Here is a 56,454-nt window from a genome sequence, read left to right as displayed (position 1 = left end):
ACGCCCGTCTGCGCACCCGCGATGCCCACCGAACCGGCCGGAACCCGTGTCCGGGGCACCGGGCGACGGGGGGTCGCCAGCTTGGGGTCGAGGCCCCCGAGGAAGGGAAAGCCCGGGGTAAAGCCCAGAAAGTAGACGAAATAGTCGCGGCCCGCGTGCAGGCGCACCACCTCGGCGGGGGTCAGGAGGTGCTGCCGGGCCACCTCCTCCAGATCGGGCCCCCACTCGCCGCCGTACACCGTGGGCAGGAGGCAGACGCAGGCCGGCTCGGGGGGAGCTTCGCTGCGGATCTCCAATTGCTCCCGGCAGCGGCGCACCAGCTCTTCGAAGGTGACCGTCAACGGGTCGTAACGGATGTACAGGCTGGCGTAAGCCGGCACCAGGTCCACCACCCCCGGCCAGCGCCCGGACTGCACCGTCCGGGCCAGCCGGTGGACCTGCCGGTTGACGGCGGGGTCGATGACCTGGGCGAAGCTCACGTAGAGGCCGCAATCACCCGCCCGGAGAAAGCGGGGTTCTTCCGCCCGCCCGCCCGCATCCCGGGCGGGCTCCCCGCCGGTTCCTGCGGTCATCCGGTTCCCCCCAACGGCCTGGCAGGCCTCATGGAAATGCGGTTCGGCCGGCAAGGCGTCGTGACGCCCGGACCATGCCCGCTACGCCTGGTGGCCCACGATGGCCCGCAGCGGCCGGATGGCCACGCCCGCCGCCTCCAGGCGCTGGCGGACGGCCCGGGCCAGGCTGACCGAGGCGGGGTTGTCCCCGTGGATGCAGAGGCTCTGCACCGTGAGGGTCACATCCCTGCCGTCGACGGCCCGGACCTTGCCTTCCCGCACCATGCGCAGGGCGCGCGCCGCCACCTCCGCGGGGTCGTGCAGCACGGCCCCGTCCTGGCGGCGGCTGACCAGGCTGCCGTCGGGGTTGTAGCCCCGGTCGGCGAAACCTTCCAGCGCCACCGGCAGCCCCGCCGCGACGGCCGCCCGGGCCAGCTGGCTCCCCGGCGGAGCCAGGACGATGAGCCGGCGGTCGAAGGCCGCGATCCCGGCGACCACCGCCTGGGCCAGCACGGCGTCGCGGGCGGCCTGGTTGTACAGGGCGCCGTGGGGCTTGACGTGCTGCAGTTCCACGCCGAGCGCCCGGCAGAAGGCGTACAGGGCCCCGATCTGGTAGATCACGTCGGTCCGGACTTCGCCGGCCGTGGCATGGATTTCCCGCCGCCCGAAGCCCACCCGGTCGGGGTAGCCCACGTGGGCGCCGATGCCGATCCCCAGTTCCGCAGCCCGTTCCACCGTGCGCTCCATCACCCTCGGGTCGCCGCCGTGGAACCCGCAGGCGATGTTGGCGGAGGTAACCAGGGGCAGGACGGCATCGTCCATGCCGATGGTGTAGGGCCCGAAGCTCTCCCCCAGGTCGCAGTTCAGGTCGATGGCGGCGTTCATGACGTCCACCGTCCTTCGGCGGATCCACCGGCTCGCGCCGGATCCGCCGGCCCTCGGCATCCTGCTGGCCATGGGCGCCGGCGCCGGCGCTCCCGGTGGACCCTTTCGCCCCGGATTGTCACGGTTTCTTCGACGGTCACCGGTTGTCGCTTGAGCCAGGCCAGTATGGCCAGGTCCACGACCAGGTGCGCCAGGGCACAGGTTTCAAGGTAGGGGCCCGTGGCGGTCTCGTCGGCTGCCTCGGTGATGAACTCCACCCCGGTGATCTCCGGATGGCGCTGCATCGCGTAGCGGCCGCCAGGATCGGGGCGCACGGGCCAGCGGTAGCACACGAAGGCCCGAACCATCTCGACCGTGAAGACCTCCGGGAGCCAGTCGGCGGCGTACTTGCGGTAGACCGCCAGCCAGCGGCGGTTCTCGCGGGCGATGACCGGCCAGTCCTCCAGGAACCGGGCGACGAACTCGGCCATTTCGTTTTGCCTGGCGCCCCACCCGTCCCCGTCTTCCGTGGCGAACACCGGCAGGATCCCGTAGATCAGAGCTCGCGGCAGCCAGTAGGAGGTGAACTTGCGACCTCCGCCGTGGGCGCCGAAGGGCTGAACCCACTCGTGGGACGGTACCCCGTGCTCATCCACCACGACGTCGGGCAACCACCGCGACCACAGGTCGGGGAACACCCGGGTCTCGGGTGCTCGCGGCCTGTCGCCGAAGTACTCCGCCGCGTACTCCTGTCCCAAGGCATTGTACCTGGCGCTATGCAGGCTCCAACGCGGGTTTTCCTGGCTCAACCGGCGGTGGAGCGCGGCGCCGTCGGTGTTCTCCAGGGGCATCATGACGCAGTTGACCCCGGCCGTGGCATCCAGGTGCCGCTCCACCAGCGCCAGCAATGCATTGGTACTCGACACCTCGTTCGCATGGTGCCGGGCCTTGAACAGTACGGTGGGGCGGAAGAGGGTGGCCTTTGCCGGGACCACCAGGACATCCGGGTCCCGCGGATCCGCCCCCTGCCCGGGCACCGGCGCAGGGATCCCGCCGCGCCCCGGGCCGACCGTAAACACGTGGTACAAGGGTCGCCCCTCGAAGGAATGTCCCGCCACGGACCAGCGAACGGAACGATTTGCACCCCCGGCCAACCACTGCCCCAGGGATTCGTCGTCGAAGAGGGTCCGTTGCCAGGACACAGCCGCCTCCCCGCCGGCGGGAGCCGAGTCCTGGGCCACGCGTGCCCCGATGGCGCGGGCTGCCCGCTGGACGGCTTCGTCGTAGTCCATTTCCGTCGCGTCCGTCGGGGCGGTGCCGCCGGCACGAGCCAGCGTCGCCCGCGCCCGCCCTGCGGCGTCGACGGTCACGCCGTAGACGTTCACGCGGGGCCGGCCCCCATCGGATGAGGCGGCTTCCAGAAGCCGGGCCCCGATGCCCACACCGGTGAGGCGAACCTTAGCCATGGTGCCCTTGCCGGGCCGGGCCTGGACGCGGGGCACCACTTTGCCCGGTGCCGTGAAGGGTGTTCCCGCCAGCTTCCTGCCCCACTCCTCGAAGAAATCCAGGGTGTTGAAATAGACATCCTCGTGCAATCCCTCGGCCAGGCTCAGGGATTCCTGCCGGACACCCAAGGGCTCGTCGGGCCGGGTATCCAGCTGGACGTCGACCTCCAGGGTCAGGAAAAAGGGCTGCTGATGGGCCCCCAGGTCCCCTCCCAGCGCCTCCTCCAGGTGCCGGGCCACGAGAGGAAGGGCCTCAGCCTGGTAGCGGTCCCAGAACAACTCGGCTCCCGTGGGCAGGAGCTCCTCAAAGACCGGCTGCCGCCCTCCTTCGCTGCCGCCATCGCCCCGCTCCACACGGCAAAGACCTGTCTCCACGTAGACGTGACCCAGGTGGGGGTTCACGTCCTGGTACGGCCGCCGGCGGGCTGCCACCCGGAACTCGCCTCGCCAGACCGCCTGGCCATCCCCATCGGCGACGGTGACGCGGTACGTGGGCCCGGACCCGCCGGAGGGCGCCATGGCCTGGAAGACAATCCGCTCCACGGGCAGGCCCGTGCGAGCCGACAGCAGTTCGTCCACGGGGTAAAGGGGCTGCAACCACCGAATGGGGAGGTCCAGATGCGGGGCACCGGCATCCGACTCCCCGCCCGCCCGTACCTGGCCCTCCTGGCCCACCCCGCTGCGGGCCTCGGGCTCGACGCGGGCAAACTCGATGATGACGGTGTGGGCCCCTGCATGCTGCGCCACGACCGGCGGCACCACTTGCAGCAGCCAGAACAGCCCCTGGCGGAACGCGGGCAAGCCGCGCACGTGCACCCGGTCCGGCGCGAAGCCAAGTTGGGTCAGGGAGCGATGGACCTCCACGGCCACTTCCTGCAGCGTATCGTCGGGCTGGTCGAGACGGAGGTCCACCCACACCTCGTCATCGGGCCGGCAGCGCGCCCGTATCGCCGGCAAGGCACGCTCGTACCACACCCTCCGGAACCGCTCTCCCTCAGGCGGGATGGCCGCCTCGAACAGAAGGCGGGGTCGCTGCCTGGCTGCGACCTCCCGCCGGTGGCGGGCGGCTTCCCGCTCAAGGGCGACCACCGGGCTGTCAAGGGCAGGCCGCCGCGATCCCGCCGGCCGCAGGACCTCACTGGCGTGAACGGTTGCGAGCCATTGGAGGGCGCGCCCGCGGCCGGCGGCATCGCCCGTGATCCGAAGCACCGCCCCGCCCGCCCGCCGGTAAAGCCGGATGTGGCCCCGGCCGCCGGGTTCCCCACCACCATCCGGCGCCGGCGAGGCTGCCAGTTTGACGAGGAAGGGCCGGCCAAGCGACCCGGCAGCCGTCAGGGGAAAGGACATGCCCGTACTCTCGAGACCGAGCCGGAAGGCGAACATGATGAGGCCGGCCAGCTCTTCCGGATCCCAGGTCCCCGTGGCAGCATCGGGCTCGATGTGCACCGCCACCCGGTCGGGCTGCAGGCCGTCGCTGCTGCCCAGAAAGCCTCGCGGCGTCCAGAGGTCGGCGAGGGGCATGGCGGCCTCCTCAAGATCCAGGCCCTCCTCGCGGATGTCCCGGGAGTTGCCATCGCCCCGCGGTTGCCACGGCGCCCACTGGATACCCCGCAGGGCCACCTCGGCCCGGCGCCCCGAGGCATCGAGACGTACAGCGGCCTGCCCTGGCCCCGCGTCCCCCTTCCGGCCACGACCACGGTCCGCACTGCGGCCAGCAGCCAGGTCCCGGGAACGGTCCGGGCTGCCGGCACCGCCGCACCCCGGCTCGCCGGCCGGGGCCAGGGACTCGGTCCCCACGGCAGCCAGCCAGGCCGCCAGCTTCCACAGCTCGCGAGGGCTGGCCGCAGACAAGCGCAGGCCGTACTCGGCACCGGCCAGTTGAGGGACCACCTCGACCCGCCCGTAGCCGGCGTCCGGCCCGGCCCGGCCGGACCGCCCGCTGGGGCCGCCTGCCGCGCCCGTCCCGGCCAGCAGGACGACGGGCACCGCCCCGGCGGACGGGTGCTGGCCCGGCCGGACCACGAGGCGTTCCGGATCGCCGGCCTCGCACTCGTATCCCAGGCGCGCAGCCAGTTCGACCATGGCCAGCCCGGTCCATACGTCGTCCTCCCCGCTCAGGAGGAACTGGACCCTGGGCATCCTGGCTCCTGTACCTTCGCTCCGGCCGGGGGCCAGCAACCCGCCCGGCGCAAAGAGCTCCTCAAGCTTCAACGCAGATCCCTCCGTCGGAGTCCCGCGGCGGCACAGCCGTCCCCACCGGCTCCGGGCGGCAGTCGTCCACTCCCGGCCGCCCGGACACCGGCCGCCCGCGGCGGGCCCCGGCTAGGCGTCCAGCTTCGGATCCAGGACGTCCCGGAGCCAGTCGCCCAGCAGGTTGAATCCGAGCACGGTGAGCATGATGGCCAGCCCCGGGAAGGTGGCGAACCACCACGCCGTGGTCACGTACTCCCGGGCGGAGGCCAGCATACCGCCCCAGGACGGCGTCGAGGGGTCGACCCCCAGCCCCAGGAAGGTCAGGCCGGCCTCCAGCAGGATGTTGTTGGCGATGTTCAGCGTGGCGAGCACGACGACGGAGTTCACCACGTTCGGCAGGATGTGGCGCCGGAGGATCATCCACGGCGGGGTCCCGATGCAGCGCGCGGCCTCCACGAACCCCATCTGCTTGACCACCATCACCTCGCCCCGCACCACCCGGGCATACTGGCCCCACTGGGCGATGGCCATCAGGACGATGACCTTCCATAACCCGGGACCCAGCACGGCCATGACGGTAATGGCCAGCAGGATGAAGGGGAAGGACAGCTGCACGTCGACGAACCGCATGAGCAGGTCGTCGAGGCGGCCGCCGGCATACCCGGCCACCAGGCCGAGCAAGACGCCCACCAGCACGGACAGTCCGACCGAACAGATGCCCACCAGCAGGGAGATCCGGGCCCCGTAGATGATGCGGCTCAAGAGGTCCCGCCCGACGGTGTCCGTCCCCAGCAGGAAAGGCGACGGCTCGTCCGCCGCCCACGCGGGGGGCAGCAGCCGGTTCCCCAGCTCGCCCACCTCGGGGTCGAAGGGCGCCAGGTAAGGTGCCGCCAGGGCCGCCACCACGGCCACGGTGACCAGGAAGGCGCCCAGCATCGGCATGGGGCGGACGAAGGAACGATACCAGCGTCGCTCCCGCCTCGCCGGCACCGCGACGGGGGCCGCTGCCTGCCCTTGGGCGACGCTCACGAGGAGGCACCCCCTTCGACCTTCACCCGCGGGTCAAGCAGGCCGTAGCTGAGGTCGACCAGCAGGTTGGTAAGCACCGTCACGGCGGCCAGCACCGTGACGACACCCTGCACCACGGGGTAGTCGCGGTAGCCCACGGCGTCCAGGGCCAGCTGCCCCAGGCCGGGCCAGGCGAACACCTTTTCCAGGATCACCGTGCCGCCCAGCAACGCCCCGAACTGGAGCCCGACGAAGGTGACGGTGGGGATCAGGGCGTTACGCAAGCCGTGGGCGACCACCACCCGCCATTCCGGGACGCCCTTGGCCCGCGCCGTCTCGATGTAGGGCTGGCCCAGGACCTCCAGCATGCTGGAGCGCACCAGGCGAACCAGGGTGGCCGACAGGATGATGCCCAGGGTGACCGCGGGCAGCACCAGGGACCGCCAGCCGTCAAAGCCTGATGGCGGGAACCACCCCAGGCGCACGGCAAAGATCAGCATAAACATGATGGCGAGCCAGAAGTTGGGAAAGGACAACCCGAACAGGCTGAGCAGGCGGCTGAACGAGTCGACCCACTGGCCGTGCCGGAGGGCAGCGGCCACCCCCAACGGGAACGAGATCAGGATGGCGACTGCCATGGCAGAGACCGCCAGCATCACCGTGGCCGGCAACCGCTCTACGATCATCGCCCAGACCGGCTGCCCTGTCCGGAAGGATGTGCCCATGTCGCCCTGCACCGCTCCGACGACGAAATCCGTGTATTGCTGCCAGAAGGGGCGATCGATGCCGAGGGCGGCACGCATCTGGGCCAACTGGTCGGGGGTTGGTGCGGAGCCGCCCTGGAACATGGCCACAGTGGGGTCGCCCGAGAGCCGTACCGCGTAAGCGACAAACAGGGTGGTCAGGAACAGGACCACGACTGCCCCCGTCAGGCGCCGGAGCACGTAACGCCACATGAGGACTCCTCTCCCCTCCGGCAGGGCGGGAGGGCCCGGCCTGGCCGGCCCCTCCCGCTCCGCGCCCCTCTGCCACGTGGCTCGGCCACCGTCGGCGCATCACTGGTCCGAGGCGATGGACGTTTCGAAGAACCAGTAGCGGGTATCGGGCGGCGGTACGAAGTCCTGAACCCGCCGGTTCACCGCCCACACGGTTACGTCCTGATACAGCGGAACCGTCGGCACCAGTTCGTACAGGCGGCGGTCCAGCTGCTTGAAGATCTCCAATCGCTTGTCCTGGTCGTACGTGGAGCGCTCCGCCTCCAACAGGCGTTGCACTTCCTCGTCGTAGAAGGTGGGGTTCCAGAACTGGCCCTTTCCGTAGAGCAGGTACGCCGTATTGTCGAAGTCGAGGGTCCAGCCGCCCCAGCCCTCCTGATAGAGGTGGCCGGCCTGGGCATTGGGGATGATGTCGTTGTAGTAAGTGTTGGTCTCGTAGGTCTTCAGCTCCACCTCGAGGCCCACGTTTTTCAGGTACGACTGGACCGCCTGGGCGATCTCTCCGAAGACGGTCGCGGTCCCGATATAGCTGAGGGTGAGTTTCGTACCCGGCTGCACACCCGCTTCCTGGAGCAGCTTCTTGGCGGCCTCCGGATCATACGGATACGGCTCCAGGGACGGATCGTTGCCGAAGGAAAGGCTGCTCTGGAACGTGGAGATGCGCTTCCCGTAGCCATTCAGGATCGTGTCGATGATGGCCTGGGCGTCAATGGCCTGGGCGATGGCCCTTCGCACCCGTACGTCGTCGACCGGGTCCTTGGAGACGTCAAAGCGCAACCCGTACACGGTGGGACTGTCCGCGGTGACGATTTCCAGGAAGGCCGAGTTCTTCACATTGTCCACCTGGCTGGGGCTGATGACGGCAATGTCCACCCGGCCCGTGGTCAGTTCGGCGATCCGCGTGGCTTCCTCCGGGATGAACCGGTAGGTGATCTTCTCGATCTTCGGCTGCCCGCGCCAGTAGTCGGCGAAACGCTCGAGGGTGATGTGGTCGTCCTGCTTGTATTCGACCACCTTGTACGGGCCGGTACCCACCGGGTGCTTGTCGAAGTACTCGTCGCCGTGTTCCTTGAGGTACCGGGGCGGAACAATGACGGCACCGTACCCGGCCAGCTTGGTCAGGATGACCGGGTCCTTGGTCTTCATATGGAAGTTGACCGTGTAGTCGTCGACCTTCTCGACCCGGTCGATGCTGGCGTAGTTGCCCTGCTGCGGCCCCTTGGCACCTTCCTCCCCGAGGAGGCGCTCGAAGGTGAACACCACCGCGTCCGCGTTGAAGGGCTCTCCGTTGTGGAAGGTAACGCCCTGCCGCAGCTTAAACTGCAACGTGTCCTCGTCGATCCACTTCCACTCGGTCGCCAGGCCGGGCTGCAGCTTCAGATCGGGCCCCCGGAACACCAGCCCTTCGAAGACGTTGTTCATCACGGAAGCCCAGGCAACGAAGAACGTATCGATGGGGTCCCAATTGCCCGGGTCCTGGGCTTGCGCCACGACCAGGTGGTTACCGCGCTCGCTGGCCGGGTTCGGCCCTTGCGCGGCCGGTGTCTCGCTGCCGGCGGTCCCGCCGCCGCTTCCCGACCCGCACGCCGAGAGCAGAAGGGCGGCAACCAGCATCAATCCGACGGCGATGCGGAGGGCCGAACGGCGCGTCGAAGCCTGCTGCATCACTTGGTCCAAACCCCCTTGGGCCGAAAATGGCATCCCGGCAGTGTCGTCAACTGCACCGCGGTGGCACGTCGTACCCGGCCGCCCTGCAATGCCGCATCCTCCCGGCGGGACGTAGGACCGCCGGCGCTAGGCGACGGGCGGCGCCGCAGTCACCCCCCTCCCGGCGACCTCACCCTCGCCGGCCAGATGACAGGCCACCCAGTGCCCGGGGCCAACCTCCCGCCACTCGGGCACCTCGGTCCGGCAACGATCCACCGCCAGCGGGCAGCGGGTGTGGAACCTGCACCCGGCCGGCGGGCGAGCCGGACTCGGCACTTCACCGCGCAAGACGATCCGCTCGCGCCGCGCCGCAGCCTCGGGGTCGGGAACGGGTACCGCGGAGATGAGGGCCCGGGTGTACGGGTGAAGCGGCCGCTCGAACAGCTCGTCCGCCCGTGCCAGTTCCACCAGGCGGCCCAGGTACATCACACCGATGCGATCGCTGATGTTCTGTACCACGGCCAGGTCGTGGGCGATGAAGATATAGGTCAGCCCGAAGCGGTCCTGCAGGTCCTGCAGAAGGTTGAGGATCTGGGCCTGCACCGAGACGTCCAAAGCAGACACGGGCTCGTCGCACACCACCAGGCGCGGCTTGAGGGCCAGCGCCCGGGCAATGACGATTCGCTGGCGCTGGCCACCCGAGAACTCGTGGGGATACCGGCGGGCATGTTCAGGCCGCAGCCCGACAGCCTCCAGCAGCTCTTCCACCTGCCGTTCCATCTGGCGCCCCCGGGCGACCCCGTGGACCAGCAGCGGCTCGCCGACGATCTCCCGCACCGTGAGACGGGGATTGAGGGAGGAATAGGGATCCTGAAAGACCATCTGCAGGTCCCGCCGCAACCTTCGCAGCTGGGAACCACCGGCGGCTACCACGTCCTGGCCGTCGAAGCGGATGGTGCCCGACGACGGGGTCAGAAGGCGCACAATGAGCCGCGCCAGGGTGGACTTGCCGCACCCCGACTCCCCCACCAGTCCCACGGTCTCCCCTGGATAGACATGGAAGCTGACGCCGTCGACGGCCTTGACCGGCGGGCGGCGGCGGCCCGTGGGGAAATACTTCTTGACGTCCCGGACCTCGAGAATCGGCCGCACCATGCCGTCGCTGACGCCACCCATCATGCCACCCCCGAACCGGTGGTCTGCCCTGCCCACCAGCAAGCGACACGGTGCGTTGCCGACCGCGGTTCGAGGGGCGGAGGCTCCAGGCGGCACCGCTCGTCCGCCAGCGGGCAGCGCGGGTGAAAGCGGCAGCCGCCCGGCAAGGCGGCCGGATCGGGCACGGTGCCGGGAATCGGCTGCAGCCGCCCTTTGCCCTGGCCGAGCCGCGGCACGGAGTGCAACAACCCCATGGTGTAGGGATGGGCCGGGCGCCGGAATATCTCGGCCACGGTGCCTTCCTCGACCACCCTGCCGGCGTACATCACCACCACCCGCTGGGCCACCTCGGCCACGACGCCCAGGTCGTGGGTAATCATGAGGACGGCCATGCCGAACTCGGCCTGCAACTGGCGGATGAGTTCCAGAATCTGCGCCTGTACGGTGACGTCCAGGGCCGTGGTGGGTTCGTCCGCGATCAACAGCTGGGGACGGCACGCGAGGGCCATGGCGATCATCACCCGCTGGCGCATGCCCCCCGACAGCTGGTGAGGGTATTCGTGAACTCTGCGCTCCGGGTCGGCAATCTGGACCTTGCGCAGCAGGTCGATGGCTTCGGCCAGGGCACGGGAGCCCGTCAGGCCCCGATGGAGCCGTAAGGCCTCAACGATCTGGCGGCCCACGGTGTACACGGGGTTAAGGGACGTCATGGGCTCTTGGAACACCATGGCGATGGCGTTGCCCCGGATCCGGCGCATTTCCGCCTCGCCCAAGGACAGCAGGTCGCGTCCCTTGAAGACGATCCGGCCACCGGTGATGCGGCCCGGGGGCCGGATCAGCCGCAGGATGGACCGGGCAGTGACCGACTTGCCGCAGCCCGACTCGCCTACCAGCGCGACCGTTTCCCCGGCGCCCACGTGAAAGCTCACACCGTCGACCGCCGTGACGGCTTGCCCTCCCCTGGTGAACTGAACCTGGAGGTCACGGACTTCCAGAAGCGGCTCCACTGGCGTGGCTCCCCCCTTCCTGCCCTGCCCGTGGCGAGGGTGAATGGCCCACTGAATGCCGGCCGGCCACCGGCTCCACGTAGGGCCACGGGCCCCGGTAACCGAGGCGGCGAGACAGGTCTTCCGCCGCCGCCAGGAGCTCGTCCTTGAGCCCGGCGGCGGTGGCCGGATCACGGTAGCGCTCCTCGAAACCTGCCAGGCTCAGGGAGCCTATCACTCCCTGACCGTCGACGACCGGTGCCGCCATCTCTGCCGTGTGCTCGACCAGCTCCCCGAAGCTCACGGCATACCCTGTCCGCCGGATCTCCACCAGCCGGGCCAGGAGGTCCCTGGGGTCCGTCGGCGTGTGCGGTGTGTAGGCCACCAGCGGGCCTGCCAGGATCCGGCGGATGACCTGCTCCGGTTGCCACGCCAGCAAGAGCCGCGTCGACGCGCCGGCGTAGAGGGGAGCACGGCGGCCCCACGCGACATACAGGTGGATGGGCGCCCGCGGCGGAACCACATGGGCGTAGATGGCGGAATCCCCGCTGGCGACAACGAACTGGACCGATTCCCCGCACCGGTCTCGCAACCTCTCCATCGCGGCACGGATGATCCCGTCGGGATCCAGCGACCGGGCCGCCAGCCTCCCCAGCTCCAGCAGCCGCAGACCGGGTGCATAGCGGGCACCCCGCCCGCCTTCCACTCTCCGCTTGGTCAGCAGGCCCGCGGCCACCATCTGCTCCAGCAAGCGGTACGCCGTCGCCCTGGGCATCCCCGTCGCCCGGGCCGCCTCCGCGGCGCTGATGGAGAGCCGGGACTCGTCGAAGAGGTCCAGCAAGTTGATCGCCTTGCCGACAGTCCCGCCTTGCCCGTCCCGCGGCATCGTCATCCCCCGGAAACACTTGGTCCACATATTGAAACAAACGTTCATTATTTGAGTTTGGCGGACAAGATTCGGCACCCGGCGTCAAATCCCTGCTGCCGGCGATGGGTTTGCGCACGCGGACGATCGACTTGCGCACTCGTTGGTTGTTGAAGTCCGGCGGCTTTTGAGGGATCCACAGGAGAGGAAAGCAACGAAGGCCGGCCACCGCGCTTGCGGCTGCCGGCCTTCATGCACTCGCAGGCGAGACGTCAGACCGCGATGGCACCGGCCCGGAAATCACTGACCCCCATCTTCACGTTGACCAGGGCCGGCCTGCCCGAGGCCAGGGCCCGCTCGATGGCCGGGCGGACCTCCTCCGGCCGCTCGACCCACTCGCCGTGGCCGCCCAGGGCCGCCACCACCTGGTCGTAGCGGGCATAGCTGAGTTGGGTGGCGACGGCGCGGTCGGTGCCGAAAAGCTGGACCTGGAGCCTCCGGATCTGGGTCCAGGCGGCGTCGTTGCCCACCACCGCCACGAAGGGAAGATCCAGGCGCACGGCCGCCTCGTACTCCAGCAGGTCGAGGCCTGCGGCCCCGTCCCCCAGCAGCACCACCACCGGGTCGTCCGGGCGGAGCACCCGGGCGGCCAGGGCGAAGCCCATCCCGACGCCCAGGGTGCCCAGGGGCCCGGGGTCGAGCCAGCCGGCCGGATACCGGCGGGGCCGCACGATCTTGGCCGCGGTACCGATGAAATCACCGCCGTCGCCGATGACGGTGGCGCCCGGCGGGAGGGCGGCATCGATTTCGGCGCACAGCCGCAGGGGGTCGACGGGCACCGCGTGGCTGGTCAGGCCCGCCTGCATCCGGGCCGCCCGCCGGCCTTCCTCCTCCCGCAGGCGGTCGAGCCACTGGCGGCGCTCGGCGGGTTCGTCCGGGCGGAGCCCTGCCTCAAGCAGCTGGTCCAATACGGTGGCCGTGTCGCCGGCCAGGCCCGCTTCCACGTCCCGGTTGCGGCCCAGCTCGCCGGGGTCCAGGTCGATCTGGACGATCCGGGCTTCCCGCCGGATGGCCTGGCCGTAGTCCAGGCGGAAATCCAGGGGCGTCCCCGCCACCAGGACCACGTCGGCCTCCGCCAGCGCCTGCTTGCGGCACAACTGGAAGAAGAAGGGGTCGCCCGCCGCCAGCACGCCGCGGGCCATCCCGTTGGTGAACACCGGCACCTGGGCCGCCTCGGCGAAGCGGCTTACCGCCTGGGGATCCGGGGACCAGTGCACCTGGCTGCCCACCAGGGCCACGGGGCGGCGGGCCCGGCGCAGGACGGCGGCGGCCCGCTCCACCTCCCGGGGGTCGGCGGGCAGGGCGGAACGGCCGGGCACGGGGGCCGGAAAGCGGACGCCCTCCAGATCGACCTGGGCGAAGACCACGTCCAGCGGAATCTCCACGTACACCGGCCCGGGCACCCCGTGCAGGCTGCGCCGGAAGGCCAGATTGAGGATCTCCGGCAGCCGCTTGGGGTCCTGGACCTGCACCGCCCATTTCGTGATGGGCCGCACCACGCCCAGGTGGTCCATCTCCTGCAGGCTCCCCCGGCCGGCGTGCTCCAGGGGCCCCTGCCCGCCCAGGATCACCACCGGCGACTGGGCGCGGTGGGCGTTGGCGATGGCGGTGACGGCGTTCATCACCCCCGGCCCCGCCGTCACGGCCGCCACGCCGGGCCGCCGGGTGATGCGGGCATAGGCGTCGGCGGCATAGACGGCCGCCTGCTCGTGGCGTACGTCGACCACCCGGATCCCCTCGTCCAGGCAGCCGTCATAGATCGGCATGATGTGCCCGCCGCAGAGGGTGAAGAGCGCCCTCACCCCTTCCCGGGCCAGGGCCTGGGCGATCACGCGCCCCGCATGCACATGGGCCACGGCGACTCCCCCTGGATTCTGGCGTTGACTGCTGCCGGGCGGTGTTTCCCCGGCCCGCGCCACCGGCGCCGCCTGCAGGAGGCGCCGCCGGGCTCACGAGCCGCCGGCCTGACCCCCGGCGGGCTCCCCGGCCGCCGCCAGGCGGGCCCGTTCTTCCTCCACCAGCACCCGCCGCAGGACCTTGCCGACGGCCGTCTTGGGCAGCTCGCCGCGGAACTCGACCAGCTTCGGCACCTTGTAGGCCGCCAGCCGGCCGCGGCAGAAGGCCACGATCTCGTCGGCGGTGACGGAGGCGCCGGGCTTCAGCACGATGTACGCCTTCACCGTCTCGCCCCGGTAGGGATCGGGCACGCCCGCCACGCAACACTCGGCGACCGCGGGGTGCTCGTAGAGCACCTCCTCGACCTCCCGCGGGTACACGTTGTACCCCGAGGCGATGATCATGTCCTTCTTGCGGTCGACGATGTAGAAGTAGCCGTCTTCGTCCATGGTGGCGATGTCGCCGGTGTAGAGCCACCCGTCCCGCAACGTCTCCGCCGTCTCTTCGGGCCGGTTCCAGTATCCCTTCATCACCTGCGGGCCGCGGATGCGCAGCTCGCCCGCCTCGCCCGGTCCCAGCACCCGGGTCCCCGTCTCCACGTCGACGATCTCCGCGTCGGTGTCGGGGTAGGGAATGCCGATGCTGCCCGCCTTGCGCAGGCCATGGACGGGGTTGCAGTGGGTGACGGGCGAGGCCTCCGACAGCCCGTAACCCTCCAGCACCTGGGCCCCGAAACGGCGCTCGAAGGCATTCATGACCTCGACGGGCATGGCCGCGCCGCCGGAGTTGCAGAACTCGATGGCGCCCACCCCGTATTCCTCGGCCTTGGGGTAGTTGTTGACCGCCACGTACATCGTGGGCACGCCGGGGAAGAAGTTGGGCCGGGTCGCCCGGATGATCTCCATGACCTCGGGCAGCTCGAAACGGGGCACCAGGATCAGCTCATATCCGGACGCCAGGCCGTAGTTCATGCACACGGTCATGCCGTAGGAGTGGAAGAGGGGCAGGATGGTCAGGATGCGGCCCTCCCCCGGCTTCTTCCGCTCCTCGGCAGGGAACCAGTGCCGGACCTGGACCACGTTGGCCACCAGGTTGAAGTGGGTCAGCATGGCGCCCTTCGAGCGGCCCGTGGTGCCGCCGGTGTACTGGAGCACCGCCACGTCGTCCCGGGGGCTTACGTCCACCGCCGGCGGCTCGCCGCCCGCCCCCGCCAGCAGTTCCTCGAAGGACCGGGCTTCGGGCCCCGGCCGGACATTGCCCAGCAGGCGCACCACCAGGATGTGTTCCAGCTCCAGGTCGGGCAGGGCCGCCTGGACCGCCGGATAGAGGGCGTCGCCCACGATCAGGACCTTGCTGCCGCTGTCCGTGACCAGGTAGGCCAGCTCGCGGGGCGTGTAGAGCGGGTTGACCTGGGCCACGATGGCCCCCAGCCGCAGCGTGGCGTAATAGCTGATGACGTACTGGGGGCAGTTGGGCAGCATGATGGCCACGCGGTCGCCCTTTTGCACCCCCAGGGAGGCCAGGGCCGCGGCGCAACGATTGACCCGCTCCCAGAGTTCGGCGTAGGTCATGCGGACCATGTAATACCGCAGGGCCGGTAAGTCCGGATGTTCCCGGACCGTCCGGGCCAGCAGCTCGTGAAGTGGTATTTCCGGATAGTCCAGGTGGGCCGGCACGTTGGCCGGGTAGTGCTTGAGCCACACCTTTTCCGCCATACTGAGGCCCCCTCCCGCACGAATGGCTCCGCAACCGCCACCTCGTTTACGGAATTCGCGGCTTGGGAGCAGAAACCTGCCCGCCTTTCATGCCCTCCCCTTCCCGGACCGCGGCGAGCTTGCGCGGCCGGGCGGCTCCCCTCCGGTCAGGGGCCCGCCCGCGGCGGCGCCGGTCTGGGCGCCGGGACCGGGCTCGTCCCGGCGGGGCCGGAGGATGGCCAGCGGCGCCTGCTGGTCCGTGTTGCCCCAGGGGTTGGAGCACATCACGGCCCGCACGGCGTCCCGGTCGACGCCCGGGCTCGCCCCCACCACCTCCGCCTTGCCCAGGTCGTTGGCATCGATGATGCAGGCGCCGATCCCGGGTCCCAGGGCCCGGGCCAGGCGGGCGGCCACCCCGTCGGGGTCCGCCGGCGGCAGGACGATGTGCTTGTCGAAGGGCGGCAGGGTGCCCATCACGTCGTCGATCACCCGGGCGTAGTAGCCGGCGATGCGGTAGAAGTCGCCGCTGCGGCACAGCAGGAGCCGGCTCAGCCCGCCCACCAGGAAGGCCAGGGCGATCCGGAGGCGGCCCGTGTGCTCGATCACCGCCTGCAGCGAGTAGGGCGAGGAGCAACTTCCCTCCTGGTCGATGAACCGCGAGACCAGCCGGGCCAGGGTCCCCGGCCGGAGATCTTCCGGACGGAGCAGGCGCCCCTGGGTGATGGACACGATCTTGGTCGAAACGGCCACCACGTCCCCCGGCCGCAGCCGGTCGCGGGTATACCGCGTCACCACCTCCTCCAGGTCGTGGCGGGGGGTGATGATCTCCGTCCGGATCACCTCGACGTCAAAGCGGGACGAACCGGCCGCCCCGGCGGCCCGGCGGCCGCCCGCCCTTCCCCTCACCGCGGCCATGGCGATCCCCTCCTCCCGGCCGCCGCAGCCCGGCCGGGCGCCACTCCGGGGCGGGCCGCGGCATCCTCCCGAGGCCATGCCGGCGGCGGGACCGGGGACCGGGCGGGCGGCACCGGGGCGGGAGCGCGGCGGGCGACCACCGTCAGGGTGGGCCGCGGCCGTCCCCGCCGGTCGCCGGGCGAGATGGCAGGCGAGGCGGCCCGTCCGGCTCCACCGGCTGGGGCAGGCGGCCGCCCGCCGGGGACCGAACCCCAGGTCGCCGGCGGCTCTTCGGCCGCCCGGAACGGCTGCGGTGCCTTCGCCACCCCGGCCCCCGCAAGGGGCAGGTGGACGTCGGTGAGATACCAGCGCAAGGGAGTCCGCCCGATCACCCCGTGGCGGACCACCAGGTCCAGCCGTTCCAGCCGGGCCAGGCGGTCCAGGACCTCCTCGGGCCCGTAGGCCGTCAGCTCGATCTCCAGGGGGACCTCCTGTCCCGGCTTGAGCAAGGTGGCGCTCCAGTACCCGGTCTCCTGCACCCCGGGCCAGAAGAAGGCGACGGACCAGCGGGCCGGAGCGGCCCATCGCCCGGGGAACTCGGGCCGCACCAGGATCTCGTAGAGCATCCCCTTCTGCCGGCCCCGGTTGACCACCGGCAGGCGGAAGCGGACTTGCCAGCGGCCCGCGTCGCGGTGGGTGTCAAGGATCGTCACGCCGCGGGCGTCGACCCGCACGTCGGCGTCGCCCTGGCGGCGGATGTAGAGGGCCAGGGCCGCCGGACCGGCGGCCAGGCCGGCCAGGGTCCATGCCAGCCAGCGCAAGGTCGTTCCTCCCCTGCACCGCGCTCGGGCCGGGACACCGGGGGAACCTGTTGGGACATTCGCCCGGCGCGGCGCATCCGCACCATATGCAGGGGCCGGGCCGGCCGTCACGAGGGGTGCAGGCCGGGACCGGGGGCCTGCCGGCCACCGTCCGGGGGCGGGCCTGTGGCGGGCAGGGGCGGGTCGGCTCTGGTCGGTGGGCCACCGCGCCCGCAGCGCGCAGGCCGCCGGCCCGGACGGGCCGGCTGGCGGCGCCGGGTCAGCGGTCGCGCAAATCCGGGGCCGGTTCCGGCCCCGGCTCGCCACGGTGGTGGCGGATCACGCCGCGCACGATGGCCTCGGCCAGGGCCCGTCGCCGGGAGGGGTCGTGCAGGATGGCGCGGTCGTGGGGGCTGTCCACGAAGCCGAGTTCGACCAGCACGCCGGGCATGCGGGTCAGGCGCAGCACGCGGTAACGGCCCGTCTGGATCTCCCGGTAGTTGGCGGGGTCGACCTTCTTGAGCTCGTCCTGGACCAGCAGGGCAAGGCGGCGGCTCTCCTCCCGCCCTGGGAAGTAGAAGGTCTGGGCACCGAAGCAGGTGGGATCCGGGAACCAGTTGACGTGGATGCTGAGGAAGTAGTCCGCTCCGTTGGCATTGGCGATCTCGATCCGCGGATCAAGGTCCAGGTCTTCGTCGGTGGTCCGGGTGAGCAGCACGCGGGCGCCCTGCTGCCGCAAGAGGTCGCGCAGCAGGAAGGAGAACTCCAGGTTGATCTCGCTTTCGATGGTGTTCGACGGCAGGTGGCAGGCGCCCCGGTCGATGCCGCCGTGACCGGGGTCGACCACGATCAGGGTGCCGGCCAGCGGGCTCTCTCCGGGCGAGGCGGCCACTCCGGCCACCCGTCCCAGGGCCAGGAGGAGCAGGCCGGCCAGGATGGCCACAGGGAGCCAGGGCAGGGGACGGAGCCCGTCCCGTCCCGGCCCGCTCGAGCCGGGACGGCCCTTGGCTCTCCACCGCCCGGTGGAGGGGCGGTCCCCTGCCGGGCGCCCTGCGGGTCCATGTCCCCGGGCGGGGGCTTGGGATGCCTCCCCCTGGGCCCCGGCGGCCGCAAGGGCCCGCCGCAGCCAGAGGCCCCACCCCCGGGCGCCACCCGCCAGTCCGCCCCGGGGCCAGGGGGCCGAACCGGCCGCCGGGCCGGCCCTTTGCCGCGCCGGCGGGTCTCCGGCCCAAGGCGCCTCCCTGAAGGCCACCGGGGCCGGGGATTCGGGGCATCCCCGGCCGGCCGCCGCACCCTGTCCCCCCTCCCCGCCCGGAAGCCGGGACGACAGGGCACCGGCTGCTCGCCGGCCCGGCGGCACGGGGTTCCTGGACGCGTGCCGGCGCTCCACCAGCCTGCTCCCCCCGGTAGGGAGCCCGCCCGGGGCGGGGCAGGCCGGACCATGAGCAATGCGGTCCCGCCCGCCCCCGTCACCCGGCCCGCCCGTCGCCCCGTGGCACCGCCCGTGCCGGTGCCGCCCGGTGGCGGCCACAAATCCGGGCGCCAACGACAGCGGGTGGCGGCGGGCTGCCGGTCACGCCGGCCGGGGCGGCGCTTGCCGGCGGCCGGCCCGGCCGGGAAGCGCTAGCCTCCGTACCAGAGGACACACCCGGCGAAGACGCAGCCACACCGCTCGACCACGTGCTCGACGGAACGCACCAGGATCTCCCTGGGGCGGCCCCCGCGAATGGTGAAGCTCTCCTCCACCATGCGGCGGATGGTCGCTTCCACCTCGCTGGCACTGGCATATGCCGTGTGCTCCATGATCATGCCGAACCGGCCGGGTTCGTCCCGTCCCACGGCGACGGCCGCCGCGATCCGGGTACCGGGCTCGGCGGACACCAGCCGGCCGTAGGCGATGGGAACCAGGGCGCCCGGGGGGAGGACCAGTTCGGCCAGCGGTTGGGCATGGGGCGGCAGAATGCTTGAGACCTTGATCAGGTTGACGTTGGCCACCCCGGCGTCGAGCAGCGCCGCATCGAAGGCGGTCAGGGGGGTCTCGCCCTCCGCCCGGCCCGTGACCAGGGCAAACCGGTTGGGAACCGGCAACATGCCAAACACCTCCCGGCCGTGGCGCCGGCCCCGGGACGGCCCCCGGGTCGCCGGGAGCTCGCCGGGCGAGCGGCCCAGCAGGATGGCCGGCGGGCACGAGGGACCGCCGGCAGCAGCCCGCGGCACCCGGCGGTCCCCGGCCTGCGGCCGCCCCGCCGCCCGCCCCGGCAGTTACCCCCTGGCCTGCTCCGGCCCGGCACCTCCTTTTGGCCTTTGACCCTCCCCGGGACCGGCGCGATTCACGCCCATGGTATGGCGCCGGCGGGCCGGGGGTGCCGGTCCCTGCCCGGCCGCAGGCTCGGCCCCGGCCGGTATCCCGGCCGGCATCCCCGCCCCGGTATCCACTCCCCTATCCACAAAAAGGGGCTTGTCATCCCCAGATCCGGGGCAGGTTATCCCCATCCGGGCGGCCGATATCCCCAGGAATCGACAGTTGCCCACAGCTTGTCAACAAGGAGCGACAGCAGGGCGCAAGAATGGACAGGGCGGTAGCGGCCTGCACGCCGGGCTGGAGGCGCCCAGGGGGAGGGCGGGCGGCCTCCGGCCCGGTTCTGCAGCGAGCGGGCGGTGTTCCTCGCCCGTGGGAGGTGCTTCCCGTGGCTGCTCCTCGACCCGCCGGGTCGCGGCCGCGACACCTGCAGCCGGCGCTTGCGCACCAGGCGGAGATCGAAGCCATGCGCCGGGAACTCTACCGCCTGGCCCGGCGGCGGGGCTACGCCGACCCTCAGGTGGTCGAACTCAGCCGCCGCCTGGACGATCTGATCGTCGGCTGGCACCGGCGCTTTGGCAGGGGCCGGCCCCGGCCCGCTGCGGGCCCGCTGCCCTAGCCCGGCGGGTCCGCTGCCCTCGCCGTCCCGCGCCCCGCCGCACCCCCCGGTTCCCCCGCCGTGGTAGAATCGGGACATGAGCGACGCCCAGAACATGCCAGAGCTGCCGGCCGGCATCGACTGGAACGCCTTCCGGCTGGTGGCGGTCGACCTGGACGGCACGGCTGCCGGTCCGGACGGGCGGGTGAGCCCCGAAGGGCTGCAAGCCCTGCAGGCCGCCGAGCAGGCCGGTCTTCACCCCGTGATCGTGACGGGCCGGGCGCTGCCCGCCGCCATGGGCGTGTGGCTGCGGGCCGGGCTGACCCGGCCGGTGATCGCCTGCGGCGGGGCCGTCATCGCCTGGCCTAGTGCCGGCCGGCCGCTGTGGGAGCGCCCGCTGGCACCCCAGGTGGTCGACCGGGCCCTGGAGCTGGCCCGCCAGCTCGATCTGATCCCCTTCCTGTACGGCGCCGGAGCCATCGTGACCGGTCGCCGCCACCCCTGGCGGGACCGGCTGGCCCATCTCAACGAGATCCCCATTCCCGTCATCGCGGAGGATCCGGCGGCCGCGGCGGGCTTGGCCGCCTGGGAGCGGGGCCGGGTCTTCAAGGTGGTGCTGGCCGGCGAGCCCCAGGCTGCGGATGCCGCTCGCCCGGCGGTGGAACGCGGGCTGGAGGGACTTCCCGCCGCCGTCGTGGCCACGCTGCCCGGGCTGCTGGAGATCATCCGGCCCGACGCCACCAAGGAAGCGGCCCTGGCCGAACTCTGCCGCCTGCTGGGCACCGTGCGGGAACAGGTCATCGCCATCGGGGACGGCGAGAACGACCTGGGTATGATCCGCTGGGCGGGGCTGGGCGTGGCGGTCGCCAACGCCCGGCCCGAGGTGCGGGCGGCCGCCCGCCTGGTCATCAGCCACCACGCCGAGGAAGGGGTCGCCCGCTTCCTGCGCGCCGTGGTGGCGGCCCGGCGCCGCCAGGCCTGACCCGGGCGCCGGCCGGTATGCCCCGGCCGGTGTTCCCTTGCGCAAGTTCGAAGGAGGTGGCGCGGGTGCAAGCCGGTACCCGCCCGGCCCGCCCCGGCCGCGACTGGCGCCACGAGTCGCCGGACCTGCGGCAGGCGGCGGTGCGCGTCGCCCTGGGATACGAGCCGCCCGACGTGTGGTTCCGCGGGGGGACGATCCTGAACGTCTACACGGGCCGCTGGGAGCCGGCGGAGGTTTGGGTCGCGGGGCCGCGCATCGCCTACACGGGCCCCGACGAGCCCAAACCGGGGCCCGACACCCGCGTCGTCGACTGCCGGGGCCTCTACCTGGTACCGGGATACCTGGAGATCCACGCCCACCCCTTCCAGCTGTACTCGCCGCGGGCGCTGGGCGCGGCCATAGCGCCCCGCGGCACCACCACCCTGGTCAGCGACACCCTCCTGCTGGGTCAGATCATGGGCCCGCGCCTGGCCGAAGCCCTGGATGCCGGCCTGCTGGCGCCCGTACGGGACCTGTGGGGCCTGCGGGTCGCCCCCCAGACCATGACCCCCGGGCGGGCGGGGCCGGCCCCGGCCGCCGCGGCGGGCCCGGAGGGTGAGCCGGAGTCCCTGCCGCAGGACCAGCGCCCCACGGAGGACGGCTCCCCCGCGGGGGCCGCCGACTTCACCGCCGCCTACGGCATGACCGTGGAGCAGGGGATCGCTCTGCTGCATCATCCCCGGGTGGTGGAGATCTTCGAATGGACCAACTGGGCGGGTACCCTCCGGCGAGGGGAACCGCTGCCTGCCCTGCTGGCCGCGGGCCTGGAGCGCGGGCTGCCCGTGGACGGCCACGCTCCCGGCGCCTCGGCCCGAACCCTGGCCGCCCTGGCCGCCGCCGGGGTCGGGGACTGCCACGAGAGCATCCGGCCGGAGGAAGTCCTGGAGCGGGTGCGGGCGGGTCTCTTCGCCGTCCTGCGCCACAGTTCCTTACGCCCCGACCTGCCGGAACTGGTGGCCGCCGCCCGCGAGGCCTTCGACCGCGGCTACGGCCACCGCCTGGCCCTGACCACCGACGGCCCCACCCCGCAGATGGTGGAGGAAGGGTTCCTCGACCTGGCGCTGCGGGTGGCCATGGAAGGGGGCCTGCCGCCGGAAGCGGCGTACCGGATGGTGACCGTCAACCCCGCCATGTACCTGGGCCTTGACCGGTACCTGGGCGCCATCGCCCCCGGGCGGCTGGCCGACATCAACCTGCTGTCCGAACCGGGTAACCCCGTCCCCGTGGAGGTGTGGATCGACGGACGGCAGGTGGCGCGGCAGGGGCGCCTGCTGGACGAACCGGCCCCCCTGGACTGGGCGGCGCTGGGGCTGGGCCCGCGGCGGCTACCGGCCGGCGAAGACCTGGCCCGCCGCATCATCCTGCGCCCTGTGACCAAGGCTCCCTCCCGGCCGCCGGGTACCGGGGCCACCGGGCCAAGCGGGCCCGCGACCCCCGGGCGACCTGCCGGGCCCGGGCGGAGCGTGGTGCCGGGTGCCGGGACCGGGGACCCCTCAGGCCGGGTCGCCCTGCCCGTGATCCGGCTGCTCAACGCGGTGATCGGCCGGCTGGAGTGGCGGGACGTGGAGCTGAACCCGCATGGGGTGCCCGTGCTGCCGCCCGGCGAGGACCTGCTCTACGCGGTGCTGTTCCACCCCGGCGCCGGAGCCCCGGCAGGCGGTACCGTGACCCGGGCATTGCTGGCGGGGTTCGGCGCGGGGATCCAAGGGCTCGCCACCACCTACACCATGTCGGGCGGGCTCCTGGTGCTGGGGCGGGATCCCGAGGCCATGGCCCGGGCCGCGGGGAGCGTGGCCGGCGGGGGCATGGCGCTGGTGGAGGGTGAGCGGATCCTGTTCCACCTGCCGCTTCCCATCGGCGGCTTTCTTTCGGACCTGGACGTGCCCCGGCTGGCCCGGCGCTGCCGGGAGCTGGCGGCCCTGTTGCGGGAGCGGGGCCATCCCTTCCACGACCCCATCTACTCCCTGCTGTTCCTCACCGCCGACCACCTGCCGGGCCCGCGGCTGACGCCCGCGGGCCTGTGGGACGTCAAGGGGCACCGGCTGCTGGTTCCGGCCGAACCGGCGGGCGATCTCATGCCTCCGCACCGGCCCGAAGCCGGATGGCAGCGGTGACGGCCCGCTGGCAAGGCGTGTCGACTCCGTAGCGCTGGCCGTAGCGGACCACGGCGCCGCACAGGGCGTCCACTTCCACCGGCCGGCGGGCGGCCAGGTCCCGCTGGAGGGATGAGGTCATGGCGGGATCCATGCCCAGGGTGGTGGCCATCACCTGCTCGAAGGCGTCGGGCGGCAGTTCGACCCCGGCCGCCCGGGCCACGGCCACGGCCTCCTGCACCATGCGCTCGTACACCGCCCGGCCGTCGGGATCGCCCAGCACGGCTCCCAGGGGCCGGTTGGCCGCCGCCGTCATGCCGCCCATGGCCGAGATGAAGATCAGCTTCATCCACATGTCGGCCAGGATGCGGTCGGAGACCCGGTGGGGGATCCCGGCGGCGGCGAAGGCGGCGGCGATGCGCTCCACCCGGGGCGTGACCCGGCCGTCCAGCTCGCCGAAGGTGATGTCGCGGCGGGCGCTGGTCTGCCGGATCTTGCCGGGCTCGACCAGGGCCGTCTCGATGTGGCAGAGGCCTCCCAGCACCCGCGGGCGCCCGAACCGGCCGGCCAGGACCTCCAGGTGGTCGATCCCGTTCATCAGGGGCAGGATGGCCGTCTCGCTGCCCACCAGGGTGGCCATCTCGTCCAGCACCCCGGGCAGGCTGTAGGTCTTGACGGTGACCAGCACCAGATCGGCCCCCTGGCCGGGCGGCAGGGCCAGTTCCTCGGCCAGCCGCAGGCCCCGGTCGGTGGCCACGGGCCGGAGGCTGAAGCGCCCGTGCACGCTCTCGATGTGCAGGCCACTGCGCCGCATGACCCGCAGGTGCCGCCCGCGGGCCAAGAACCCCACCCGTGCCCCGTGCAGGGCGGTACCGGGCTCGGCCCACTGGGCGGCCCGGGCCAGGAGGGCGCCGAAATAGCCTCCCACGCCCCCGGCTCCGATCACGGCAATCCGCATGGTGTTCACCCCCGTTCACGTCGGTCGTGGCCCACCGGTGCCAGCCCGCCCGGGGCGGCGGCACGGCCCCTGGCCTCCGGCGGCGCTTCGACCCCGCCCCCAGCGAGCCCCGCAGGCCCGCCCGCCGGCAGCCGCCCAAGGGGTGCCCCTCCGGGCACCGGCCGCCGGTTCAGGCGTCACCGGGCCAGCGGTCGACCACCGGGTTGCGCAGCCTGCCCAGCCCGGCGATCTCGATCTCGACCACGTCGCCCGCCCGCAGGAAGCGGGGTGGATCAAACCCCATGCCCACACCGCTGGGCGTTCCGGTGGCGATGATGTCGCCCGGTTCCAGGGTGATGCCGGCAGAGATGGTGGCCAGCAAGGTGGGGATGTCGAAGATGAGCTGCCGGGTGTTGGCCTCCTGGCGCAGCTCGCCGTTGACCCAGGTGCGGACGTCGACCTCCACGGGCCAGCCCACCGCATCCCGGTGCACCAGGCAGGGCCCCGTGGGGCAGAAGGTGTCCAGGCTCTTTCCCAGGTGCCACTGGCTGGTCCGCCGCTGCAGGTCCCGGGCCGTGACGTCGTTCAGGATCATGTAGCCGAAGATGTGCTCCCGGGCCCGCTCCCTGGGGATGGAACGGCCCCGCCGCCCGATGACCACCGCCAGCTCGCCCTCATAGTCGACGGCCTCCGTCACCCCTGGGTGGAGGTAGATCGGGTCGCCGGGTCCCTGCACCGCCGACGCCGCCTTGGTGAACACCACGGGGTGCTGGGGTACGTCCCGGCCGCTGATCTCGAACACATGGTCCCGGTAGTTCAGGCCGATGGCGAAGACGTTCTTGGGCGGCCGGGCGATGGGTGCCAGCAGGCGCACGCCGTCGCCGGGATGCCAGAGGGAGCCGGCATCGTCCCCGGTGGTACCGGCAGCCCGCTCCCACCAGCGCCTTGCGGCGGCCACGGCTTCGTCACCCAGGGCGATCCAGGCGACCATGTCCTCAGGAACCGGCGGGCCGCCCCAGCGCGCCTGGGCCGCCCCCAGGTCCAGGACCCGCCGCAGGCGCCCCTGCTCGTCCAGCTCGGCCAGCCCGATCCGCACCTGGCCGGCCCGCTCGAACCGGACAAACCGCAAACCTCATCCCTCCAGGGCGGGCACCGGGGCCTTGCCGGGACACCGACCACATGCGACCCGTCCGGGAAGGCCGGACACCGGTGACCGGGGATTGGGCAGGTAACTCTAGGGAATTCCCTCCCTGCGGCAGCCACTCCTGCCGCCGGTGCCGCGCCCTGCGGCAGGGCCGCACCGTCCCCGCACCCCCGGCCCTGGGGCCGCCCCCCGGGCCGCCCCCCGGGCCGCCCCCCGGGCACGGCCCGCTGGAGGCTGCGCCACAAGAGCCGGGCGGCAGGATGCCCCGGCTGGGCACCCTGCCGCCCGGAAGGACGCCTTGTATGGTTCCCGGCTGTGCCGGCTTCCTAACGCCCTGCGCCGGCACCCCGGGCCGAACCGGCCCTTTCACCGTGGCGGGCCGAACCCTGGCCGCGTCCCGGCCGGTCCTCGCGCTCCCGCTGGACCGGGGCCTTTTCCCGCTCCTGTTCCTGGAGGGTGGCTGCGGCGGTCGTGGCGGCCTGCTCCTCGTCGCCGTCCTCCCGGAACTCTTCCTCGTCCTCTCCGGCGGCCGGTTCCTCCGGCTGGGACGAGCCCGGCGCCGTGACCTCCGTCTCCCCCGGACCGGGCTGCTCCTCGTCGGCGTCGCCCGGCTGCTGCTCGTCCCCGCTGTTGTCCGGCTCGGGTTCACCGGGCGCGGTGTCTTCCGGCTCCCCCTGCGCGGGCGGCTGCACGGCCGGCCGGTGGGCAGCAGAGATCCAGCGGCCGGGCTTCAGATCCCGGCGGTGGATCCCGTAGAGGGCCAGAAGCTCGTTCAGCGTCCGGCCGAAGGCCTTCACCTTCACCACCGGCTTGGCGGCCACCCCCTGGGCCAGGGCCGTCCCCGCGCCGCCGGTGGCTTCCTCGCCGGTCCCGGCCGATCCTGCTCCTGCGGGTGAACCGGGTTCTCCTTCCGGGGTGCCGGCGTCGCCGTCTTCGGTGGGCGAAGGAGTCCCGTCTTCCCCAGGAACCGGTTGGGGCTCGGCCGTGTCACCCTCGCCGCCGGCCAGGGAAGCGAGCCGGGCCGCCACGTCCGCGGCCGTCACCTCCTCACCGGTGGCCTGGCGGATGGCCTGGGCGGTGGCGTACAGCAGGGCGATCTGCCCGTAACCGTAACCCTGATCCCGCAGGGCGATGATCTCGGCGGGCTCCATCATGGCCACCGAGCCGGCCACCAGCTCGGCTTCCGCAGCGGCTTCCAGGGCCTGGTCCAGGGGATCCTGGCCGCCGGTGCCCTCCGCCGCGGCCCCGGTGCCGCCCGCTTCGGCGGTGTCCCCTGCCGGGCTGCCGTCAGAGGCCGCCTGCTCCGGGACCGCCTCCCCCTCCACGGGCTCCGCGGCCAGGGACTCCTCGGCCCCGGTCCCGCCGTCGCCCTGGTCGCCGGCGGCCGGCGCCGCCTCGACGGCGCCCTGGTCACGGTCCCGGCCTGCCGCCACCCGTTGCGGCAAGGCCTCCACCCGGGCTACGGCATCCTCCAGGGCGGTGACAGCCCGGTCCGTGGCCGCGCCTTCCGCCCGCGCCTGCACCAGCCCCTCTTGGGCCAGGCGCAGGTACCCCGCGATGTCGGCGGCCAGGCGCTCGAACCAGGCCGAGGCCGGCGCCAGCTCGGCGAGGCGGCCGGCCCTCTGCGCGGCAAAGGACGCCGCCAGCGCCGCGTCGCCGGCCGGGTCACGGCTGACCCAGAGGCGCACCTGCTCGGAGGCGTAACGGGCGTAGTAGGCCACAGCAAAGAACCACCCCGGCTCCCCGGAGGAGCCCGGCGCATCCGCCGGCACGCCGGCCGTGGCCTGAGAAGCCCCGGGCTGGCCGGCCACTGCACCATCACCGGACGAGGCCATGGCCAGTCCCGGCAGAGCCGTCATCGTCAGCAGCACCCAGAGCAGGGCGACGGCCACCCGCCGGGTGGCCCTGCGCGGCCATGGGTCGCGTTCCACCATCGCGCCACCTCCCAAAGGCTTCTTGCCGGAGAAGGAACCCCGGCAGGACGGGCTTCAAGACCTCGGCAGGCTCGGGCCGGCGCCCGCCGGGGCCTCCTTCCCCGTTCCCTTCAATTTTTCGGACGAACCGGCGGTCTTTGCGGGGTCGTTGAGGTTCGGCGGCCGAATATGCACCCGCAGTCCTACCCCGGTGGCCGTCCAACAGGACTTCCGCTTCAGGACCAGGGTCCTCCGGGCCGGCGGGCGGGGAACCAAATCCCATGTTAGTCAATCGGTATTATTGACATCGCCACCGCGGCGCCGGTACAATCGCCCTGAACCTGCAGGTTCGCCTTCCGCTGTGGGGCGGTGCCACCGGCCCCTCTGGGCCCGGCTCGGGACCCTGCGCCCTGCAGCACCCTCCAGCGAAGCGGGGGAGAACGCCATGGATCTGCACGGGCCGGTCTTCTTGCTCCTGGGCGCGGCCTTCGGTCTCGCCTACGGCTTCCTGCTCCAGCGAGGCGACTTCTGCTTCACCTCGGCGTTCCGCGACCTGTACGCCTTCCGCCACACCCGGGTGCTCCAGGGCATCGTCACGGCCGTGGCGGTGACCACCCTGGGCTGGGGGATCGCCCTGTCCGCCGGCTGGGCCACGCCCGACCGGCTGTGGGTGCCGCCGGTGGGGTGGAACAGCCTGCTGGGCGGCTTCCTGTTCGGCATCGCCATGTATGTCGCCGGCGGCTGCGCATCCGGCACCCTCTACCGCGCCGGCATGGGGTACGGGCAGTTCTGGATCACCCTGCTGGGCATGGGCGCCGGCTATTACGCCTTCCTGCGCCTTTTCCCCACGGTCCTGCAACCGCACTTCTTCAAGCCGCTGCAGATCGCGGGCCCCGTGACCCTCTACCGCCTGCTGCCCTGGCCGCCGCTGCTGACGGCCCTGCTGGCCGTGGCCGTGCTGCTGGCCGGCGTGGCCCTGGTGGCCGGGCCCGGCGCCATCCGCCGCTCGCTGGCGGAACTGGCCGGGTTCTTCCGGCAGGGGCCGGGCGTGCTGCTCCGCCTGCGGTCTTGGGACACCCGGGCGGTGGGGCTGCTGCTGGGCCTGGTGTCAACGCTGCAGTTCAGCCTGTGGACCATCTGGGGCATCACCGGGCCCGAGACCCGGTGGGTGGCCGTGGCCTGGGCCGCCGTGGACGATCCGGCCCGCGTCGCGGCCAACCCGTACGTGGCGAGCCTGTTCCGCGGCTACCCCGGCCTGGTGCCCGGGCCGGAGGAAGTGCTGATCGCCGGCATCATCGCCGGCGCCGCCCTGTCGGCCCGGCTGAACGGCACCTTCCGCTGGCGCAGGCCGCGGCTGCGGCGGCTGCCCAACGCCGTGGCGGGAGGCTTCTTGCTGGCCTTCGCCTCCCGGCTCACCCCGGGGTGCAACATCGGCAACCTGCTGAGCGGCCTCCCCGCCCTCTCCCTGCACAGCCTGCTGGCTTCGGCGGGCATCGCGGCGGGCATCTACACGGCGTGGAAGATCGCCCACCTGCGGCAGGCCGCCCTGCTGAGCTCGTGCCGGGTGGAGCCGGCGACCGCCGGCACGGGGACCGGCACGCCGGCGAAGCCTGCGGCGGCACCGCCGGCGGGAATCTGAGGGCACGGGGAACGGCAAGGGAGGTGGATACCATGGCCCTGTTCAAGCGGCCCAACCTGGAGCAGGCGCGCCAGCGGCTGGCGGCCCTGGGCCAGGCCAATCTGGTGGACCGGACCGGCGCCGGCACCGCCGTCACCGCCGACCGGGAGATCGACGTCACGGGCGAGATCTGCCCCTACCCGGTGGACGCTGCCCTGGAGGCGCTGGCCCGGATGGCGCCGGGCCAGGTGCTGGCCGAGCTGACGGATCACACCATCTCCACCCACACCGTCCCCGCCGCGGTGGAGCGGTCGGGCCTGGGTGAGGTGCTGCGCATCGAAGAAAAGGAGCCGGGCCTTTACCGCATCCTGATCCGCCGGCGGTGACGCCCTCCGGCTGACAGGGGACTCCCGGCGGGTGGGGGCGCCGTGGCCCTGCCAGGGCTGCTGCGCCCCCGCCGGCCCGGGGCCGTCCCCCTGGGTCCGGCGGGCGGCCGGTCCGTGCTCTCGGCCGCTCGAATCGCAGGGCGAGGCAGGGTTCGGAGAGCTAAGCAGGGTCCTTCCGCCGTCCGGAGCGGCGCCGGCCGCTGTGCCGGCGGGTAGGCCGGCGGCCTGCCCCGGCCTACCGCCACGGCAGGCGCAGGTCCTTGTGCCCGCAGGCGATGCACCGGAAGCCTCCGGGTCCGTCCACCTTCAGCCACCGGGGGCTCCGGCCCCATCGCCGGGGGAGCCCGTGACGGCCCCGGACTCTTCCGCCCCCACGGACCGTGCTTCCGCTCCCGGGGACCGCCCGCCCCGGGATTCCGGTGCCCGGGACCCGCCCCGGGGTTCCGGGGCCCGGGGCAGGACGAACCAGAGGCGCGTGCCCTGCCCGGGGGCGGATTCCACGCCGACCCGGCCCCCGTGGGCTTCCACCAGGGCCCGCACGATGCTGAGCCCCAGGCCCGCACCACGGCTGCGGGCCGCCTCCCGGCCCCGGTAAAAGGGCTCAAAGATCCGCGGCAGGTCCGCGGGATCGATGCCCGGGCCGTTGTCGGCCACCTCGATGCGGATCCCACCGGGCACCAGCACCGCGTCCAGCCTCACCTGGCCCTCCGGGCCGGCGTGCCGGGCGGCGTTGTCCACCAGGTTGCCCAGCACCTGGGCCAGGCGGTGGGGGTCCGCTTCCAGCCACGCCCCGGCCAGGCCCGGGTCGACCCGTACCTGCCAGCGGGCGCCCCGCTCCCGGACCAGCGCCTCCAGGGCCGTGGCCCGTTCCTCCAGCCACGGTCCCGCGGCAAAGCGCTCCAGCCGCAGGTCCAGCTGGCCCGTCTCGATCTGGGCCAGCTGGAAGAGGTCGTCGATCAGCCGGCCCAGCCGCTCGGCCTCGGCCACGATCTGCCCCGCCTGGCGGCGGGCGGCGGGTCCCGCTTCCACCAGCCCGTCCCTCAGGGCTTCCCCCAGCCCGCGGATCACCGTCACCGGGGTGCGCAGCTCATGGGAGATGGTGGCCAGCATGGCCCGCCGCAGGGCCTGGGAGCGGCGCAGCTCGCCCACCAGCCCCTCGATGCGCTCGGCCATGTGGTTGAACCCGGCCGCCAGGCCGGCGATCTCGTCCCGGCCGGCCACCCGCAGGCGCCGGGACAGGTCGCCCGCGGCCAGTGCCGCCGCCGCCTCCTGGATCGCCGCCAGCCGCCGCACCATCCGGTAGCCCACGGCCCAGCCCGCCGCCAGGGCCACGGCCACGGCCGCCCCGGTGCCCAGGGCGAGCCAGGTGCCGATCTCCCGGCGCACGCCACCCAGTTCCCGCAGGGGCCGGAAGACCACCACGGTGCCCAGGCTCCCCTGGCCGCCGGGCACGGGAATCGGGGCCACGGCCACCACTGCCGGCACGTTGGCCAGGATCTCCCGCACGCCGTAGCCGGGCGCCCGGATGCCCCGGATCACCTCGGGCGCCAGCTGCCAGCCCTCCAGATCGCCCACCAGGGTAGCGGAGTTCCAGCGGATGCGCCCGGCCGGATCGACCACCAGCACTTCCCCGTCCACATAAAGGCGCGACAGCCGCACCGCCGCCAGGTCGGCCAGGTAGGTGGCGGGCAGCCCGGGGAACGCCTGCACGTCCAGAAGGGCCACCACGCTGCGGGCCTGGCGCAGCAGCACGGGCCCCAGGGCGTCCACCATGGCCCGCTCGGTCAGGGCGGGAGCGCCCACCAGAAGCAGCAGGGCCACCGCCACCAGGATGGAGGCATAAACCAGCGCCATGCGCCAGGCCAGCCGCAAGTCAGCTCGCCTCGCCCTCGGGGTCGAACCGGTACCCCACGCTCCACACCGTCTTGAGATAGCGCGGGTGCTGGGGATCGGGCTCGATCTTCCGCCGCAGCCGCTGCACGTGGACGTCCACGGTGCGGGTATCGCCGGCATAGGAGAAGTCCCAGACCCGCTCCAGCAGCTGCTGGCGGGTGAAGACCCGGTGGGGGTGGGTGACGAACAGGGCCAGAAGGTCGAATTCCTTGGGGGTGCAGGCCACCTCCCGGCCGCCCACCCAAAGGCGCCGGGCGGCCAGGTCGACGGCGCACCGGCCGAACCGCACGGTGACCGGCGCCGGCTCTTTGGCGGCCCGGGCCCGGCGCAGCACGGCCCGGACCCGGGCCACCAGCTCGCGGGGACTGAAGGGCTTGGTCACGTAATCGTCGGCGCCCAGCTCCAGGCCCAGGACCCGGTCCGTCTCGTCGGCCCGGGCGGTCAGGCAGACCACCGGAGTCCCGGCCTCCACCAGCTCCCGGCACAGGTCGAGGCCGCTGCCGTCGGGCAGCATCAGGTCCAGGACGACCAGCGCCGGCGCTTCGCCCCGCAGGGCGGCGCGGGCCCCCGCCAGGCTGGCCGCTTCCCGCACGGCGAACCCTTCCCGCTCCAGGTAGAGCCGGCAGACCTCCCGGATCCCCGGCTCGTCGTCCACCACCAGGATGTGCTCCCCCGGCACGCCCCGGCCCTCCCCGCCCTGCCGCCGTTGCGGCGGCCGGTGCCTCGTCCTTGCTCCTGCTTAAAAGAAGCCGTACCGCTGCTCCTTCCAGGGGTCGGCCTCGTTGTGGTAGCCGCGTTCCTCCCAGTAGCCCGGCCGGTCCTGGGGGAGCAGTTCGAAGCCCCGCACCCACTTGGCGCTCTTCCAGAAGTACCGGTGGGGCACCAGGAGCCGCACCGGGTAGCCGTGTTCCGGCGCCAGGGGCCGGCCGTCGAACTCGAAGGCCAGGAGCACGTCGTCGCGGTACAGGTCGGCCAGGGGCAGGTTGGTGGTGTAGTCCGGGTCGGCGTGGACCAGGACGAACCGGGCCTCCGGCTTGACCCCGGCTTCCTCCAGGACCCGGGCCGCCGGGACGCCGCGCCAGCGGGTGCCCAGCTTGCTCCAGCGGGTCACGCAGTGGATGTCCACCACCACCTCTCGGGCAGGGAGGCGGCGGAACTGGTCCCAGGTCAGGGTGACGGGCCGCTCCACTTGGCCGAAGACGCGAAAGCTCCAGTCGCTCAGGTCATCCCGGTAGCGGGGCACCTGGCCCGTGTGCAGGACCGGAAACTTCTCGGTCACCACCTGGCCGGGCGGCACCCGGTCCCGTACGCTGGTTTCGGCCAACGCCTTCACCTCCGCTGCCTAGTCTCTCCAGGCCGCCGGAGCCCGCCCCGCCGCAGGCGCCACTGCCGGAGCCGGTCCCGCCGGGGCCGGGGGGTGCGCCAGGGCCCAGGACCGCAGGGGCCCGGCGGGGAACAATCAACCTGGCCGAAGGAGGTCGACGCCCATGCCCACGACCCTCTGGCAGGCAGGTCGCATCGCCCGCCCCGCCCTTTATGCCCGGCCCCAGGACCCCGTGGGCCGGGTGCTGGCGGCCCTCAAGCAGGCCGGCTTCAGCCGGGCGCCCGTATGGGACGGCCGGCAGGTCACCGGCGCCCTGACCGCCCGCACCTGGCAGCGCCTGCTATTCGAAGGACTCGATCCGGACCGGGTGACGGCCGCGCAGGTGCAGGAGCCGCCCCTGCCCCAGGTGACGCCCGCCGCCGGCCTGCTGGAGGTGCTGGACGGGCTCGCCCGCGCTCCCGCCGTGGTGGTGGCCGCCCCCGGCCGGCCACCCGGGATCATCACCTACGTCGACGTGGTCCGCGACGCGGCGCCCTACCTCTGGCTGCGGGAGCTGGAGCAGGTCCTGCGGGCCCTCCTGTACTGCCTCGAAGCCTCGGGCCCCCGCGGCGGCTGGCTCGCCCTGCTGCCGCCCGCCCAGGCCCGGCGGATCGAGGAGTACTGCCGCCGGGACGGCGGGTCGGACCCGCTGGATTACGTCGACCTCTACGACCTGCGCCAGCTGGTGGAAGCCGGCTGGGACCGGTGGTTCCGGTCCTGGCTGAGTCCCCTGGACCTGGGCGCGGCCCTGGACCTGCTCGACCGGCTGCGCCATGCCCGCAACGACGTGGCCCACATGCGGGACCTCTCCCCCGGCCAGCGCCAGGAGCTGGAGCAGGCCGTGCGCCGGCTCCGGGAGCCGGTGCGCCGGCGCCTGCTGGACGAACCGCCCACCCGGCCCGACCGGCGGTGAAGGCCAGCAGCTCCGGCGGCGGCCGGCGGCCCGGCGCCATACCGCCCCCGCCGGGAACGTCCCGCCCCCGCCGCCAGCCCTTGGGAGTCGCGCCGCAGCCGGCGCCCCGGTGTCCGGGATCCCGGCACCGCCGGGAGGCCGGGGGCCTATCCCCCGGCGGGGTCCGGCCCGCCCGCCCGGCCGGGGCCTCTTCCTCCCCGGCGATCCCCCTGGCGACGCCGCTCCAGCTGCCGGCGAAGGAAGAGATAGGCCAGCCACAACACGGTGGCGTCATCCAGCCAGGAGGCGGGTGGCAGGCCCGGCAGCAGGTCCGCCGGCCAGACCAGGTACAGGGCCGCCAGCAGCACCGCCAGGCGCGAGGCGGTGCCCGCCTGGGGGTCCTTCAGCAGCCGGACGATCTCCACCCATTCCCGCCACCCCGGCCGGGGGCGGGTGCCACGCCACCGCTGCATGGATCCACGGCTCCTTCCTGCCGGCCCCGAGGCCACCCTGGTGCTGCGGCTCAAAGCCGCCCCGACCGCACGATGGCCCACAGCAGCGCCGCCGTGGCCAGGGCCAGCACCGCCACCCCCACCTCCAGGAAGGGAAAGCGCAACACCGGCTCGCTGCGGCCCAGCAAGGCGCCCGCCAACACCAGCGCCGCCATCAAGATAGTAAAGGAAAGCAGGAGCACGCTGAAGGCCAGGCGGTTGACCAGCCGGCTCAGCCCCTGGTGGAACTCCTCCCGCTCCACAACCTCCACCTTGAAGACCGGGCGCCCCGCCCGTGCCTGCACCAGCAGGGCATGGAGCTGCGCGGGCAGGTCCAGCAGGGGCTCGGCCCGTTCTTCCCAGCGGTCCAGCCAGCGGCGGCCCACCTCGGCCGGCGAGAGGTAATGGCGCAGCAGGCGCCGCCCCAGGGGCCGGGCCAGGTCCAGCACCGCCAGGTCGGGGTCGATGGCCCGCACTACGCCCTGCAGGGCCAGCAGGGTCTTGCCCACCAGGGCCAGATCGGCCGGAACCCGGATGCGGTAGCGGCGCAACAGGTCGAAGAAGACCGGCAGGATCTCCCCCAGGTCGAGCCGGCTCAGGGGAACGTCCAGGTACCGGTCGAGGAGCAGCTCCAGGTCGCGGCGCAGCAGGCGCCGGTCCGTACCCGGCGGAATGACGGCCAGGCCTTCCACCGCCTGCAGCAGCCCGCCCGCGTCGCCGCGCCAGAGGGCGATCACCATGGCGGCCAGTCGCCGGCGGGTGATGCGGTCCAGCTGTCCGGTGATACCGAAATCCACCAGGCCCACCCGGCCCCCGGGAAGCACCAGGATGTTGCCCGGGTGCGGGTCGGCGTGGAAGAACCCGGCCCGGAAGAGGGGGTCCAGCACCGCATCGACCAGGGTGCGGGCCAGGCGACGGGCCCCGGCGGGCTCCAGCCGCCCCGCCTCCGCCAGGCGGACGCCCTCCAGCCGTTCCAGGGTGAGGACCCGCGGCGTGGTGTACTCCCAGATCACCTGGGGCACCTGGATTCCCGGCCGGCCGGCCAGAAGCCGCGCCAGTCGCTGCGCGTTCCGCGCCTCCCGGACGAAGTCCAGCTCGGCCCTCAGGCTGGCGGCCAGCTCCGCGGCGATGTCGCGGAAGGGGTAGAAGGCCGCCCAGGGGCTGTAGCGCTCGGCCAGTTCGGCCAGATCCATGAGCAGGGCCAGATCGGCTTCGACGGTGCGGCGGATCCCGGGCCGCTGGACCTTGACCACCACCGCCCGGCCGTCGGGCAGCTGGGCGGCGTGGACCTGGCCGATGGAGGCGGCGGCCAGGGGGCGCGGGTCGAAACGGCGGAACAGCTGGTGGAGGGGACGCCCCAGCTCCTGCTCGATCTGGGCGGCGGCCTCCTCGAAGGGAAAGGGCGGCACCCGGTCCTGCAGCCGCTCCAGCTCCCGCAGCACGTCGGGAGGCAGGAGGTCGGGCCGCGTGCTGAGCAGCTGCCCCAGCTTGACAAAGGTCGGCCCCAGCTCTTCCAGGGCCTGGCGCAGGTGGACGCCAAATCTGCGGCCTCCCTCTGCGGCCGCGGCCGCCCCTGCCGCGGCCGTGGCCGGAACCGTCCCGTCGCCGGCGGTTCCGGCCCCCGGCACCCCCTGGGTGACGGATTCCGCTGCCCCTGGCCCGCCCCGCCCCCCCGGCCCCCCGGTCTGCGAGGCGGCCGCCCCTGCCGGCGGCACCGCCGCCGTGCCGTCGCGCCGGAGGCGCCACCGGCGCCGCAGCCAGGGCCAGCGGTCCCGCCGTCCCTGGCGGGGCAGGCCGGCCTGTTCCACCAGCACCGTCAGGCCGTGGCGGGCCAGGACGGCCGCAATCTCCCGGTACCGCCGCAGGTTGCGCAACCGCTGGTAACGGCTGGTCGCCGCCATCCCTCCGCCTCCTCGCCGGCCCCTGGGGCGGGGCGGGTCAAAGCGCCCTCCCCGGCGGCCCGTCAGGTTCCCCCGGCGCCGCCGGCAGCAGATCCAGGTACCAGAAGCCGCCGCGTTCCACCCGCTCTCCGGGGCGGAAGGCCACCGGCTCCCGGAAGGCGGGCCCGTCATAGACAAAGGTGTGGAACTCGCCCCGCTCGCCGCAAGGGTCCACGGCGGCCGGCAGCTCCGCGAGCAACCGGGCGTCGTAGGGCCGGCCCAGCCACCGGGGCCCGAGCTCCGGACCCGACGCCACCACCACCGCGCGGATCCCCGACGCCACCACCTCGGCCGCCAGTTCCCGGGTATCTTTCCCCCACAGGGGAAACAGGGCGGTCATCCCCGCCCGGGCCAGTTGCCGTTCCCGGTAGGCGCGGATGTCGGCCAGGAAGAGGTCGCCGAAGGCGACGGTGCGGACGCCCTGGCCTGCCAGCCGGGCGAGGGCGCGGGCCATCCGTTCTTCGTAGTCGGCATTGGAACAGGGGTCGGACAGGGGTACCCACCACAAGGGCAGGCCCAGGGCCCGGGCCTGGGCCTCCACCAGCGCCCGGCGGACCCCATGGATGCTGATCCGCCCCGTGACCTCGTTGCCGGTGGCCAGCAGGCCCGCCACCCGGACCTGCGGGTCGGCGGCCAGACGTGCCAGGGCCAGGGCCGAGTCCTTGCCACCGCTCCAGCTCAGGACCACGGGACGAACCGGCCCGGGCGCCGGTGGCGCCGTGGCGGCCCGCGGACCCACCGGCCGCGCACGGGCGCCCTGCCGGCCGGACCCCGCCCCCTTCGGGGCGTGGCCGGTCCCCCGGGCCTCCGCTCCGGCCACGGGCCGGGCGGCGCCATGCCCGGCCGGCGCCCGCAGCCCGGCACCGCCTGCCGCCTGGACGCCTCCGGACGGCCTGTCCATCCTCACCCTCCCCCGTTCCGCTGCAGGCATGGCCGGTCCGGACCCCACGGGGCACCTGGCGGCCCGGGGAGTGCCGGGCACGCGCCTGCCCCTCACGCCGGCCATCCGGCGACGCCGAGCCACCCGGCAAAGGCCGCCGCATAGAAAAGGGCGCCCTGAACCAGTTCGTCCACGGTGATGAACTCGCCGGGGGCATGGGCCAGATCGGGCCGGCCTGGTCCCGCGATCACCGTGGGGATGCCCGCGGCCACCAGGTAACGCATGTCCGTTACCGCCACCGTCCCGGCTTCGGGCATGTCCTGGCCCGTGACCGCCAGTCCCGCCGCCCGGACGAGCTCCACGATGGCCGCATCCGCGGGAGTTTCGGCCGGCTCGGCCCATTGCCAGCGGGTGATGGCGGCCGTCACGCCGGGATGGCGGGCCAGCACCTCGGCCACCACGGCTTCCACCTCCTGGCGCACCGACCCTGCGGTCTCCCCCGGCACCGCTCGCCGGTCGATCACCAGCTCGCAGCGCTCGGGGACCCGGTTGGGACTGTCGCCGCCGCGGATGCGGCCCACGCTGGCCGTGGGTGGGCCGAGCAGGGGGTGGAAGGCGTCCCAGACCCGCTCCTCCAGGGCCAGCACCAGCCGGGCAGCGGCCGCCACCGCGCTGGCCCCCAGGTGGGGCACGGCGGCATGGGCGGGCCGCCCCTGCAGGCGCAGGTGGATCCAGGCCGCCCCCCGCTGGGCCCGGACCAGGTGCAGGCGCGTGGGCTCGCCCACGATGGCGCCGTCGGCCCGCAGCAGCCCGCGCCGGGCCAGCCAGCCCGCGCCATGACGTCCCATGGCCTCCTCGTCGGCCACCAGGGCCAGCACCAGCTGGCCGCGCCGGGGGCCGCCCAGGCGGGCGACGGCCGCAGCCGCCGCCAGGGCAGCCGCCACCGGCCCCTTCATGTCCACCGCCCCGCGGCCGTAGATCCGGCCGCCGTCCAGAACCCCGGCGAAGGGGGGATGGGGCCAGCCGGCCGGGTCCCCCGCCTCGACCACGTCCAGGTGCCCGCACCAGAGCAGGGTGGGTCCGGGCTCGGCGCCCTGGCGGCGGGCGATCAGGCTGGTCCGCCCGGGACGGGGCTCGTAGGTTGCCACGTCAAAACCGTAGCGCTGCAGCCAGGGCACGGCCACGGCCGCCGCCTGGGCCTCGCCGCCCGGCGGGTTGACGGTCCGGGCGCGGATCAGCGCCTGGGCCAGCGGGACCAGCTCCTGCCGGGGAAGGGCCCCTTCCAGCCTGGGCAGGAGGGCCCGGATGGCGGCCGGGGCGGCGGCCCGCGGCGGCACGGCGGTCCGGGCCGGGGCGCCCGCCGGAGCCGGCCCGGCGGAGGATGCCGGTTCGTCCCGCGGGGGTTCTTGCACCGTGCTCTCCCTCCCTTCGCCGCCGTCGCGGGCGGCCCTTGCCGGCCCGCCGGGGCGACGCCAGCGGTTGTTGGCAGGCCGCCTGCTGGTACAATGGCGGCGGAAAACCCGCAACCCCCCGGAGGGCCGGTCCCCGCACCGGGGTTCCTGCGGGCCAGGGTCAGGTCGGGAGGTGGGCGCCTTTGGCCCCCGGAGCGGCACGCTCCCTGCGCATCGGCATCAGCTGCTATCCCTCCTCCGGGGGCAGCGGCGTGGTGGCCACCGAACTGGGCCACCAGCTGGCCGCCCGGGGCCACCAGGTCCACTTCATCAGCCACGACGTGCCCTTCCGCCTGGACCTGACCCGGCCGGGGATCCACTTCCACCCCGTGGAGGTCCCCTCCTACCCGCTGTTCACCTACCCGCCCTACGACCTGGCCCTGGCCAGCCAGATGGCCGCGGTGGCCGAGGAACGGCAGCTGGACCTGCTCCACGTCCATTACGCCATTCCCCACGCCACCGCCGCTTACCTGGCGCGGGCCATGCTGGCGCCCCGGCGCCCCGTGCGGGTGGTGACGACCCTGCACGGCACCGACATCACCTTGCTGGGCACCCACCCGTCCTTCCAGCGGATCGTGGAGTTTAGCATCAACCAGTCCGACGCGGTGACAGTTGTATCCCACCACCTGCGGGAGGCCACCCTGGCCGCCTTCCGGGTGGAACGGGAGCTGGAGGTCATCCCCAACTTCGTGGATCCGGCCGTCTTCCATCCCGGGCGGCGCGGCGATCCGGCCCTGCGCCGCGGCCTGGCCGAGCCAGGGGAGCGGGTGCTGGTGCACATCTCCAATTTCCGCCCGGCCAAGGATGCCCCGGCGGTCATCGCGGTCTTCGCCCGGGTGTGCCGGGAGGTGCCGGCCCGCCTGCTGCTCATCGGCCACGGTCCCGACGTGGACCGCTGCGCCCACATGGCCCGGCGGCTGGGAATCGCAGACCGGGTGCGTTTTCTCGGCGAGCATACCGACGTGGCCCGCCTGCTGGCGGCCGCGGACCTCTTCCTGCTGCCGTCCCGACAGGAGGCCTTCGGCCTTGCCGCCCTGGAGGCCATGGCGTGCGGCGTACCGGTGATCGCCGCCCGCACCGGGGGCCTGCCCGAGGTGGTCGAACACGGCCGCACGGGCTACCTGCTGCCGCCCGGGGACGTGGAGGGCATGGCCCGCCGCGCCCTGGAACTGCTGCAGGATCCCGCCCGCCACGCGGTCTTCTCCCGCGCCGCCGCCCGGTCCGCCCACCGCCGTTTCGCGGCAGGGACCGTAATCCCGCGCTACGAAGCCCTCTACCGGCGCCTGCTGGGCGAGGACGGCCCCTCCTCGGGCCCCTCCTCCGTGTCAACTCAGCTAAAAATGTTACCCAACGGGTCCTGATCACTCACGTAAGAATGTCACCGAACGCCTCAATCGGCGGACATGGCCGTTTCCGGGGGATGCTGCAGGCCCGCGATGAGCTCATCCAACTCCCGATGGAGTTGCAGCGGGTTGAGGGACTGCCGTAGGGCCAGCCAGCGCGCCCGTTCCTCGGGCGAGAGCACGTCGCGCTCGAGGATGCGATCCAGCGGGGGCCGGGCGGCGTCGTAGGATTTGCGCACCCGGGCGCCGTCCCGGACCTTGTTCTTGAGCTTCCGGGTTGGGAGGAACAGGTTGGCGTAGAGGTCCAAGCGGGCGTAGAGCCGGTTGAGCTGTTCGACTTGCTCGGGGCGGTCGTAGCGGGCGTAGCCGACGATCTCCCGGACCAGCTGGCGGTTGCGCTGCTCGACGTGGGCGTTGTCGTTCTTGCGATAGGGGCGGCTGCGGGTGAACGTCAGGTGGTGTACCTTGGCGTACCGCTGCAGGTGATGGTTGACGAACTCGGCACCGTTGTCGGTGTGCAGGCCCCAGACGGGATAGGGCCATTGGGCGATCAGGTTCCTGGATGGCTTTCGTGGAACGGGCGCGCTGGCTTTCGGCCAACCAAGGGGCCCGGCGGGCGGCTCCCGCCCCGTCACGATGTCGACCATGCTGAGGGTGTACGCGTACTGGCCGGCGGTCGAGCCGCCGTTGTGTTCAACCAGATCGACCTCCAAGGCCCCCGGGGCGGGCTTCGTCCCAGTCGTAGGTGGCCATGGGGATCTGGCTTTGCAGCAGCCCCGGTCGCGGACGAGGAAGCCGGCGGCGCGGCTTGGGCGAGGGCATCGCAGCGAGGCGGCGGGCCAGGGTGGCCCGGCTGATCTTCCGGAGGGCCTCGCGCACGGCGTCTGTGAGGACGACTTCCCCGTGGGCGGCCAGGTGCTCGGCCATGGGCAAGAGCACCGGGTGAAGCCGTTCGGCGCAAGGGTAGTCCAGTGCTTCCCAGATCCGTGCGATGACCGGCAAGGCCTCGAGGTAGCGCAGGGCCCGCTTGCGACGGCGCTTGGCCGGGGCCGGCGGCGTGGCCTGTCGGAGGACCCGGATCGTGTACTTGCGGTGGTAACCACAGACTTGCTGGACTTCGTTCAGGATCTCGGTGCGTTCCCGGCGGGTTCGGGCCGCCCAGTACCGTTCTCGCATGGTGGCGAGATACTCGCGGCGGCTGGCGAGTGACATCGGCACAGCACGTCCCTTCGGTAAGATTTCTCCGTGAGTGATCCGGGACCCCTTCGGTTACATTTTGGCTGAGTGATTGCGTCCTCTTCAGTTCCGCGCCCGGATGTGAGATAATAGGCCCATCCTGGCATCTAGGAGGCGCGGCATGGCGGAAGCATATTCGGTCGGGGACATCGTCGAGGGCACGGTGGACGGGATCACCGGCTTCGGCGCCTTTGTCAAGCTGCCCGATGGGCGGACCGGGCTGGTCCACATCTCGGAAGTCGCCCACGGGTGGGTTGAAAACGTCAGCGACCACCTTTCGGTGGGCGACACGGTGAAGGTCAAGATCCTGCGCATCGACGAGGCCAACAACAAGATCGCCCTGTCCATCAAGGCGACCCAGCCGGCGCCGGCTGACGGCGGCCGCCGGCCCCGGCGCGACAATCGCGACTTCGAGCGCAAGCTGGCCGACTTCCTGAAGCAGTCGGAGAAGAAGTTGCGCGACGCCCGGCTCGAGCGCTGGTAAGCCCGAGGACCGGTCAGCGGGCGGCAGGCAGGCGACCGCCCGGCAGGCGGCAAGACGGGTTCCGTGAACGGCCACCTGTTGCGGAGCGGCGACCTCTCGCTCCCGTGACCCGTGGTTCCCTCACCCGCACATGGTTCCATCACCCGCACCCGGACCGCCGGTTCGACCGCCGGCGGTCTTGTTTTTCCGGCGGGCCTGGCCCGCGCGTCCTCCTGGTTTGAGCCCGTCCCCGGCGGCATAGGCATGGTGGCGTGAGAGGGGACGGGATCGGCATGGGGGGCATCCTGCGCTCCACCCTGTGGCTCACGGCGGGCAACCTGGCGAACCGGATCCTGGGCCTGCTCTACCGGCTCCTCTTGGGCCGGCTTCTCGACCCCGCTCGCCTGGGCCTGTTCCAGCTGGCCATGTCGCTGTACTTTTCCCTGCTGACCCCGGTGGTGGCCGGGCTGCCCGACGCCGTGGCCCGGGTGACGGCCCGCAGCGCCGGGCATCCGGCCCTTCCCCGGGTGATCACCCGCACCGCCGCCCTGGCGGTGGCCGGCGTGGCCCTGCCTGCCGCCTGGCTGCTGCTCACGGGCTGGACGCCGCCCGGCCCGGGCTGGGTGGAGGCCCGCCAGGCCGTGCCCCTGGTGCTGCTGCTCCCGGCCATCGCCCTGGCGGCGGCCTCGGCCGTGCTGCGAGGCCAGTTCCTCGGCGACGGGCGCTCGGCCTGGATCGTCATCGCCCAGCTGGTGGAACAGGTGGTGCGGGTGGGCGCCCTGGCCCTGGCGGTCCATCCCGGCGTCCGGCTGCCCTGGCCGCCCCTGGTGTTCCTCACCGGCCTTCTGGTGGCGGGGGAGGCCGTGGGTTTCCTCTCCACCTGGCTCGCTTACCGGTCCGTCGCGCCGCCGGCGGGCAGCGGCTCGCCGCCCGGGCGGGGCACGGTGGGGCAGCCGCCGCCCCCTGCCGGCGGGCCCGGGCACGGGGCGGCGGCCATGCGGCCGGCGGGCCCGCCCGGGCAGGGCGGCGGTCCGGCTCCCAGCCTGGGGGAGGTGCTGGCGCTGGCGGGCCCGGCCACGGTGGAGCGAATCCTGCTGTCTGCGGCACGGCTGCTGGAGGCCACGTTGATTCCCACCCGCCTGGTTCAGACCGGCCTGACGGTCACCCAGGCCCTGGCCGTGTACGGCGAACTGGGCGGGCTGGCCGCGCCCCTGCTCCTGCTGCCCACGGTCTTCAGCGGCGCCCTGGCCGCGGCCATCGTCCCGGCAGTGGCCCAGGCGGAACACGATCCCCGCAGGCTGCGGGACCAGGTGCGACGCGTGGTGGCGGTGGCGCTGCACCTGGGTGTGCTGGCCGCCGTGCTGTTCGCCCGGGAGGGAACCGCCCTGGCCGCCCTGCTCTTCCCCGGCGCTGCCGGTGGCGACTACCCGGGAGCCGGTCGCCTGATCCACTGGATCGCTCCGGCGGCGCTGCTGCTGTACGCCGACCAGGTGGCGGCGGCGGTGATGCGGGGTCTGGGCCGCCCCCTGGAACCCATGGTGGTCGACCTGGCCTCGGCGGGAGTGCGCATCGCCGTCATCGCCTGGGGCATCCGCCCGGGGATGCCGCCCGACGCGGCGGTGCGCGTGGTTTGCCTTTCCCTGGTCGCCGACGTGGTGGTGGCCGGCGGTGGCAACCTGGCCTGCGCCCTCTGGCGGACCGGCACGGCCCCGGACCTGGTGGGCTGGGTCGTCCTGCCGGCCTGCGCCGGGCTGGCCGCCCTGGGGATCCTGGACGGCCTGGCCCCCCTGCTGGGTTCCGGGCTGGCAGGCCGGCTGCTCAGCTGGAGCGCTGCCGGCGCGGCCGTGGCCGCCATCGCCTGGGTCGCCGCCGCGCCGCCCCGGCCGCCGCGGACCGCCCTGCCGTCGTAGGCGCCCGCCGCCTCCCGCCTCGCAGGCGCTCGTGAAACGCGGCCTCCGGCGCCGGGCCGCCCGCCGGGCCGGCGTATGGCCGGACAAGACCGGCACCGCTGGCCGGACAAGACCGGCACCGCCGATCCGGAAGGATCGGCTGCCTGAAGCAGATGACGGTGTTTCAGGTAACGGCATAATGGCATCAGGGAGGCGGTTTGGCTTGAGGGTGGCGCTCATTGCCCACGACAAGAAGAAACCGGACCTGTTGCGGTTCGTCCAGCGATACCGCGAGGTGCTGGCCCGCCACCAGCTGGTGGCCACGGGCACGACGGGGCGGATGGTGGCCGAGGCCACGGGCCTGCCGGTGCACTGCTACCTTTCCGGGCCCCTGGGGGGCGACCAGCAGATCGGCAGCGAGATCGCCGCGGGCCGGATCGACGTGGTCTTCTTCCTGCGCGATCCGCTGACGGCCCATCCCCACGAGCCCGATGTCAGCGCCCTGCTGCGCCTGTGTGACGTCCACAACCTGCCCATCGCCACCAACCTGGGCACCGCCGAGGCCGTGATGGCCCACCTGGCGCGCCTGGACGCGGACGCGGCCGGAGCTTCCGGCGACGGGACGGGGGTGCCGCCCGTCCAGGGGTAGAACGGGCCGCAGCCCTGCGGGTCGGCTCCGACTCCTGGCACCGGCGATGGGGCGCGCGCCGTGGCCCTGGCGCAAGCCGCCATCTGCCGCGGGGGTTGCGCGGGGGGGGGGGGGTGGCCAGGGCTCCTGGGGGGCGAGGTGATCCCGGCGCGGGGGCCAGGTTCCGCCGCGACGCGGATCTTCCGGAACAGGGACGGATCCTTCGCAACAGGAAGGAGGCGGGGACCTGAGCCCCCGCCTCATCGGGGTGTCCTGGGGCCGAGCCGGGAGCCGGTTCTTCCCGCGGATGCGGGCCCGTCACCCGGCATGCTCATGCCCGCTTACCGGGTCTGCTGGCCGGGGATCTGCTGGCTCACCGGCGGCAGCGTGCCCTGCTGCGCCAGCTGCTGCTCCGCCAGCGCGATCATGCGCCGCACCATGTGACCGCCCACGGCACCGGTCAGGCGGGTGGGCATGTCACCCCAGTAACCGTCCTGCGGGACCTGGATCCCCAGCTCCTGCGCCACCTCATACTTGAAGCGGTCCAGCGCCTGCTCCGCACCGCGGAAGAGGGCGCGGTTCCGCTGCTGACCCTGGGCCATTGTCGCACCTCCTTTTACGGCTTCTTGAGGGCCGTCGTTGCCCGAGGCAGTCATAGCATGAGGACGGCCTTCCCCCTTCATGCTGCCAAGCTCAGGCTTCTTCACCGGCATCCGGTTCCGGCCGCCTCAAGAGCCGGCACGCGGCAAGGTGCGCGGGTGATCCGGCCCCCGGCACGCCACGCCGCCGGCGACGTTGTGGAATGGAATGGCAGACGTGCAGGAAACGTTGCGTCCCCCTGCAAAGTTGCATGGGCGGTTGCGGAGCGGTCGTAGTACAATGACGGTGCGGCAAAGAACGGATGGCGGCTTCCGCCGAATCCTTCTAAGGAGGCAGCGTCCGTGAGCAATGAGCTCACCTGGGTGGTAGGCGGCCAGCAGGGCGAGGGGATCGATACGACGGGTGAGATCCTGGCGTCGGCGCTGAACCGCCTTGGCTATTATATCTACGGTTATCGGACCTTCGGGTCCCGGATCAAAGGCGGGCATACGAACTACCGGATCCGTATCGCGCAGCGGCCGGTCTACGGCATTGCACCCCAGATCGACGTCCTCATCGCGTTCGATCAGGACAGCATCAACCGCCTCGCCGGCGAGATGGCCCCGGGAGGCGTCGTTGTTTTTAACGGCAAGGGCGGCCGGGGCAAGCTGCCACCCGGTGTGGAGGGCGTCCGGCTGATCGAGGTCCCCATGCTCGACCTGGCCCGCGAGCTGGGCAACCCGATCATGAAGAACATGGTCGGCGTCGGCGTCTCCGCCGCGCTGCTGGGGCTGGCCCCGGAAGACATCGAGCCCATCATCGACGAGCGCTTCGCCGGGAAGGGCGGCAAGCTGGTGGAGGCCAACAAGACCGCCCTGCGCCGGGGTTATGATGCGGCCCTGCAAGCCCTGGGCGAGGCGGACGGCCACCTGCACCTGGCCCCGGCCGACGGCCGGCGCCGCTACCTGATGACCGGCGACGAGGCGGCAGCCTTCGGCGCGCTGGTGGCGGGCTGCCGTCTGGTGGCGGCCTATCCCATCACCCCGGCCTCCGAGATCATGCACTGGCTGGTCAAGAAGCTGCCCCAGTACGGCGGCGTGGTGGTCCAGTCCGAGGACGAGATCGCCGCCATCAGCACCGTCATCGGCGCCGGTTACGCCGGCGTGCGCGCCCTGACGTCCACCTCGGGCCCGGGCTTCTCCCTGATGCAGGAAGCCCTGGGCTACGCGGGGATGATCGAGGCGCCTTGCGTCATCGTCAACGTGCAGCGCGCCGGTCCCAGCACGGGCATGCCCACCAAGCACGAGCAGTCCGACCTGTTCGAGATGGTGATGGGTTCCCACGGCGACCTGCCGCGCATCGTCCTGGCGCCGGTGACCATCGAAGACTGCTTCTACGGCGCCGTGGACGCCTTCAACCTGGCGGACCGCTACCAGACGCCGGTGATCCTGGCCCTGGACCTGGCCCTGGGCCTGGCGAAGCAGACGGTGGAAGGCATCGACTTCGAGAGGGTGCGCATCGACCGCGGCGCCGTGGCGCTGCCCGACGACCTGAACTGGGAAGGCGGCGACTTCAAGCGCTACCGGTTCACGGACACCGGGATCTCGCCCCGCTCCCTGCCGGGCATGCCGGGCGGCCTGCACCTGGCCACGGGCCTGGAGCACGACGAAACGGGTCACATCACCGAGGACCGCGGCAACCGCGTCCGCATGATGCAGAAGCGGCTGCGCAAGTTCACCCAGGTGGACGGGGTGGAGGCGGTGCGCTACGAGGGCCCCGAGCAGCCCGAGGTGCTGCTGGTCGGCTGGGGAGCCAGCTACGGCGCCCTGCGGGAAGCCCGGGAGATCCTGACGGAGCGCGGCGTCGCCACGGGCCACGCCCACATCCGGCTGCTGGCCCCCTTCCCCGTGGGGCCGGTGGCCGAACTGCTTGCCCGCGCCAGGCACGTGTTCGTGGCCGAGAACAACGCCCAGGGCCAGCTGGCGGCCCTGATGCGCCAGCACATTGACAGCGCCGACAAGGCGCGCCTGCGGACCGTGAACAAGTACGACGGGACCCTGTTCCTGCCGGCGGAGATCGTGGAGCCGGTGCTGGCCGCGGTGTCGCCCATGGCGGCGTCGGCCAAGGAGGTTGGATGAGGCATGGCGACGGTGATCCGCACGCCCAAGGACTACCGGACGAACGCGGCGCCCTGGTGGTGCCCCGGCTGCGGCGACTTCGGCGTGCTGCGCGCGCTGCAGGAGGCGGCCGCCAAGCTCAACCTGGCGCCGGAGAACGTGGTCCTGGTGGCCGGCATCGGCTGCTCGGGCAAGATCGGCGACTATTTCCGGTCGTACAGCGTGCACACCGTCCACGGCCGCACCATGCCCGTGGCGATGGGCATCAAGCTGGCCAACCGGGACCTCACGGTGATCGCCGCGGGCGGCGACGGCGACGGCTACGGCATCGGCCTGAACCACTTCATCCACGCGGTGCGCCGGAACATCGACATCACCTACATCGTGATGGACAACCACATCTACGGGCTGACCAAGGGCCAGTTCTCGCCCACCAGCGCCCAGGGCTTCAAGACCACCTCGTCGCCCGCGGGCACGGCGGACCGGCCCATCAAGCCCCTGCAGCTGGCCCTCTCGGCCGGGGTCACCTATCTGGCCCAGGCCTTCTCGTCCCATCCCGACCACATGGCCGAGATCATCGCCGAGGCCATCCAGCACAAGGGCTTCTCGCTGGTGAACTGCATCAGCCCGTGCGTGACCTACAACAAGGTCAACACCTACGACTTCTACAAGGAGAACCTGGTCAACCTGGACGAGGATCCGGACTACGACCCGCGCAACTACGACCTGGCCGTGGAGACGGTGCGCAAGTACGACGAGCTGGTCATCGGCCGGATCTACATCGACGACAGCCAGCCCTCGTACCAGGACCTTTTGCCGGGCTACGCGGAAGAGCCCCTGGTCAAGGCCCGGCTGGAATACGAGCCCGAGCACTGGCAGGCGATCCTCAAGGAGTTCGCCTGACCCGGGCACCCCGGGCCCCTGCCGCCGCGCTGACCGGCGGGCGGCAGCCGCCGGTCAGCGCGGCGGCAGCGACAGCGTGACGCTCCTGCACGCCCCCGGAAGCACCCGGCCGCGGCACGGCCGGGTGCTTCCGGGGGCGCGTTCTTGGCGGGGCCTCCTGGCTCCGCCAACCCCGGCCCGCCCGGGACCGGAGGGGTGCCGGCAAAGCCACGGGGCAGCCGTTCCCGGGAGCGCCGTGCAGCCGTGCAGCCGCCCTGCCCTGCTGACCCGCGGGCTCCGCCGCCAGGCGCCGCCTGGGCCGGCGCGCCGGATGCCGCCACCCGGCGGCCCGGCGCCACCGCTCACCGGCTGCCACCGGCCGCTGGCGGGCCGGGCCGCGCATGGACGCCGCCGCTTGGGTACAATACGAACAAACCTTACAAGGGACGGGCGCCGCGGAAGCCGTGACGCCCTGCCCTGGGGCTCCGGCCGCGGGCGGCGGCCGGCCCGGCGGCCAGTGGGAGGTGCCCGCCATGCCGGTGCACACCCTGGAGGATCTGCAAAGCTACCTGGACCAATCCCGGCGCAAGGTGCTGCGCCTGGCCGTGCAGGTGCCGCGACCCCTGTGGCACCAGCGCCCGGCCCCCGATCGCTGGTCGGTGCTGGACAACCTGGAACACCTGGTGTTGACCGAGCGGTTTTGCGGGGATCTTCTGGAGCGCATGCTGGAGAGGGCCCGGCGCGAGGGCCGGATGAGCCGCGGCCTGCCCGTCCAGTGGGTCGATGCCCGCCCCGTCATGCTGGACGCCGAGGGCAAGACCTACAGCGCGCCCGTGTGGGCAGAACCCCGGGGCCGCTGGCACGACGAGGAGGTGGCGGAGGAGCTGGCGGCCAGCCGCCGGCGCCTCGAAGCCATTCTCCCTGACCTGCCGCGGTACGACGTGGAGCGGGTGATCGAGCCGCACCCTCTCTACGGCTGGCCCTTCAACGCCGCCCAGTGGATCCACTTCGTGGGCTTGCACGAGAACGTCCACGCCCGCCAGCTGGAACGCATCGCCCGCCACTGGGTCCAGCAGGGTGCCATGGAACCCTTGCCGCAGGACCCCCGCTGAGCCCCGCCGCCCTCCACCGCCGTCCGGACTCCCGGCGCCGGACCTCGGCGAAGCCGCTGATGACATCCCAGCAGGGCGGCCCGCCCGGGCGCTGGCCCCGGCGGCACCTGGCACGCTGGCGAAGAGGCGCCGGCCGTGGCGGGCGCTCACGGCGCCGGCATCATCCGGCCGGGGACGAGAACCAGTCCCACTGGGGCGTGAGCCAGGGCGCCAGAGCGCCGGCCACGGCCATTTGCCAGAGCTGGGTGCGGTCGACCAGCCCCCGGGTGAACAGGCCCACGGCTCCGGGGCCACGCCCGATGCCGGCCACGCCGCCCAGGCGCTCCAGCAACGGGCCCAGTTCCTCCCCGTGGAGGACGGCCCGCACCACCACCGGCGGCAGGGGCATCCGCAGGCTCCAGGCCACGCTTTCCCGGCCCTTCCGGTCGCGGGCGCAGCAGGCGCTGAGGAGGAACCCGGCAGGATCAACCCCACCCTCCAAGCCGATCCCCAGATCCGCCACCCCGCCCGCCCACTCCAGGGCCAGGCGGGCCCGCTGCCGCGCTCCCGCCTCCGTCTGGGCGGCTCCCAGCGGCTGGTCCGGCACCCCGCTGGGCACCTGGTGGCCCGTCACCTCCGCGCCCGGCCAGGCGGCGGTGATCACCCGGCGCACGGCCTCCACCTTGGTGGGGTTGGTCGAACCCACGGCCACCCGGCGTGGCACCAGCGCCTCCTCCACCTCCAGCCCCCCGTCCCCGGAGCCTCCGCCCTCCGCCGCCTCCGGCCCGCCGCCCCGGTCCCGTCAGTCGTCCAGGGAGATCAGGCCGTGGCGGATGGCGTACTTGGTGAGTTCCACGGCGTCATGCAGGTCCAGCTTCTCCATGATGTTGGAGCGGTGCGCCTGGACCGTCTTGATGCTGATGAACAGGCGGTCGGCGATCTCCTGGTTGGTCAGCCCCTGGGCGATCAGGGTCAGCACCTCGGTCTCCCGCTCCGTGAGGCCGTCCACCCGGCGGGGCGCCCCCTCGCCGGCCCCCTCCCCCTTCTGGCGCCGGGCGGCGCCGCTCACCACCTTGGCCGCCACATCGGGATGCAGGATGGTGTGCCCCTGCACCACCGCCCGCAGGGCCGACACCAGTTCCGTGGCCGCGGAGCGCTTCAGCACGTAGCCCGCCGCCCCCGCTTCCAGGATGGGGAAGATGTACTCCTCGTTGTCGTGCATGGAGAGGATCAGCACGCGGGTTTCGGGGCGCTGCTTGAGGATCGCCCGGGTCGCCTCGATGCCGTTCATCCCCGGCATCCCGATGTCCAGCAGCACCACGTCAGGCTGCAGCCGCCGCGCCAGTTCCACCGCCTCGCGGCCGTCGGCCGCCTCCCCCACCACGGCGATGTCGGGGTGGGCTTCCAGCAGGGTCCGAATGCCGTCCCGCAGGATGGCGTGGTCGTCGCAGACCAGCACCCGGATGGGCCGCTGGACCTCGCGGCCCGCGCCAGCTTCCGGCCCCCCCGGCTCCCGGCCGCCTGCCCCGCTCGCCGCGCCCGCCCCCCCTGCCGGGTCCGCCCGGCGGCCGGCGGCGTCGCCCGCGCCGCCGGGGCCGGTCCGTCCTGCGAACTCAGACATGGTCCATGGCCGCCTCCTCCCGGGCATCTTCCCCGCCGCCACTGCCGGCGACGGTCACGGGTGCCGCCGGCCCCGCGAGGGAACCCGGCGCCCCGGGTGCATCCGGCGCTCCGACGGGGCGCGTCCCGGCCCCCTCCCCCGGGGCCGCGGCCTCCCCGCCCGGGTGGCCCGGCGGGCCTTCCAGGGGTATCCAGACCCGCAGCCAGGTGCCCTGTCCCGGCCGGGAATGCAGTTCGATCCGGCCGCCCACCAGGGCGGCCCGCTCCCGCATACCGAAGAGCCCCAGGCCACGTCCCGGATCGGGACCCGCGCCGGGAATCATCTGGCGGGGATTGAACCCGACCCCGTTGTCCCGGATCTCCGCCGACACGCCACCGGGTTCCCGCCGCAGCATGACCTGGGCCCGGGTCGCGCGGGAATGCTTGAGGATGTTGGTCAGGGCTTCCTGGACGATGCGGAAGAGGGCCGTCTCGATCTCGTCCCGCAACCGGCCGTTGAAACCGCTGGCGCTGAGTTCGACCTCGATGCCGGCCGGCTCCAGCACGTTCTGGACGTACCATCGCACCGCGGGGACCAACCCCAGGTCGTCCAGGATGGTCGGGCGCAGATCAAAGGTGAGGCGGCGGATCTCCTCCAGCGTGTCGCTGGTCAGCTGGCGGATGAAGGCCAGCTTGCGCTGGACGTCCTCGGGGGCGTCGCCGCCCAGCCGCTCCTTCAAGAGGTCCAGGTGGATGAGCAGGGAGGTCAGCACCTGGCTGGTCTGGTCATGCAGCTCGCGGGCGATGCGCTTGCGCTCCTCTTCAAGGGCCCGCAGCACCTGGGAGGCCGTGGCCCGGCGGTATTCGTCCAGCCGGTCCAGCATCTCGTTGAAGATGGCGCCCATGGCCGCCACGTCCGGGTCCCCCACGATGGCCGGCGCCCGGGCGTGGAACTGGCCGGCCCGCACGTCGTCCATGATCTCCCGCAGCCGGAACAGGGGCAGGAAGGCCACCCGCAGGATGACCCAGTTGATCCCCAGGCTCACCACCAGCCCGGCGGTGAGGAAAGCCAGGATCACCACGGTCAGCGCCTGGTCCTGCAGCCACCGCTGGACCAGCGGCAGCTGCCGCACATGGGCCGCCAGCGCCGCCGCCCCGATCCCCGTGGCCACCAGCAGGACCGCGTTGGCGATCAGGACCTTCTGGAAAATGTTCAAGCGATTGTGGATGGCGTAAATCCAGCGCATCCGCGGAGCCTCGCCCATGGCGGGGGTATGATACGCCCGCGCCGGCTGCCCGTCCATCGGACGGCAGCCGGAAGGCGGCGCCGACTCCACCGGGCAGAGAGCCGATGGTGCGTCGCAACGGCCCTTAAACGACCCGGTGAAGACCCGGCTCCACCCGGTTGGGCACCCGATCCCGCCATCGCCAGCATACGGCGCGGGGGGCGAGGGCGCAAGGCGCAAGGAACCAGGACCCCCGGCCCGGGGCACGGCGCCGCCGCCGGGAAGAGCACCACACCGGGGGACAAGGCCCGCCGCGCCGCGCCCTGGGGTACCCCCGCGGAGGGCGGGGACACTCCGGCCCCGGGCGCTCCCCTAGCCGGCGGGCACGCCCCGCGACAACAGCGCGTAGGCCGCAACCCCCACCACCACCGTCCAGGCCATGTTGCGGGTCCACAGGGCGACGACGGCCGCCGGCACCGCCGCGGCCAGCCGGGGCCCCAGTCCCCAGGGCGGCTGTCCCCAGGTGGCCGCCAGGTCCGGCGCCACCAGGGCAGCCATGACGGCAATGCCGACGTACCGCAGGGCATCTTCCACCAGCCGGGGCAGGCGCACCCGGCTGAGGCCCACCAGCGGCAGGCAACGGGGCAGGTAGGTGACGATGCCCATCAGGAGGAAGGCCGCCACCACCGACGGGCGCACCGGTCCATCACCACCCCCACGGCGCTGCCTGCCACGGCGGCACCCAGGACGCGCCAGTGGGGCCAGCCGGCAGCGCCCAGAGCCAGGGACACGCCGGCCGCCACCAGGGCGACCACCAGGCCCCGGCCCACCCGCCCGCCCAGCTGGAGGGCGATCAGGGCCAGAAACATGGCCGGCAGCGCGTAATCCAGTCCCCAGTCCCCCAGACCGGTCAGGGCGTCGCCGATCCAGGCTCCCAGCCAGGAGGCACCGCACCAGGAGGCATAGGCGGCCACCTCCAGACCCAGCAGGTACGGCCAGGGCCGGGCAACGCCTTCCAGCGTGGCCTGGGCCACGGCGAACACCTCGTCGGTCAAGCCGAAGGCCGCCAACGCTAGGCGGCCCCAGCGCCTTTCCGCCAGGCGCGGGGCCAGGGCGGCGCCGAAGAGGACGTGGCGCAGGTTGATGAGGAAGGTGGTGGCCACCAGGGTGGCCGTGGCCGCGCCCGCTGCCATCATCCCCGCGGCGGCGAACTGGGCCGAACCCGCAAAGACCAGCACGGACATGGCCAGCGCCTCGAGGGGCGTCAGGCCCGCCTGGACGGCGACCACCCCGTAGGCCAGCCCAATGGGAAGGTAGCCGGCGACGATGGGCATACCCGCCACCAGCCCGCGGGCGAAGGCCCCCCGCTCGCCGGAACCAGCCCACGCCGGGGCAGGAAGAATCCCGCTCATATTCTTAAGGGGTTACCACGTGCCCGGCCGGGCTCCTGCCGGCAGCGGCGGGCGCCGGGGCAGGCGGGCACGAGGTCGGAACGCCGGCGGGAAGAGGCGCGGTTGCGGCGGTTACGGCCCTGGCGCCCGCTGACGCTGCCGCGGTGGGCACGGTGGTCCCAGGGCGGGCCCGCCCGGCACGGCGCTGCGGAGGCCGGGCCCGGCAGCGGCCATGGCGGCGGCCACCGGGAGGATCCGCCGGGGCTCGGGCGGCCCCGGGGGAGGGCCGGTTCGCCGGGGACGGGTGCTATACTGGGGATAGCGGATCGGGCTGGCAGCCCCGCCGGAGCCGGCCAGAACCCCATGGGAGACCGCCGGAGAGGAGTCCCGGGCCTTGTTCGACCCCGATTTCCCCGCAGAGGAGCTGGCTGCCGTGGAGGCCCGCCTGGGCCGGCCCCAGTGCCTGCAGTGGACCGGCGAGGTGGGTCCCGAGGAGCTGGAACTGGTCCGGGCCAGCACCCGGCGCGGGCGTCACCATGATCTGACCTTCTTCGTCTTCGACCCCGCGGGACGGGTCGCCGCCATCCGCAAGCCCTCTTTCCCCCCCGGCATCTACCGGGCACCCAGCGGCGGTGCGCGGCCCGGCGAGCCGCTGCTGGAAGGCCTGCGGCGGGAGGCGTGGGAGGAAACGGGGCTTGACATCGAACCCACGCGCTACCTGTTGCGCATCCATGCCCGGTTCACCTGCGGGGACCAGTGGGAGGACTGGGTAAGCCACGTCTTCGCGGCCCGCACCGCGTCGTCCCGGCTGGACCCCCACGACCCCGGGGAGATCGCCGAGGCGCGCTTCGTCACCCTGGAGGAACTGGCCGGGCCCATCCGCCAGCGGATGCTGGCCACCGGGCGCGGTCTCTTCCGCTATCGCGTGGCCCTGACCGATGCCGCCCTGGCCGCCCTGGCCGGAGAGCCCACACCGTGGGGAGCCGGTTCGTCCCGTACCGCCCCGCCGGTTCCTTCCCCCTGGGGCGCTGCCTCCCGGGGCGGCATGGCCCCCTGCAATCCGGACGGCGCGTCGGGCGAGCCCGGCGTCCGGGCGAATCTCCCTTCCGGGACCCGCGGCGCGCCGCGCACCCGTCCGGAGGCTGCAGGGCCGGAAGGGCGGGGGGAGCGTGACGGGCACCCGTGAGCATGCCGCCGCCGACTCCCGCCCGCTCCGCCGGGGAAGCCGCCGCGGCCGCGGCGGCCGGCCCGCTGGTCCGGCAGGTCCTGCAGGACCCCACCTGGCGCCACGCCTGGTCCTATCTCAGGCGCCAGCTGGACCGCTACGTGGAAGAGATCGTCCGGATCACCCAGATCCCCGCTCCCACCTTTGCGGAAGAACCCCGCGCCCGCTATGTGGCGGCCCGCCTGGAAGAGCTGGGGCTGGCGGTCCGGCGGGACGAGGCGGGCAACGTGTGGGCGCCCTGGCCCGCACTCAAGCCGGCCCCGGCCCCGCGGGACCTCGCGGGGCGCGGCCGCCCAACCGGCCATGGCACTGGGGACGGTGCCGGATCCCCGGCCCCGGTGGTGATCTCGGCCCACCTGGACACCGTGTTCCCGCCGGAGACCCCCCTGACCGTGCGCCGCCAGGGCCGGCGGCTGTACGGGCCGGGAATCGGCGACAACTCGGCTTCGGTGGCGTGCCTGCTGCTGCTGGCCGAGGCCCTGTCCCACGCCGGCTTCGCGCCGCCCGTGCCGGTGATCTGGCTGTTCAATACCGGGGAAGAGGGCCTGGGCAACCTGCGGGGGATGCGCGCCTTCCTGGACGCCTGCCCCGTCCCCCCGGCGGCCATGCTGGTGCTGGACGGTGGCCTGGGCATGCTGTGCTACCGGGGCATCGGCAGCCGGCGGCTGCGGGTTACCTTCACCGGCCCCGGCGGGCACAGCTGGAAGGACTTCGGCCAGCCCAGCGCCATCGTCGCCGCGGGCCGCGCCCTGGCCCGGCTGGCAAGCCTGCCGATGCCCTCCGAGCCCCGCACCACCTGGAACGCCGGCCGCATCAGCGGCGGCACGTCGGTCAACACCATCGCCTCCACCTGCCAGCTGGAGCTGGACCTGCGGTCGGAAGACGCCACCGCCCTGGCGAGCCTGGAACAGGCCGTGCGCCAGGTGCTGGCAGAGGCCGCCGGGGAAGAAGGAGTGGATGTGGACGTGGCGGTGGTCGGTGACCGGCCCCAGGGCGCCCTGGCGCCGGACCACCCCCTGGTGGCCCTGGTGCGGGAAGCCATGCGCACGTGCGGTATCCCCGCCCACGACCTGCCGGCCAGCACCGACGCCAACCTGCCCCTGAGCCGCGGCATCCCTGCCGTGACCTTCGGCATCCGCCACGGCGACGGCGCCCACACCCTGGACGAGTACATCGATCGGTCCGGCCTGGACCGGGGCCTCCGGCTGGCGCTCCTGGCCCTGCTGGCGACGGTAGGCTGGGCGGCGGCCGGCGGCGGGAGGGCAGCGGGGGAAGCGGCGGGACCTTCCAGCGCGGCCTCTCCGGGAGCCGCGGCATCGCAATCCTCCGGTCGGGAACAATAGGGCCGGACAAGGCGGCGGGCGGCCCGGTGCGCCAGGCGCCGGCAGCCCGCCCCGGCGGTGCACCGCCCTCTAAGGCGGTCCGCCGCCCGGAGGAGGCCCCCACGGTGACACGGTTTCTGCTCCAACCGGTGCCCTATGTCGTGCTCGGCATTCTGGGACTGGTCGCCCTGGCCGGCATGGTGGCGGGGGTCACCGCCATCGTCACCGGCCGCAGCAGCCTGTTCCGCCTGCGCAGCCATGCGGCGGGCTGGTTGACGGCGGCCGTCTCCCTGGCCGTGCTCTCCCTGGCGGTGTGGGTGGGCTGGGAGCCTCACAGCGCCGGCAGGGCGGCGGTGTTCACCAAGCCGCGGTGGAACGAGGGCCCCCTGCTGAGCGCCGACCTCCAGGCAGCGGTGACCCCGTCCAACCGGGGCGAAAACCGCAAGGTCTTCGTCCAGCAAGGGCCCGAGGATCACCGCCGATCCCAGGCGGCCAGCACCACGCTGCTGGTCACCCTGCGGGCCGACCGGGCGGCCTCCCGCGAGGCGCTGAAGGCCGCCATCCTTGAGGATTGCCGCCGGATCATGGACGTGGTCTTCGGCCGGCCGGAGTACGAGAAGTGGCAGGCCGTGTCGGTGGGAGCCACGTACCCCACCACCCGCGCCGGGGAGCAGATGGTGGCGGCGGTGACCCTGACCCGGGAGGAGTACCGGCAGGCCACCCGCGACGGCCGCCTGGACCCCCAGGAACTGGCCGAGGCCGGTACGGTCACGTGGCTCCCGCCCCTGGCGCCGGGCGACACCCGGGGGGTCGGCGAGTTGCGTCTGGGCCGTTAGACGCCCGGCCCCCGGCTGAGATAGCGGGCGATGAGCTCCTCGAACTGCCGCTGGGTCTCCTCGATCACCTCCAGGCGGCGACCCGCGTAGTGGGGGCCTTCCATGGCTTTCACCTCGATGTTGCTCAGGATCACCGCCTCCAGGTCCCGCAGGAAGTCCGCCACCACCTCCGGCTCCACGGGTCCCCACTCGCCGGCGTCCAGTCGCTGCAGGAACTGCTCAAGATCGACGCCCTCCATGGACACCTCGTAATAAAGGTCCATCAGGGCCTCCGGGTCGCTGGGGCCTGCGGCCGGCCCCGTGGCGCCTGGACCGGCCGGCGGCGTCGCGCCTGCGTCCGCGCCCTGTCCCGCATGGCCCCTGCCGGACGAACCGGCCCGCCCCGCCTCGCTCCCGGCGGGCCCGGCCGCACCCGGGTCCCCGGCCTGCGGGCGCCCTTCGCCCCGAGGCGCCGCCCCTGCGGATTTGGCCTGCCCCGGGCCGCCTGCGGCGTCGCTTCCCCCTACCCGCTCCGGCTCCGGCCGGTTCCGCTCCCGATCGTCCACGGTATCGCCTCCTTGCTGGGATCGCGACCGCACCGCCCGCCTGACCGGCC

Annotated in this window: 50 protein-coding genes (1 of these 50 only partly in view); 16 read left to right on the top strand and 34 right to left on the bottom strand. The window is 73.0% G+C overall.

The annotated features are described in order from the left end of the window. The 15 genes from pxpB to THESUDRAFT_RS05725 form a co-directional block, all read right to left on the bottom strand. Positions 1-572, bottom strand: the 5' portion of a protein-coding gene (pxpB, locus tag THESUDRAFT_RS05795; protein ID WP_006903816.1) for a 5-oxoprolinase subunit PxpB. It extends 232 nt beyond the left edge of the window; the window shows 572 of its 804 coding nt (coding positions 1-572); its start codon is at positions 570-572; its stop codon lies beyond the left edge, outside the window. Positions 573-653: 81 nt separating this feature from the next. After that, positions 654-1,436 (bottom strand): LamB/YcsF family protein, encoded by a 783-nt coding sequence (locus THESUDRAFT_RS05790; protein ID WP_006903815.1) that lies wholly within the window; start codon positions 1,434-1,436, stop codon positions 654-656. Next, on the bottom strand, positions 1,433-5,131 hold the full coding sequence (locus THESUDRAFT_RS05785; protein WP_006903814.1) for a M14 family metallopeptidase: 3,699 nt from the start codon (positions 5,129-5,131) through the stop codon (positions 1,433-1,435). The genes THESUDRAFT_RS05790 and THESUDRAFT_RS05785 overlap by 4 nt, the downstream gene beginning before the upstream one ends. 111 nt (positions 5,132-5,242) lie before the next feature. Next, positions 5,243-6,142 (bottom strand): ABC transporter permease, encoded by a 900-nt coding sequence (locus tag THESUDRAFT_RS05780; RefSeq protein ID WP_006903813.1) that lies wholly within the window; start codon positions 6,140-6,142, stop codon positions 5,243-5,245. Next, the gene (gene nikB / locus THESUDRAFT_RS05775; protein ID WP_006903812.1) at positions 6,139-7,077 is read right to left on the bottom strand and encodes a nickel ABC transporter permease; all 939 of its coding nucleotides are present in this window, start codon (positions 7,075-7,077) and stop codon (positions 6,139-6,141) included. The genes THESUDRAFT_RS05780 and nikB overlap by 4 nt, the downstream gene beginning before the upstream one ends. A 99-nt stretch (positions 7,078-7,176) precedes the next feature. Continuing rightward, positions 7,177-8,781 (bottom strand): ABC transporter substrate-binding protein, encoded by a 1,605-nt coding sequence (locus THESUDRAFT_RS05770; protein ID WP_040826322.1) that lies wholly within the window; start codon positions 8,779-8,781, stop codon positions 7,177-7,179. Between the two features lie 129 nt (positions 8,782-8,910). Further along, positions 8,911-9,942, bottom strand: a complete 1,032-nt coding sequence (locus THESUDRAFT_RS05765) for an ABC transporter ATP-binding protein (protein WP_006903810.1) — start codon at positions 9,940-9,942, stop codon at positions 8,911-8,913. Next, positions 9,939-10,925, bottom strand: a complete 987-nt coding sequence (locus tag THESUDRAFT_RS05760) for an ABC transporter ATP-binding protein (protein WP_006903809.1) — start codon at positions 10,923-10,925, stop codon at positions 9,939-9,941. Before THESUDRAFT_RS05760 ends, THESUDRAFT_RS05765 begins: the two co-directional genes overlap by 4 nt. Beyond that, on the bottom strand, positions 10,900-11,796 hold the full coding sequence (locus THESUDRAFT_RS05755; protein ID WP_242823255.1) for an IclR family transcriptional regulator: 897 nt from the start codon (positions 11,794-11,796) through the stop codon (positions 10,900-10,902). The genes THESUDRAFT_RS05760 and THESUDRAFT_RS05755 overlap by 26 nt, the downstream gene beginning before the upstream one ends. Before the next feature lie 245 nt (positions 11,797-12,041). Beyond that, positions 12,042-13,685: a thiamine pyrophosphate-binding protein gene (locus THESUDRAFT_RS05750; protein WP_006903807.1), complete on the bottom strand. Its 1,644-nt coding sequence runs from the start codon at positions 13,683-13,685 to the stop codon at positions 12,042-12,044. A gap of 93 nt (positions 13,686-13,778) precedes the next feature. Next, positions 13,779-15,440 carry a long-chain-fatty-acid--CoA ligase gene (locus THESUDRAFT_RS05745; protein WP_006903806.1) on the bottom strand — a complete coding sequence of 554 codons (1,662 nt, stop codon included), beginning with the start codon at positions 15,438-15,440 and terminating at the stop codon, positions 13,779-13,781. A gap of 87 nt (positions 15,441-15,527) precedes the next feature. After that, the gene (locus THESUDRAFT_RS05740) at positions 15,528-16,334 is read right to left on the bottom strand and encodes a coenzyme F420-0:L-glutamate ligase (protein ID WP_006903805.1); all 807 of its coding nucleotides are present in this window, start codon (positions 16,332-16,334) and stop codon (positions 15,528-15,530) included. Continuing rightward, complete coding sequence (locus tag THESUDRAFT_RS13880) at positions 16,322-17,134, bottom strand: hypothetical protein (RefSeq protein WP_006903804.1); 813 nt, start codon at positions 17,132-17,134, stop codon at positions 16,322-16,324. The genes THESUDRAFT_RS05740 and THESUDRAFT_RS13880 overlap by 13 nt, the downstream gene beginning before the upstream one ends. A gap of 259 nt (positions 17,135-17,393) precedes the next feature. Further along, positions 17,394-18,056, bottom strand: a complete 663-nt coding sequence (locus THESUDRAFT_RS13355; RefSeq protein ID WP_242823254.1) for an N-acetylmuramoyl-L-alanine amidase family protein — start codon at positions 18,054-18,056, stop codon at positions 17,394-17,396. Positions 18,057-18,736: 680 nt separating this feature from the next. Next, positions 18,737-19,204 carry a pyruvoyl-dependent arginine decarboxylase gene (locus tag THESUDRAFT_RS05725; protein WP_006903802.1) on the bottom strand — a complete coding sequence of 156 codons (468 nt, stop codon included), beginning with the start codon at positions 19,202-19,204 and terminating at the stop codon, positions 18,737-18,739. Between the two features lie 596 nt (positions 19,205-19,800). Between THESUDRAFT_RS05725 and THESUDRAFT_RS05720 the strand changes: the two genes are divergently transcribed. The 3 genes from THESUDRAFT_RS05720 (at position 19,801) to THESUDRAFT_RS12225 (ending at position 23,145) form a co-directional block, all read left to right on the top strand. Continuing rightward, positions 19,801-20,031 (top strand): aspartyl-phosphate phosphatase Spo0E family protein, encoded by a 231-nt coding sequence (locus THESUDRAFT_RS05720; protein WP_040826317.1) that lies wholly within the window; start codon positions 19,801-19,803, stop codon positions 20,029-20,031. 76 nt (positions 20,032-20,107) lie between these two features. Continuing rightward, positions 20,108-20,992 carry a Cof-type HAD-IIB family hydrolase gene (locus tag THESUDRAFT_RS05715; RefSeq protein WP_006903800.1) on the top strand — a complete coding sequence of 295 codons (885 nt, stop codon included), beginning with the start codon at positions 20,108-20,110 and terminating at the stop codon, positions 20,990-20,992. A 65-nt stretch (positions 20,993-21,057) separates the two neighbouring features. Then, positions 21,058-23,145, top strand: a complete 2,088-nt coding sequence (locus tag THESUDRAFT_RS12225; protein WP_006903799.1) for an adenine deaminase C-terminal domain-containing protein — start codon at positions 21,058-21,060, stop codon at positions 23,143-23,145. On the opposite strand, the gene THESUDRAFT_RS05705 is transcribed toward THESUDRAFT_RS12225, so the two are convergent. From THESUDRAFT_RS05705 to THESUDRAFT_RS05695, 3 genes are all read right to left on the bottom strand, one after another. After that, the gene (locus tag THESUDRAFT_RS05705; protein ID WP_006903798.1) at positions 23,105-24,082 is read right to left on the bottom strand and encodes a ketopantoate reductase family protein; all 978 of its coding nucleotides are present in this window, start codon (positions 24,080-24,082) and stop codon (positions 23,105-23,107) included. The two genes, THESUDRAFT_RS12225 and THESUDRAFT_RS05705, sit on opposite strands and share 41 nt — an antisense overlap. Before the next feature lie 169 nt (positions 24,083-24,251). Next, positions 24,252-25,190: a fumarylacetoacetate hydrolase family protein gene (locus tag THESUDRAFT_RS05700; RefSeq protein ID WP_006903797.1), complete on the bottom strand. Its 939-nt coding sequence runs from the start codon at positions 25,188-25,190 to the stop codon at positions 24,252-24,254. 341 nt (positions 25,191-25,531) lie between these two features. After that, a complete protein-coding gene (locus THESUDRAFT_RS05695; protein ID WP_006903796.1) occupies positions 25,532-27,139 on the bottom strand; it encodes a hypothetical protein in 1,608 nt (535 codons plus the stop codon). Positions 27,140-27,563: 424 nt separating this feature from the next. Here THESUDRAFT_RS05695 and THESUDRAFT_RS05690 point away from each other — a divergent pair, with 424 nt between their 5' ends. Both THESUDRAFT_RS05690 and THESUDRAFT_RS05685 read left to right on the top strand, forming a co-directional pair. Then, positions 27,564-28,757 (top strand): YeeE/YedE family protein, encoded by a 1,194-nt coding sequence (locus THESUDRAFT_RS05690; RefSeq protein WP_006903795.1) that lies wholly within the window; start codon positions 27,564-27,566, stop codon positions 28,755-28,757. Positions 28,758-28,789: 32 nt separating this feature from the next. Further along, positions 28,790-29,122, top strand: a complete 333-nt coding sequence (locus THESUDRAFT_RS05685) for a sulfurtransferase TusA family protein (RefSeq protein ID WP_006903794.1) — start codon at positions 28,790-28,792, stop codon at positions 29,120-29,122. Between the two features lie 306 nt (positions 29,123-29,428). Here THESUDRAFT_RS05685 and THESUDRAFT_RS05680 read toward each other — a convergent pair whose 3' ends face one another. From THESUDRAFT_RS05680 to THESUDRAFT_RS05670, 3 genes are read right to left on the bottom strand one after another with little or no spacing between them, the layout of a single operon-like run. After that, positions 29,429-30,994, bottom strand: coding sequence for a sensor histidine kinase (locus THESUDRAFT_RS05680; RefSeq protein ID WP_006903793.1), 1,566 nt, complete (start codon positions 30,992-30,994; stop codon positions 29,429-29,431). Between the two features lies 1 nt (position 30,995). After that, a complete protein-coding gene (locus tag THESUDRAFT_RS05675; protein WP_006903792.1) occupies positions 30,996-31,694 on the bottom strand; it encodes a response regulator transcription factor in 699 nt (232 codons plus the stop codon). A 60-nt stretch (positions 31,695-31,754) separates the two neighbouring features. Continuing rightward, the gene (locus THESUDRAFT_RS05670; RefSeq protein ID WP_040826315.1) at positions 31,755-32,348 is read right to left on the bottom strand and encodes a sulfite oxidase-like oxidoreductase; all 594 of its coding nucleotides are present in this window, start codon (positions 32,346-32,348) and stop codon (positions 31,755-31,757) included. Between the two features lie 154 nt (positions 32,349-32,502). On the opposite strand from THESUDRAFT_RS05670, the gene THESUDRAFT_RS05665 reads away from it, so the two are divergent. Next, positions 32,503-33,291 carry a CBS domain-containing protein gene (locus THESUDRAFT_RS05665; protein WP_006903790.1) on the top strand — a complete coding sequence of 263 codons (789 nt, stop codon included), beginning with the start codon at positions 32,503-32,505 and terminating at the stop codon, positions 33,289-33,291. Between the two features lie 146 nt (positions 33,292-33,437). Here the strand turns inward: THESUDRAFT_RS05665 and THESUDRAFT_RS12220 are convergent, their stop codons facing one another. The 4 genes from THESUDRAFT_RS12220 to THESUDRAFT_RS05645 all read right to left on the bottom strand — a co-directional run bounded on the left by THESUDRAFT_RS12220 (position 33,438) and on the right by THESUDRAFT_RS05645 (position 37,993). Then, positions 33,438-33,743 (bottom strand): hypothetical protein, encoded by a 306-nt coding sequence (locus THESUDRAFT_RS12220; protein WP_006903789.1) that lies wholly within the window; start codon positions 33,741-33,743, stop codon positions 33,438-33,440. A 50-nt stretch (positions 33,744-33,793) separates the two neighbouring features. Then, on the bottom strand, positions 33,794-35,662 hold the full coding sequence (locus THESUDRAFT_RS05655; RefSeq protein ID WP_006903788.1) for an ABC1 kinase family protein: 1,869 nt from the start codon (positions 35,660-35,662) through the stop codon (positions 33,794-33,796). 37 nt (positions 35,663-35,699) lie between these two features. Next, positions 35,700-36,602 (bottom strand): Dph6-related ATP pyrophosphatase, encoded by a 903-nt coding sequence (locus THESUDRAFT_RS05650; RefSeq protein WP_006903787.1) that lies wholly within the window; start codon positions 36,600-36,602, stop codon positions 35,700-35,702. 92 nt (positions 36,603-36,694) lie between these two features. Further along, positions 36,695-37,993, bottom strand: coding sequence for a M20 family metallopeptidase (locus THESUDRAFT_RS05645; protein ID WP_006903785.1), 1,299 nt, complete (start codon positions 37,991-37,993; stop codon positions 36,695-36,697). Positions 37,994-38,175: 182 nt separating this feature from the next. Here THESUDRAFT_RS05645 and bshA point away from each other — a divergent pair, with 182 nt between their 5' ends. After that, positions 38,176-39,393, top strand: a complete 1,218-nt coding sequence (gene bshA, locus THESUDRAFT_RS05640; RefSeq protein WP_006903784.1) for an N-acetyl-alpha-D-glucosaminyl L-malate synthase BshA — start codon at positions 38,176-38,178, stop codon at positions 39,391-39,393. Between the two features lie 29 nt (positions 39,394-39,422). Here the strand turns inward: bshA and THESUDRAFT_RS14365 are convergent, their stop codons facing one another. Then, positions 39,423-40,088, bottom strand: a complete 666-nt coding sequence (locus THESUDRAFT_RS14365; RefSeq protein WP_242823253.1) for a hypothetical protein — start codon at positions 40,086-40,088, stop codon at positions 39,423-39,425. Then, positions 40,069-40,587, bottom strand: a complete 519-nt coding sequence (locus tag THESUDRAFT_RS14360; protein WP_242823252.1) for a hypothetical protein — start codon at positions 40,585-40,587, stop codon at positions 40,069-40,071. Before THESUDRAFT_RS14360 ends, THESUDRAFT_RS14365 begins: the two co-directional genes overlap by 20 nt. Before the next feature lie 145 nt (positions 40,588-40,732). Here THESUDRAFT_RS14360 and THESUDRAFT_RS05630 point away from each other — a divergent pair, with 145 nt between their 5' ends. From THESUDRAFT_RS05630 to THESUDRAFT_RS05620, 3 genes are all read left to right on the top strand, one after another. Further along, complete coding sequence (locus THESUDRAFT_RS05630; RefSeq protein ID WP_006903783.1) at positions 40,733-41,095, top strand: S1 RNA-binding domain-containing protein; 363 nt, start codon at positions 40,733-40,735, stop codon at positions 41,093-41,095. Positions 41,096-41,367: 272 nt separating this feature from the next. Next, positions 41,368-42,984: an oligosaccharide flippase family protein gene (locus tag THESUDRAFT_RS05625; protein ID WP_006903782.1), complete on the top strand. Its 1,617-nt coding sequence runs from the start codon at positions 41,368-41,370 to the stop codon at positions 42,982-42,984. A gap of 202 nt (positions 42,985-43,186) precedes the next feature. Then, on the top strand, positions 43,187-43,612 hold the full coding sequence (locus THESUDRAFT_RS05620; RefSeq protein WP_006903781.1) for a methylglyoxal synthase: 426 nt from the start codon (positions 43,187-43,189) through the stop codon (positions 43,610-43,612). A gap of 320 nt (positions 43,613-43,932) precedes the next feature. Here THESUDRAFT_RS05620 and THESUDRAFT_RS05615 read toward each other — a convergent pair whose 3' ends face one another. Further along, the gene (locus THESUDRAFT_RS05615) at positions 43,933-44,193 is read right to left on the bottom strand and encodes an alpha/beta-type small acid-soluble spore protein (protein WP_006903780.1); all 261 of its coding nucleotides are present in this window, start codon (positions 44,191-44,193) and stop codon (positions 43,933-43,935) included. A 339-nt stretch (positions 44,194-44,532) separates the two neighbouring features. Here THESUDRAFT_RS05615 and THESUDRAFT_RS05610 point away from each other — a divergent pair, with 339 nt between their 5' ends. The 3 genes from THESUDRAFT_RS05610 (at position 44,533) to THESUDRAFT_RS05600 (ending at position 48,281) form a co-directional block, all read left to right on the top strand. Further along, positions 44,533-46,308 (top strand): 2-oxoacid:acceptor oxidoreductase subunit alpha, encoded by a 1,776-nt coding sequence (locus THESUDRAFT_RS05610; RefSeq protein WP_006903779.1) that lies wholly within the window; start codon positions 44,533-44,535, stop codon positions 46,306-46,308. Positions 46,309-46,311: 3 nt separating this feature from the next. Further along, complete coding sequence (locus THESUDRAFT_RS05605) at positions 46,312-47,190, top strand: 2-oxoacid:ferredoxin oxidoreductase subunit beta (RefSeq protein WP_006903778.1); 879 nt, start codon at positions 46,312-46,314, stop codon at positions 47,188-47,190. A gap of 512 nt (positions 47,191-47,702) precedes the next feature. After that, positions 47,703-48,281: a DinB family protein gene (locus THESUDRAFT_RS05600; protein ID WP_006903777.1), complete on the top strand. Its 579-nt coding sequence runs from the start codon at positions 47,703-47,705 to the stop codon at positions 48,279-48,281. 160 nt (positions 48,282-48,441) lie between these two features. On the opposite strand, the gene yjjX is transcribed toward THESUDRAFT_RS05600, so the two are convergent. From yjjX to THESUDRAFT_RS05575, 5 genes are all read right to left on the bottom strand, one after another. Beyond that, on the bottom strand, positions 48,442-48,999 hold the full coding sequence (yjjX, locus tag THESUDRAFT_RS05595) for an inosine/xanthosine triphosphatase (RefSeq protein WP_156821727.1): 558 nt from the start codon (positions 48,997-48,999) through the stop codon (positions 48,442-48,444). A 63-nt stretch (positions 49,000-49,062) separates the two neighbouring features. Then, positions 49,063-49,881 carry a response regulator gene (locus THESUDRAFT_RS05590; RefSeq protein WP_006903774.1) on the bottom strand — a complete coding sequence of 273 codons (819 nt, stop codon included), beginning with the start codon at positions 49,879-49,881 and terminating at the stop codon, positions 49,063-49,065. Next, complete coding sequence (locus THESUDRAFT_RS05585; RefSeq protein ID WP_006903773.1) at positions 49,874-51,106, bottom strand: sensor histidine kinase; 1,233 nt, start codon at positions 51,104-51,106, stop codon at positions 49,874-49,876. The genes THESUDRAFT_RS05590 and THESUDRAFT_RS05585 overlap by 8 nt, the downstream gene beginning before the upstream one ends. Positions 51,107-51,457: 351 nt before the next feature. After that, positions 51,458-51,784 (bottom strand): AzlD domain-containing protein, encoded by a 327-nt coding sequence (locus THESUDRAFT_RS05580; protein WP_006903772.1) that lies wholly within the window; start codon positions 51,782-51,784, stop codon positions 51,458-51,460. Then, positions 51,751-52,497, bottom strand: a complete 747-nt coding sequence (locus THESUDRAFT_RS05575; protein ID WP_006903771.1) for an AzlC family ABC transporter permease — start codon at positions 52,495-52,497, stop codon at positions 51,751-51,753. The genes THESUDRAFT_RS05580 and THESUDRAFT_RS05575 overlap by 34 nt, the downstream gene beginning before the upstream one ends. 373 nt (positions 52,498-52,870) lie before the next feature. Here THESUDRAFT_RS05575 and THESUDRAFT_RS05570 point away from each other — a divergent pair, with 373 nt between their 5' ends. The 3 genes from THESUDRAFT_RS05570 to THESUDRAFT_RS05560 all read left to right on the top strand — a co-directional run bounded on the left by THESUDRAFT_RS05570 (position 52,871) and on the right by THESUDRAFT_RS05560 (position 55,859). Next, on the top strand, positions 52,871-53,662 hold the full coding sequence (locus THESUDRAFT_RS05570; RefSeq protein ID WP_006903770.1) for an NUDIX hydrolase: 792 nt from the start codon (positions 52,871-52,873) through the stop codon (positions 53,660-53,662). Positions 53,663-53,664: 2 nt separating this feature from the next. Continuing rightward, positions 53,665-55,044, top strand: a complete 1,380-nt coding sequence (locus THESUDRAFT_RS05565; protein WP_040826314.1) for a M20/M25/M40 family metallo-hydrolase — start codon at positions 53,665-53,667, stop codon at positions 55,042-55,044. A 104-nt stretch (positions 55,045-55,148) separates the two neighbouring features. Continuing rightward, entirely contained in the window at positions 55,149-55,859 is a 711-nt protein-coding gene (locus THESUDRAFT_RS05560) for a hypothetical protein (RefSeq protein ID WP_006903768.1), read from the top strand. Here THESUDRAFT_RS05560 and THESUDRAFT_RS05555 read toward each other — a convergent pair. Next, a complete protein-coding gene (locus THESUDRAFT_RS05555; RefSeq protein ID WP_006903766.1) occupies positions 55,856-56,404 on the bottom strand; it encodes a hypothetical protein in 549 nt (182 codons plus the stop codon). The genes THESUDRAFT_RS05560 and THESUDRAFT_RS05555 overlap by 4 nt on opposite strands. Positions 56,405-56,454: the final 50 nt, after the last annotated feature.

It is taken from the genome of Thermaerobacter subterraneus DSM 13965 (assembly GCF_000183545.2).
In the GTDB taxonomy this organism is placed as follows: domain Bacteria; phylum Bacillota; class Sulfobacillia; order Thermaerobacterales; family Thermaerobacteraceae; genus Thermaerobacter; species Thermaerobacter subterraneus.
This window is presented reverse-complemented; position numbering and strand designations above follow the sequence as displayed.

Bases quoted from the DNA above. Each gene is read 5' to 3' on its own strand.
- THESUDRAFT_RS05565 (WP_040826314.1), top strand. From the start codon at position 53,665: ATGCCGCCGCCGACTCCCGCCCGCTCCGCCGGGGAAGCCGCCGCGGCC.
- THESUDRAFT_RS05615 (WP_006903780.1), bottom strand. From the start codon at position 44,193: ATGGCCCAGGGTCAGCAGCGGAACCGCGCCCTCTTCCGCGGTGCGGAG.
- THESUDRAFT_RS05665 (WP_006903790.1), top strand. From the start codon at position 32,503: ATGCCCACGACCCTCTGGCAGGCAGGTCGCATCGCCCGCCCCGCCCTT.
- THESUDRAFT_RS05745 (WP_006903806.1), bottom strand. From the start codon at position 15,440: ATGGCGGAAAAGGTGTGGCTCAAGCACTACCCGGCCAACGTGCCGGCC.
- THESUDRAFT_RS05755 (WP_242823255.1), bottom strand. From the start codon at position 11,796: ATGACGATGCCGCGGGACGGGCAAGGCGGGACTGTCGGCAAGGCGATC.
- THESUDRAFT_RS05790 (WP_006903815.1), bottom strand. From the start codon at position 1,436: ATGAACGCCGCCATCGACCTGAACTGCGACCTGGGGGAGAGCTTCGGG.
- THESUDRAFT_RS05685 (WP_006903794.1), top strand. From the start codon at position 28,790: ATGGCCCTGTTCAAGCGGCCCAACCTGGAGCAGGCGCGCCAGCGGCTG.
- THESUDRAFT_RS05605 (WP_006903778.1), top strand. From the start codon at position 46,312: ATGGCGACGGTGATCCGCACGCCCAAGGACTACCGGACGAACGCGGCG.
- THESUDRAFT_RS05650 (WP_006903787.1), bottom strand. From the start codon at position 36,602: ATGGACAGGCCGTCCGGAGGCGTCCAGGCGGCAGGCGGTGCCGGGCTG.
- THESUDRAFT_RS05740 (WP_006903805.1), bottom strand. From the start codon at position 16,334: ATGGCCGCGGTGAGGGGAAGGGCGGGCGGCCGCCGGGCCGCCGGGGCG.
- THESUDRAFT_RS05715 (WP_006903800.1), top strand. From the start codon at position 20,108: ATGAGCGACGCCCAGAACATGCCAGAGCTGCCGGCCGGCATCGACTGG.
- THESUDRAFT_RS05695 (WP_006903796.1), bottom strand. From the start codon at position 27,139: ATGGTGGAACGCGACCCATGGCCGCGCAGGGCCACCCGGCGGGTGGCC.
- THESUDRAFT_RS05705 (WP_006903798.1), bottom strand. From the start codon at position 24,082: ATGCGGATTGCCGTGATCGGAGCCGGGGGCGTGGGAGGCTATTTCGGC.
- THESUDRAFT_RS05655 (WP_006903788.1), bottom strand. From the start codon at position 35,662: ATGGCGGCGACCAGCCGTTACCAGCGGTTGCGCAACCTGCGGCGGTAC.
- THESUDRAFT_RS05765 (WP_006903810.1), bottom strand. From the start codon at position 9,942: ATGATGGGTGGCGTCAGCGACGGCATGGTGCGGCCGATTCTCGAGGTC.
- THESUDRAFT_RS14360 (WP_242823252.1), bottom strand. From the start codon at position 40,587: ATGTCACTCGCCAGCCGCCGCGAGTATCTCGCCACCATGCGAGAACGG.
- THESUDRAFT_RS05585 (WP_006903773.1), bottom strand. From the start codon at position 51,106: ATGCGCTGGATTTACGCCATCCACAATCGCTTGAACATTTTCCAGAAG.
- THESUDRAFT_RS05575 (WP_006903771.1), bottom strand. From the start codon at position 52,497: ATGAGCGGGATTCTTCCTGCCCCGGCGTGGGCTGGTTCCGGCGAGCGG.
- THESUDRAFT_RS05590 (WP_006903774.1), bottom strand. From the start codon at position 49,881: ATGTCTGAGTTCGCAGGACGGACCGGCCCCGGCGGCGCGGGCGACGCC.
- THESUDRAFT_RS05630 (WP_006903783.1), top strand. From the start codon at position 40,733: ATGGCGGAAGCATATTCGGTCGGGGACATCGTCGAGGGCACGGTGGAC.
- THESUDRAFT_RS05625 (WP_006903782.1), top strand. From the start codon at position 41,368: ATGGGGGGCATCCTGCGCTCCACCCTGTGGCTCACGGCGGGCAACCTG.
- THESUDRAFT_RS05770 (WP_040826322.1), bottom strand. From the start codon at position 8,781: ATGCAGCAGGCTTCGACGCGCCGTTCGGCCCTCCGCATCGCCGTCGGA.
- nikB (WP_006903812.1), bottom strand. From the start codon at position 7,077: ATGTGGCGTTACGTGCTCCGGCGCCTGACGGGGGCAGTCGTGGTCCTG.
- THESUDRAFT_RS05725 (WP_006903802.1), bottom strand. From the start codon at position 19,204: ATGTTGCCGGTTCCCAACCGGTTTGCCCTGGTCACGGGCCGGGCGGAG.
- THESUDRAFT_RS05690 (WP_006903795.1), top strand. From the start codon at position 27,564: ATGGATCTGCACGGGCCGGTCTTCTTGCTCCTGGGCGCGGCCTTCGGT.
- THESUDRAFT_RS05600 (WP_006903777.1), top strand. From the start codon at position 47,703: ATGCCGGTGCACACCCTGGAGGATCTGCAAAGCTACCTGGACCAATCC.
- THESUDRAFT_RS12220 (WP_006903789.1), bottom strand. From the start codon at position 33,743: ATGCAGCGGTGGCGTGGCACCCGCCCCCGGCCGGGGTGGCGGGAATGG.